At 60.0% G+C, this 57,671-nt stretch carries 54 protein-coding genes and 5 pseudogenes (2 of these 59 cut by a window edge); 31 read left to right on the top strand and 28 right to left on the bottom strand.

The genetic code is table 11. The annotated features are described in order from the left end of the window. The 5 genes in view from RG540_RS28515 to RG540_RS28535 are tightly spaced (at most 43 nt apart) and all read right to left on the bottom strand, a layout consistent with a single transcriptional unit that may run on beyond the window. Positions 1-122 carry the beginning of an SDR family NAD(P)-dependent oxidoreductase gene (locus tag RG540_RS28515; protein WP_041365529.1) on the bottom strand. Its footprint begins 661 nt before the window's first position, so the window shows 122 of its 783 coding nt (coding positions 1-122); it begins with the start codon at positions 120-122; its stop codon lies beyond the left edge, outside the window. A gap of 28 nt (positions 123-150) precedes the next feature. After that, positions 151-1,014 carry an ABC transporter permease gene (locus RG540_RS28520; RefSeq protein ID WP_041365531.1) on the bottom strand — a complete coding sequence of 288 codons (864 nt, stop codon included), beginning with the start codon at positions 1,012-1,014 and terminating at the stop codon, positions 151-153. Positions 1,015-1,024: 10 nt separating this feature from the next. Continuing rightward, on the bottom strand, positions 1,025-1,945 hold the full coding sequence (locus RG540_RS28525) for an ABC transporter permease (protein ID WP_041365533.1): 921 nt from the start codon (positions 1,943-1,945) through the stop codon (positions 1,025-1,027). Positions 1,946-1,963: 18 nt separating this feature from the next. Next, on the bottom strand, positions 1,964-3,457 hold the full coding sequence (locus RG540_RS28530) for an ABC transporter substrate-binding protein (RefSeq protein ID WP_041365535.1): 1,494 nt from the start codon (positions 3,455-3,457) through the stop codon (positions 1,964-1,966). A gap of 43 nt (positions 3,458-3,500) precedes the next feature. Beyond that, entirely contained in the window at positions 3,501-4,436 is a 936-nt protein-coding gene (locus RG540_RS28535; protein ID WP_041366523.1) for a polysaccharide deacetylase family protein, read from the bottom strand. A 111-nt stretch (positions 4,437-4,547) separates the two neighbouring features. On the opposite strand from RG540_RS28535, the gene RG540_RS28540 reads away from it, so the two are divergent. Continuing rightward, entirely contained in the window at positions 4,548-5,306 is a 759-nt protein-coding gene (locus tag RG540_RS28540) for an IclR family transcriptional regulator (protein ID WP_041366524.1), read from the top strand. A gap of 138 nt (positions 5,307-5,444) precedes the next feature. Here the strand turns inward: RG540_RS28540 and RG540_RS33680 are convergent. The 8 genes and pseudogenes from RG540_RS33680 to RG540_RS28575 all read right to left on the bottom strand — a co-directional run. Further along, positions 5,445-5,644 (bottom strand): annotated as a pseudogene (locus RG540_RS33680) (type II 3-dehydroquinate dehydratase); the annotation flags it as partial. A gap of 37 nt (positions 5,645-5,681) precedes the next feature. Continuing rightward, positions 5,682-6,728, bottom strand: a complete 1,047-nt coding sequence (locus RG540_RS28545; RefSeq protein WP_041366526.1) for a Gfo/Idh/MocA family protein — start codon at positions 6,726-6,728, stop codon at positions 5,682-5,684. A 35-nt stretch (positions 6,729-6,763) separates the two neighbouring features. Continuing rightward, positions 6,764-7,591, bottom strand: coding sequence for a shikimate dehydrogenase family protein (locus RG540_RS28550; protein ID WP_041365538.1), 828 nt, complete (start codon positions 7,589-7,591; stop codon positions 6,764-6,766). Positions 7,592-7,762: 171 nt separating this feature from the next. Further along, positions 7,763-8,494: an amino acid ABC transporter ATP-binding protein gene (locus RG540_RS28555; protein ID WP_157884728.1), complete on the bottom strand. Its 732-nt coding sequence runs from the start codon at positions 8,492-8,494 to the stop codon at positions 7,763-7,765. A gap of 94 nt (positions 8,495-8,588) precedes the next feature. Further along, complete coding sequence (locus tag RG540_RS28560) at positions 8,589-9,230, bottom strand: amino acid ABC transporter permease (RefSeq protein WP_041365542.1); 642 nt, start codon at positions 9,228-9,230, stop codon at positions 8,589-8,591. Positions 9,231-9,240: 10 nt separating this feature from the next. Next, positions 9,241-9,909: an amino acid ABC transporter permease gene (locus RG540_RS28565; protein ID WP_041365544.1), complete on the bottom strand. Its 669-nt coding sequence runs from the start codon at positions 9,907-9,909 to the stop codon at positions 9,241-9,243. Between the two features lie 28 nt (positions 9,910-9,937). Continuing rightward, entirely contained in the window at positions 9,938-10,381 is a 444-nt protein-coding gene (locus RG540_RS28570) for a type II 3-dehydroquinate dehydratase (RefSeq protein ID WP_041365546.1), read from the bottom strand. A 121-nt stretch (positions 10,382-10,502) separates the two neighbouring features. Further along, complete coding sequence (locus RG540_RS28575) at positions 10,503-11,333, bottom strand: transporter substrate-binding domain-containing protein (protein WP_041365548.1); 831 nt, start codon at positions 11,331-11,333, stop codon at positions 10,503-10,505. A 223-nt stretch (positions 11,334-11,556) separates the two neighbouring features. Here RG540_RS28575 and RG540_RS28580 point away from each other — a divergent pair, with 223 nt between their 5' ends. The 20 genes and pseudogenes from RG540_RS28580 to RG540_RS28675 all read left to right on the top strand — a co-directional run bounded on the left by RG540_RS28580 (position 11,557) and on the right by RG540_RS28675 (position 35,453). Beyond that, the gene (locus RG540_RS28580) at positions 11,557-13,452 is read left to right on the top strand and encodes a bifunctional sugar phosphate isomerase/epimerase/4-hydroxyphenylpyruvate dioxygenase family protein (RefSeq protein ID WP_041365550.1); all 1,896 of its coding nucleotides are present in this window, start codon (positions 11,557-11,559) and stop codon (positions 13,450-13,452) included. Positions 13,453-13,568: 116 nt separating this feature from the next. Next, positions 13,569-14,237, top strand: a complete 669-nt coding sequence (locus tag RG540_RS28585; RefSeq protein ID WP_041365552.1) for a GntR family transcriptional regulator — start codon at positions 13,569-13,571, stop codon at positions 14,235-14,237. 45 nt (positions 14,238-14,282) lie between these two features. After that, positions 14,283-14,957 carry a GntR family transcriptional regulator gene (locus RG540_RS28590; RefSeq protein WP_041365554.1) on the top strand — a complete coding sequence of 225 codons (675 nt, stop codon included), beginning with the start codon at positions 14,283-14,285 and terminating at the stop codon, positions 14,955-14,957. Positions 14,958-15,277: 320 nt separating this feature from the next. After that, positions 15,278-15,385 (top strand): annotated as a pseudogene (locus RG540_RS33340) (IS6 family transposase); the annotation flags it as partial. 180 nt (positions 15,386-15,565) lie between these two features. After that, a complete protein-coding gene (locus RG540_RS28595) occupies positions 15,566-16,495 on the top strand; it encodes an ArsR/SmtB family transcription factor (RefSeq protein WP_041365556.1) in 930 nt (309 codons plus the stop codon). A gap of 126 nt (positions 16,496-16,621) precedes the next feature. Beyond that, a complete protein-coding gene (gene arfA / locus RG540_RS28600; protein ID WP_041365558.1) occupies positions 16,622-18,133 on the top strand; it encodes an arabinosylfuranosidase ArfA in 1,512 nt (503 codons plus the stop codon). Between the two features lie 9 nt (positions 18,134-18,142). Continuing rightward, on the top strand, positions 18,143-19,213 hold the full coding sequence (locus RG540_RS28605; RefSeq protein WP_041365561.1) for an ABC transporter ATP-binding protein: 1,071 nt from the start codon (positions 18,143-18,145) through the stop codon (positions 19,211-19,213). Positions 19,214-19,283: 70 nt separating this feature from the next. Beyond that, on the top strand, positions 19,284-20,552 hold the full coding sequence (locus RG540_RS28610) for an extracellular solute-binding protein (protein WP_041365563.1): 1,269 nt from the start codon (positions 19,284-19,286) through the stop codon (positions 20,550-20,552). Between the two features lie 133 nt (positions 20,553-20,685). After that, the gene (locus tag RG540_RS28615) at positions 20,686-21,564 is read left to right on the top strand and encodes a carbohydrate ABC transporter permease (protein WP_041365565.1); all 879 of its coding nucleotides are present in this window, start codon (positions 20,686-20,688) and stop codon (positions 21,562-21,564) included. Beyond that, positions 21,564-22,391, top strand: coding sequence for a carbohydrate ABC transporter permease (locus RG540_RS28620; RefSeq protein WP_407668987.1), 828 nt, complete (start codon positions 21,564-21,566; stop codon positions 22,389-22,391). Before RG540_RS28615 ends, RG540_RS28620 begins: the two co-directional genes overlap by 1 nt. Positions 22,392-23,376: 985 nt before the next feature. After that, entirely contained in the window at positions 23,377-24,339 is a 963-nt protein-coding gene (gene pip, locus RG540_RS28630) for a prolyl aminopeptidase (protein WP_041365571.1), read from the top strand. A 4-nt stretch (positions 24,340-24,343) separates the two neighbouring features. Beyond that, positions 24,344-26,146 carry a S9 family peptidase gene (locus RG540_RS28635; protein WP_041365573.1) on the top strand — a complete coding sequence of 601 codons (1,803 nt, stop codon included), beginning with the start codon at positions 24,344-24,346 and terminating at the stop codon, positions 26,144-26,146. A 25-nt stretch (positions 26,147-26,171) separates the two neighbouring features. After that, positions 26,172-27,599, top strand: a complete 1,428-nt coding sequence (locus RG540_RS28640; protein WP_041365575.1) for a M20 family metallopeptidase — start codon at positions 26,172-26,174, stop codon at positions 27,597-27,599. 78 nt (positions 27,600-27,677) lie between these two features. Beyond that, the gene (locus tag RG540_RS28645) at positions 27,678-29,288 is read left to right on the top strand and encodes an ABC transporter substrate-binding protein (RefSeq protein WP_041365577.1); all 1,611 of its coding nucleotides are present in this window, start codon (positions 27,678-27,680) and stop codon (positions 29,286-29,288) included. 13 nt (positions 29,289-29,301) lie between these two features. Beyond that, positions 29,302-30,378 carry an ABC transporter permease gene (locus RG540_RS28650; protein WP_041365579.1) on the top strand — a complete coding sequence of 359 codons (1,077 nt, stop codon included), beginning with the start codon at positions 29,302-29,304 and terminating at the stop codon, positions 30,376-30,378. Between the two features lie 7 nt (positions 30,379-30,385). Continuing rightward, entirely contained in the window at positions 30,386-31,327 is a 942-nt protein-coding gene (gene nikC / locus RG540_RS28655; RefSeq protein ID WP_041365581.1) for a nickel transporter permease, read from the top strand. Further along, complete coding sequence (locus RG540_RS28660) at positions 31,320-32,186, top strand: ABC transporter ATP-binding protein (protein WP_041365583.1); 867 nt, start codon at positions 31,320-31,322, stop codon at positions 32,184-32,186. Before nikC ends, RG540_RS28660 begins: the two co-directional genes overlap by 8 nt. Continuing rightward, on the top strand, positions 32,183-32,968 hold the full coding sequence (locus RG540_RS28665; protein ID WP_041365586.1) for an ABC transporter ATP-binding protein: 786 nt from the start codon (positions 32,183-32,185) through the stop codon (positions 32,966-32,968). The genes RG540_RS28660 and RG540_RS28665 overlap by 4 nt, the downstream gene beginning before the upstream one ends. Beyond that, positions 32,965-34,002: a serine hydrolase domain-containing protein gene (locus RG540_RS28670; RefSeq protein WP_080725115.1), complete on the top strand. Its 1,038-nt coding sequence runs from the start codon at positions 32,965-32,967 to the stop codon at positions 34,000-34,002. Before RG540_RS28665 ends, RG540_RS28670 begins: the two co-directional genes overlap by 4 nt. Positions 34,003-34,094: 92 nt before the next feature. Beyond that, the gene (locus RG540_RS28675; RefSeq protein ID WP_041365588.1) at positions 34,095-35,453 is read left to right on the top strand and encodes an MmgE/PrpD family protein; all 1,359 of its coding nucleotides are present in this window, start codon (positions 34,095-34,097) and stop codon (positions 35,451-35,453) included. Positions 35,454-35,482: 29 nt separating this feature from the next. Here RG540_RS28675 and RG540_RS28680 read toward each other — a convergent pair whose 3' ends face one another. Next, positions 35,483-36,400: a LysR family transcriptional regulator gene (locus RG540_RS28680; RefSeq protein WP_041365589.1), complete on the bottom strand. Its 918-nt coding sequence runs from the start codon at positions 36,398-36,400 to the stop codon at positions 35,483-35,485. A gap of 366 nt (positions 36,401-36,766) precedes the next feature. Next, positions 36,767-36,976 (bottom strand): annotated as a pseudogene (locus RG540_RS33350) (SDR family NAD(P)-dependent oxidoreductase); the annotation flags it as partial. Between the two features lie 27 nt (positions 36,977-37,003). Between RG540_RS33350 and RG540_RS32085 the strand changes: the two are divergent. After that, positions 37,004-37,363, top strand: a pseudogene (locus RG540_RS32085) (winged helix-turn-helix transcriptional regulator); the annotation flags it as partial. Between the two features lie 25 nt (positions 37,364-37,388). On the opposite strand, the gene RG540_RS28690 reads toward RG540_RS32085, so the two are convergent. Beyond that, the gene (locus tag RG540_RS28690) at positions 37,389-38,756 is read right to left on the bottom strand and encodes an enoyl ACP reductase FabMG family protein (RefSeq protein WP_041365593.1); all 1,368 of its coding nucleotides are present in this window, start codon (positions 38,754-38,756) and stop codon (positions 37,389-37,391) included. Positions 38,757-38,987: 231 nt separating this feature from the next. Then, entirely contained in the window at positions 38,988-39,305 is a 318-nt protein-coding gene (locus tag RG540_RS28695; RefSeq protein WP_041365595.1) for a hypothetical protein, read from the bottom strand. A gap of 120 nt (positions 39,306-39,425) precedes the next feature. On the opposite strand from RG540_RS28695, the gene RG540_RS33355 reads away from it, so the two are divergent. Together RG540_RS33355 and RG540_RS28710 are read left to right on the top strand one after the other, a co-directional pair. Continuing rightward, on the top strand, positions 39,426-39,632 hold the full coding sequence (locus RG540_RS33355; protein WP_051909881.1) for a FecR domain-containing protein: 207 nt from the start codon (positions 39,426-39,428) through the stop codon (positions 39,630-39,632). 684 nt (positions 39,633-40,316) lie between these two features. Next, complete coding sequence (locus RG540_RS28710; protein WP_041366532.1) at positions 40,317-40,739, top strand: DUF4168 domain-containing protein; 423 nt, start codon at positions 40,317-40,319, stop codon at positions 40,737-40,739. 418 nt (positions 40,740-41,157) lie between these two features. Here RG540_RS28710 and RG540_RS32650 read toward each other — a convergent pair whose 3' ends face one another. From RG540_RS32650 to RG540_RS28750, 10 genes are all read right to left on the bottom strand, one after another. After that, positions 41,158-41,280 carry an aspartate/glutamate racemase family protein gene (locus RG540_RS32650; RefSeq protein WP_407668942.1) on the bottom strand — a complete coding sequence of 41 codons (123 nt, stop codon included), beginning with the start codon at positions 41,278-41,280 and terminating at the stop codon, positions 41,158-41,160. Between the two features lie 112 nt (positions 41,281-41,392). Beyond that, a complete protein-coding gene (locus RG540_RS28715; RefSeq protein WP_051909882.1) occupies positions 41,393-41,827 on the bottom strand; it encodes a DUF309 domain-containing protein in 435 nt (144 codons plus the stop codon). Positions 41,828-41,942: 115 nt separating this feature from the next. Further along, on the bottom strand, positions 41,943-42,359 hold the full coding sequence (locus tag RG540_RS28720) for a hypothetical protein (protein ID WP_041365601.1): 417 nt from the start codon (positions 42,357-42,359) through the stop codon (positions 41,943-41,945). A gap of 480 nt (positions 42,360-42,839) precedes the next feature. Continuing rightward, on the bottom strand, positions 42,840-43,010 hold the full coding sequence (locus RG540_RS32655; RefSeq protein WP_155414752.1) for a hypothetical protein: 171 nt from the start codon (positions 43,008-43,010) through the stop codon (positions 42,840-42,842). A 419-nt stretch (positions 43,011-43,429) separates the two neighbouring features. Next, a complete protein-coding gene (locus tag RG540_RS28725; protein WP_041365604.1) occupies positions 43,430-44,452 on the bottom strand; it encodes a GlxA family transcriptional regulator in 1,023 nt (340 codons plus the stop codon). A 40-nt stretch (positions 44,453-44,492) separates the two neighbouring features. Continuing rightward, positions 44,493-45,230, bottom strand: coding sequence for an SDR family NAD(P)-dependent oxidoreductase (locus RG540_RS28730; protein WP_041365606.1), 738 nt, complete (start codon positions 45,228-45,230; stop codon positions 44,493-44,495). Then, positions 45,227-45,958, bottom strand: a complete 732-nt coding sequence (locus RG540_RS28735; RefSeq protein ID WP_041365608.1) for an SDR family NAD(P)-dependent oxidoreductase — start codon at positions 45,956-45,958, stop codon at positions 45,227-45,229. Before RG540_RS28735 ends, RG540_RS28730 begins: the two co-directional genes overlap by 4 nt. A 124-nt stretch (positions 45,959-46,082) precedes the next feature. Continuing rightward, entirely contained in the window at positions 46,083-47,069 is a 987-nt protein-coding gene (gene proX, locus RG540_RS28740; protein WP_041365610.1) for a glycine betaine/L-proline ABC transporter substrate-binding protein ProX, read from the bottom strand. A 38-nt stretch (positions 47,070-47,107) separates the two neighbouring features. Further along, positions 47,108-48,046, bottom strand: coding sequence for an ABC transporter permease (locus RG540_RS28745; protein ID WP_041365612.1), 939 nt, complete (start codon positions 48,044-48,046; stop codon positions 47,108-47,110). Then, the gene (locus tag RG540_RS28750; RefSeq protein ID WP_041365614.1) at positions 48,046-49,134 is read right to left on the bottom strand and encodes a quaternary amine ABC transporter ATP-binding protein; all 1,089 of its coding nucleotides are present in this window, start codon (positions 49,132-49,134) and stop codon (positions 48,046-48,048) included. Before RG540_RS28750 ends, RG540_RS28745 begins: the two co-directional genes overlap by 1 nt. Positions 49,135-49,258: 124 nt before the next feature. Between RG540_RS28750 and RG540_RS28755 the strand changes: the two genes are divergently transcribed. The 7 genes and pseudogenes from RG540_RS28755 to RG540_RS32090 form a co-directional block, all read left to right on the top strand. Next, positions 49,259-49,966, top strand: a complete 708-nt coding sequence (locus tag RG540_RS28755; RefSeq protein ID WP_041365616.1) for a GntR family transcriptional regulator — start codon at positions 49,259-49,261, stop codon at positions 49,964-49,966. A gap of 10 nt (positions 49,967-49,976) precedes the next feature. Next, positions 49,977-50,882 (top strand): dihydrodipicolinate synthase family protein, encoded by a 906-nt coding sequence (locus tag RG540_RS28760; protein ID WP_041365618.1) that lies wholly within the window; start codon positions 49,977-49,979, stop codon positions 50,880-50,882. Between the two features lie 2 nt (positions 50,883-50,884). After that, complete coding sequence (locus RG540_RS28765; protein ID WP_041365620.1) at positions 50,885-52,384, top strand: aldehyde dehydrogenase; 1,500 nt, start codon at positions 50,885-50,887, stop codon at positions 52,382-52,384. Continuing rightward, the gene (locus tag RG540_RS28770; RefSeq protein WP_041365623.1) at positions 52,381-53,727 is read left to right on the top strand and encodes an NAD(P)/FAD-dependent oxidoreductase; all 1,347 of its coding nucleotides are present in this window, start codon (positions 52,381-52,383) and stop codon (positions 53,725-53,727) included. The genes RG540_RS28765 and RG540_RS28770 overlap by 4 nt, the downstream gene beginning before the upstream one ends. 100 nt (positions 53,728-53,827) lie before the next feature. Further along, positions 53,828-55,381, top strand: a complete 1,554-nt coding sequence (locus tag RG540_RS28775) for a trimethylamine methyltransferase family protein (protein WP_041365625.1) — start codon at positions 53,828-53,830, stop codon at positions 55,379-55,381. A 54-nt stretch (positions 55,382-55,435) separates the two neighbouring features. Continuing rightward, a complete protein-coding gene (locus RG540_RS28780) occupies positions 55,436-56,545 on the top strand; it encodes a mandelate racemase/muconate lactonizing enzyme family protein (protein WP_041365627.1) in 1,110 nt (369 codons plus the stop codon). 85 nt (positions 56,546-56,630) lie between these two features. Continuing rightward, positions 56,631-57,183 (top strand): annotated as a pseudogene (locus RG540_RS32090) (ATP dependent DNA ligase); the annotation flags it as partial. Between the two features lie 57 nt (positions 57,184-57,240). Here RG540_RS32090 and RG540_RS28790 read toward each other — a convergent pair. Further along, positions 57,241-57,671 carry the final stretch of an alpha/beta fold hydrolase gene (locus RG540_RS28790; RefSeq protein ID WP_041366534.1) on the bottom strand. It continues 457 nt past the right edge of the window, so the window shows 431 of its 888 coding nt (coding positions 458-888); its start codon lies beyond the right edge, outside the window — the gene reads right to left on this strand; it ends in the stop codon at positions 57,241-57,243.

Genomic DNA, 57,671 nt, shown 5'->3' on the forward strand with positions numbered 1-57,671 from the left:
CCATCCATGCGGACATCGCTGAGGCAGAGCTTTGCGCCTTCCCTGGCGAAATAGGCTGCGGTCCAGCGGCCGAAGATGCCGGCGGCGCCGGTGATGACGATGGTCTTGTTTTCGAATTCCATGACTTAAAACCTCAATGCGCCAAAGGGTTCAACGCGAACGGGAACGCGGGTCGAGCTGGTCTCGCAACCAGTCGCCAAGCACGTTGACGGAAAAGACGAGCAGGAAGAGACAGGCGCCCGGAAAGGCGACGATCCACCAGGCCCGCTCGATATATTGACGGCCGACGCTCATGATCGAGCCCCAGCTCGAGGCCGGCGGCTGGATGCCGAGGCCGAGGAAGGAAAGGCCGGCTTCCATCAGGATCATCAGGCCGAACTCGGCGGTGGCGACGATCAGCACCGGTCCTGCGATATTCGGCAGGATGTGGTGGAAGAGAATGCGCGCCGCGCCAGCGCCCGCAAGTTCCGAAGCCTTGATGAAGGGCAAGTTCGCCACCTGCAGCGTCTGGGCATAGGCGACGCGGGTATAACGCGGCCAGCGTGTCAGGCCCAGCACCAGCACCAGCTTCAGGAAGCCGGGGCCGAGCACCGCGACGGTCAGCACCGCCAGCAGGATCGCCGGGATCGACATCATGATGTCGACGAGACGCATGATGAGGATCTCGATCTTGCCACGGAACCAGCCGGCGACCATGCCGAGCGTGACGCCGACCAGCGACGAGACGACCACGGAGAGCACCGCGACCGAGAGCGAGACGCCGGCGCCGTAGAGCGTGCGTGACAGCAGATCGCGGCCGAGATCGTCGGTGCCGAGCCAGTAGGTGATGCCGCGCATCTCGAAACCAGGCGGCTTCAGGCGGCCGAGCAGGTTCTGCCGGTTGGGGTCGGCTGGCGCCACCCAGGGCGCGAAGACCGCCAGTAGCACGATCACCAGAAAGATGACCGACACGACGATGACCGAGATCGGGACCCGGCGAAGGCGTTGGCGGAGGGCGAGGACGGCGGTGCTCAAAGCCTTCTCCTTAGCGGACGAGATGGATGCGCGGATCGACGAGCGCATAGACGAAATCCGCGATTACGCTGGTCAGCACATAAACGAAGGAAATCAAAAGTACGATGACCTGGACGACCAGGAAGTCGCGCGACTGGATGGATTGGATGGCAAGCTGGCCGATGCCCGGCCAGGCGAACACCGTCTCGACGATGACGGCGCCGGCAAGCAGGTTGCCGATCTCGAGCGCGGCGATGGTGATCACCGGGATCGCGGCATTGCGCAGCACATGGCGGAACACCACGGAGCCGAGCGACAGACCGCGGGCACGCCCTGCCCTGACATAATCCTTGCCGAGTTCGTCGATGATCGAGATCCGTGTCATACGGGCGAAGGTCGACATCGAGATCGCCCCGAGAGCGATGGAGGGCATGATCAGCGAGGCGAAATCGCCGGAGCCGGAGGTCGGCAACCAGCGCAGCGTCACGCCGAAGAGGAATATCAGTACGATGCCCGACAGGAAGGTCGGCACGCTCTGACCGGTGACGACGATCGCCGTCAGCAGCCGTTCGATCCAGCCGCCGCGCCGGGTCGCCATGATGATGCCGGCCGGAATGCCCATGCCGATCGCCACCACCAGCGCGCCGGTGGCGAGCATCGCCGTATAGGGCACACGCGAAACGACGATATCGAATGCGGGCACACGCTGGACGACGGAAATGCCGAAGTCAAAATGCGCAAGACCGCCCAGATATTCCAGGTATTGCACCCAGATCGGCCGGTCGAAACCGAGCTGGCTGCGCAGCTGAGCGATCATCTCGGCCGATGCATCCTGCGGCACCAGCAGCAGGGTCGGGTCGCCCGAGAGATGCATGACGACGAAGACGATGGTGAGAACGCCGAAGATCGCAATGATCGCCTGTATCAAACGCTCGACGGCGTATCTCAACATGGTCGTGTTATCCGTCTGTTACTGCTGCCAGCTCATGTCCATGACGAACATGGCTTCGTTGGCGGTCGGCTGCCATTTCAGCTTCTTGGCGGCTCCGTAGAGCGCATAAGCCTGGTAGAGGCCCATGCCCGGAACGTCGTCCTTGAGGACCTGGTAGGCCTGTTCGTAGAGCTTCAGACGCTCCTTCTGATCGAGGATGACGCGTGCCTTATCCACGGCGGCATCGAACTTCTCGTTCGAGTACTTTGCCCAGATGCTGCCGGTGCGGAACAGCGGGAAGATCACGCCGTCGACGTCCTGGCAGGCGCAGGACCAGGCGCCGAAGGCAAGACCGCCGGCATTGGCCGGATCGCCCTGGCGGCGCTTCAGGAAGGTCGCCTGGTCGCTGGACGAGATCTCCACCTTGAGGCCGGCTTCGTTGACCATCTGCTGAATGGCTTCGACGGTGGCGCGGCTATAGGCGGGAGAGGTCAGGAATTCGACGGTCGCGCCCTCCGCGCCGGCGGCCTTCACCAGTTCCTTCGCCTTGTCGAGGTTGTATTCGTAGCCCTTGATCTTGTCGGTGTAACCGAAGACCGGCTCGGCGCCGAGCACTTCCACCGGCTTGCCGTACCCTTCGAGCAGCGCCTCGACGAGCGCCTGACGGTCGATCGCATAGGCGATCGCCTGGCGGACGCGGACGTCCTTGGTAACGCCGCCCTGGGCATTGATGAATAGGTAGCCGATGCGCTCGGTCGGAACCGAGAGGACCTGCGAATTGCTGTCGCTCTTGATGCTTTCAGCCTGATCCGGCGGCACGTCGCGGACGAGGTCGGCCTTGCCAGTCTTAAGGTCGGCGATCCGGGTCGAAACATCCGGAACGGTGCGGAAAACCACCTTCTGGAACGGCGGCTTGGCGCGCCAGTAGCTGCCATAGGCTTCGAGTTCAGTCTGAACGCCCTTCTGCCAGTTGGCCATCTTGTAGGGGCCGGAACCGAGCGGCTTCAAGTTGAATTCCTGGTCACCGACCTTTTCGACATAGGCCTTCGGCACGATCGAGAGCTTGACGAGCTGGGCGAGCAGCGCCGGATAAGGCGACTTGGTGGTCATCTTGACCACGGTCGGGCTTACCGCCTCGGCCTTGGCGATCTGGTCGAACTGCGAGAGCTGCGGGCTCTTCAGCTTCGGGTCGATGATGCGGTTGATCGAGAAGGCGACGTCTTCGGCGGTCAGCTTCGTGCCGTCCTGGAAAGTAACGTCATCGCGGATCTGGAACTCAAGCGTCTTGTCGTCGACATATTTCCACGACTTGGCGATCTGCGGCACGATCTCGCCCTTGACGTCGCGGGTCAGAAGGTTGTCGAAGATATTGCGGTAGATCGAGTAGCTGTCGGTGTTCCACTGCAGATGCGGATCGAGCGTTGCCGCATCGTTCGGCAGGTCGATGGTCAGCGTATCCTTGGATTGTGCAAGCGCGGTCGACGCGGTGAGCGCCAACAGCACGGCGGCGATGGAGGCTATTCTGGCAGACATGTCCCTTACCCTCATTGTTGTTGCTGCTGTATTCAAGAACTGTTTATGCCGCCTTCTCGGCGGTCTTTAGCCCGGCCTCGTCGGCACAGTAGCGCGCCAGTTCCGCATGGGTGCAGAACCAGACGTCGCCCTTCGACTTGGCGTGGCGAATGATCTCCTCCAGAATGAAGATGCGTGAACGGTGCCCGACATGATGCGGATGCATGGTGAGTTGGAACAACCCGCTCTCTTCCCACGCGACTTCGAGTTCGCGAGCAAAGATATCGAGGACCATGGCGGGGCCACCATAAGGTCGCGCGCCGGTCATCCGGTCCATCGCCACATAAGGCGCGTCGTCGCGGATCCACTCGACGGGGATCTCGACCACGCCGGTCGGCTCGCCGTCCTCCAAAAGCTCGTAGGGCTCCTCGTCGGCCATCAGCGAGGAATCGTAGAGCAGGCCCATCTCACGGGCGATCTTCAGCGTATAGGGGCTGAAATCCCAGGACGCGGTGCGCATGCCGACCGGGCGGATGCCGGACAGGCGTTCGAGCGTGTCGGCGGCGCGTAGCGCCAGGTCGCGTTCCGTCACCTGGTCGAGACGGGAATTGAATTCGTGGATCCAGCTATGGATGCCAAGCTCGTGGCCCGACGAAACCACGGTCTTCACTTCGTCCGCATTGATCATCGCCGAGACAGCCGGCATGAAGAAAGAGGCCGGCACCGAGTATTTTTCCAAGAGGCGCAGAATGCGCGGCATGCCGGAGCGTGCACCATACTGGCCCTGACTCATTTTGCCAAAGGATATGCCGCCATTCTTCAGTTCCAACGTCTCGTGGTCGGAATCGAAGGACAATGCCACTGCCATGCGCGCGCCGTTTTTCCATTTCGTCGGTCTCAGGCTACGCCCGGCGCGCACCTTCTGAACCTTTTGCCGCCAGACACTATCTGGCCAGGTCCAAGGTTCGGAGGCATCGTTTTGCTTATTCGCCGCATTCATGAGATCGTTCATCCTTATCAGCGCGACACTCGAAAACGTGAGTGGTTGCTTTCTAGGCAGAATTGTTACGAGCCGATCCGATAACCATCAATGGGGGTTTTGTTCACATATATGAACTCCGAAATCAAAAGCGCCGGCCGGATTCTCGACCTGCTGGAATACATGGCGTCCCGCCGGGAAGCGGTTCCGCTCGCCCAGATCGTGCGGGATCTTTCGTTCCCGAAAAGCAGCGCGCATGGCCTCGTCCAGACACTCGCCGCCCGCGGTCACGTGGTCCAGGACGATGTCGGCCGCTACATGCTGGTCGAAGCGAGCCGGCACGGCTTTCCGTTCCGGCGCCATGAAGAGCCGCTGGTCGTGGTAGCGAAACCATTCATGGAAAAACTGCGCGACGAGTCCGGCGAGACCATCCTGCTCGCCACGATGAACGCCCATTGCGATATCCGCCGTCTGGCAAAATGCGTCAGCCGGCATCGGGTTCGTTATGACGTCAACCTCGACGCGGCGATCGCCGCCTATTGCACCGCGACCGGTCGCGTGCTGCTCGCCTTCACGCCGAAGGAGACGCTGGAGCATTACCTTTCCCGTGTCCAGCTCCTTTCTTATACCCGCTATACGGTGACCGATATCGAGCGCATCCGCGACGTGCTGACCAAGGTTCGGCGGGATGGCTATGCGCTGAATGACCAGGAATTCGTCACCGGCTCGACCGGCATTGCCGCGCCGATCTTTGACGGCACCGGCGCGGTCGCCGCCGCGCTTAATCTCGGCGTTCCGACCGTGCGCTACAATGAGCAACGCGAAGGCTTTCTGCTGATGGTGCGCAGTGCGGCGGACGATATCAGCCGGGCGCTCGGTTATCGCCGCTGACGTTCATTCGCACCGCGGGATGATGGAAAGCGCTGAAATCCTGCATCATTTGGAAAGCTACACTCTTTCGTCCGAGCATTTCGGAACAAACGAAGTCGGCCTTCGAAGTTGCCACTTTATCGGTGACAATACTCGCGCCTCCTCGCGCGTTTGGCGGATCCAGTCGATGATCTCGTATCCGCGATTGCTCTGGTGGAAGAGGATCTCATGTTCGAGTTGGCCGGCAACCCTGCGCAATCTTTTTCCACGTCGGTAAGCGTCTCATGCCCTTAGATATACGGCTGGTGCGTGCCAAGAAGATTGAGGTTCGGTCCGTTAAGAACAAAGATGGCACTCACGCTGCGATCTTTCCGATATCGGGCATTGGAGGTTGGCTCAGCCGAGCATTTCCGAGACGCTGACTGTCCGGTTTTCCCGGCCGGCTTTTGCGATCGCCAGCACGGTCGCAAGCGTCAGCATCCCGTCCCGCGCAGAGATCAGCGGCCGTGCCTTGCCTTCGATGACATCGACGAAATGGTTGAGCTGGTTTTCATAGGCGCGACTGCCGTCGAGGGTCACGTGCTGACGTATCAGCGGGTGCTGCCAGTGCGCGTCTTCCGTCTCATGCCGCCAGATGTCCATGCCTGGTATCGACAGCGCCGCCTTGGTGCCGGCGAGATGGTAGGAATTTTCCGGCTGGTGCGGAAAATAGAGCGCCTGGCCGGCTGCCGTATCCCAGTTGAACGGCGAGACCGCCGTGTCGCTCATCAAGAGCGTGCCGAGCGCGCCGCTGCCGAAACGGACGCTGACGCTCGCTGTATCCTCCACCTCAAACGACCGCACCGCGCTGGAGGTGAAGGCCATGACCTCGTTGATGTCGCCGCAGATGAAGCGAAGGCAATCGATGTCGTGGATAAGGTTGATAAGCAGCGGCCCTCCCCCCGGCTGCCTGCGCCATGCTGCCTCGAAATAGGCACCCGGCTTGTCGGTCATCCACATGGCATTGACGGCGACCAGCCGGCCGAGCGCGCCTTCAGCGACAAGCTGGCGTGCCTTGGCGATATCGGGGCTATGACGCCGCTGATGGCCGACCAGCACCGGAACGCCAGCCTTTTCGACTGCGGCGACGAGATGCATCGCGGCTTCCAGCGTGTCTGCAATCGGCTTTTCGACCAGGCAGGGGATCTTGCGCTCCACGCAGGCAAGCGCCGCCTCGACATGTAGGGCGTTCGGCAGGGCGATGATTGCGCCATCCGGTCTCAGCGTGTCGAGCATATCCCGAAGGTCTGTGAAAAACCGCGCGCCGAATTCATCGGCGACGGCTACCGCCCCTTCGGAAACATCGGCAATGCCGACCAGTTCGGCGCGGGGATTGGCCCTGAGTAGCACGGCATGCTCGCGCCCGATCAGCCCCGCACCAATGAGTACTATTTTCTGGGACACGGAAAACGTTCCTTTGCTTGGGGCCGGCGGCTTGCTCACACTCTGGCAATCGCCCGGAGTTCCTCTGCGGTGGTGGTCGGAAAGCCGAAAAACTCGAGATAGGCGGGGATCTGCTCGAAAAGCATGTCGATGCCCACCTGGAATTCGCAGCCGCGCGCACGGACCGCCGCCAGGAAGGGCGTGATCTCTTGCTTCAGCACCACTTCACCAACGAAGGCCGAAGGCGCGATGCGCGAAACATCGAGCGGCAATGGATCGCTGTCGTTCATCCCAAGTGGCGTGGCGTTGACGACAATGTGGTAACCAGCAGGGTCCACCGAACCTGTTACGACATGCAGGTCCGGGTAATTGAGCCGTAGACGTTCGGCCAGGCCATCCATCATTGGCGCATGGGCATCATAGAGCGAAAGTTCGGCTATGCCCGCCTGGGCAAGTGAGGCCGCAATCGCCGAGCCGACTCCGCCCGCGCCGATCATCATCGCTCGGCTGCCGCGGACTTCTCGACCGCGCCGTAATACTCCACGCACGAAACCCTCACCATCGAACATATCGCCGATCAGCGTACCATCGGCACCGAGGCGTACAGCATTGCAGGCACCAGCCACCCGAGCACTCTTCGAAACCTCACCGAGCAGTCCGACGGTGGTGATCTTGTGCGGCATGGTCACCAGCGCGCCGTGGATGTTGGAGAGCCTGAAGACCAGCTTCAGGAAGGCGGGATAGTCTTCGGCCTTGCACCCCATCGGCACGACGACCGCGTCGATGTCATGCTTTTCGAAATAGGGATTGTAGATCAGCGGCGCCTTGAACGAGTGCGTCGGATAACCGAGATGGGCGATGAGCTTCGTCGTGCCGCTGATCATCGGCGTAGGCCTTCCGGACTTCTCTTTGGACGTCTCTGAAACTGCGGCATGGGGTCCATCCTAGACGGCTTGGGACATCCCGCCGGCCAGCCCGGCGGGATAAATGCTTCATCTGACTATTGTTCGTCGCAACGTGAGGCCGTGCGAGCGCCTGTCGGCGCCTGCGTTCGATCAGTGCCTTCCGAGGATCTCGCCCAGGAATTTTCGCGTGCGTTCATGTTTGGGATCGGAGAAGAACTCGGCCGGTGGTGCTTCCTCGATGATCCCGCCGCTCGCCATGAAGATGACTCGGTCGGCGACCTGGCGGGCAAAACCCATTTCATGGGTAACGCAGATCATCGTCATGCCTTCCCGGGCGAGATCGATCATCGTATCGAGCACTTCCTTGACCATTTCCGGATCGAGCGCCGATGTCGGCTCGTCGAACAGCATGACCTGCGGCCGCATGCAGAGCGCCCGGGCAATCGCCACGCGCTGCTGCTGGCCGCCGGAAAGCTGGGCCGGATATTTCTCCGCCTGTTCGGCGATCTTGACCCGCTCGAGCAGTTGTCGCGCCCGGCCTTCGGCCTCCGCCTTGCCAAGCCCCAGCGCCCGCATCGGCGCCAGCATGCAGTTCTGCAGCACAGTGAGGTGGGGAAAGAGGTTGAATTGCTGGAAAACCATGCCGACTTCGCGGCGCACGGCATCGATGCTTTTCGCCTGGTGGCCGAGCAGGATGCCGCCGACGCGGATCTCGCCCTTCTGATAGGCTTCCAGATGGTTGATGCAGCGGATCAGGGTCGACTTGCCGCTGCCGGACGGGCCGCAGAGAACGATCTTCTCGCCCTTGCGCACCGAGATGTTGATGTCGTTCAGGGCCTGGAACGCCCCATACCATTTCGCGACGCCAGTCATGCTGATCATCGTCTCGGCACTGGCCTTGGTGGTCGAGATGTCGCTCATGAATGAGCCTCCGGATAGGTCGTCGAAAAAAATGAGGGCTTGGGGTTCATGGCTCCTACCTCAGTGACGCCGCAAACTTGCGTTCAAGATGGGCGCCATAGATCGTCAGCGGGCAGCACATGATAAAGTAGAGGATGCCGACGATCCCGAAGACCGTCAGCGGCTGAAAGATCTGGTTGGAGATGATGTTGCCGGCGCGGGTGAGTTCGGTGAACCCGACGATCGAGGCAAGCGACGTGCCCTTAATGAGCTGCACGAGGAAGCCGATCGTGGCGGGCAGCGAGATGCGGAGCGCCTGCGGCAGGATGACGTCCTTCATCCGCGAGACATAACCGAGCGCGAGCGCCTTGGACGCCTCGGTCTGGCCGCGCGGCACGGCTTCGATCGCGCCGCGCCAGATTTCGCCGAGATAGGCGCTCGCATGCAGCGTCAGGCCAACCGAGACCGCCGCCCAGGCATCGACCTTGATGCCGATCAGCGCCAGTCCGTAATAGACGACGAAGAGCTGCATCAGCAGCGGCGTGCCCTGGAAGATGGCGATGTAACCGGAGGTGATCCGCTCGACGAGCGCGACGCCGGACGTGCGCGCCAGCGCGATCGCGAGGCCGGCGATGCAGCCGCAGACGAAGCCGATCACGGACAGGGCAACCGTCCATTTGAGGCCCATGAGGAGGAAGAGGAATTCATCTTGACCCATGATCGTCTCCTCACTTGACCGGATAGGCGAAATAACGAGCCGAGAAGAATGCGAAGAGGCGCATCATCAGCCAGGAGATGACGAGGTAGAAAGCCGTCACGGTGAAATAGACTTCAAAGCTTCGGAAGCTGTCGGATTCGATCCGCTGGGAAACAGATGTCAGTTCATAGGCCGAGATCGCCGATGCGATGCTGGTTGTCAGCGTCAACAGCACGAACTGGCTGGTGAGCGAAGGGAAGATCGCTCGCAGTGCCGGCTTCAGGATGATCAGCCGGAAGACCTGCGCCTTGTGCAGGCCGAGCGCCAGCCCCGCCTCCATCTGGCCCTTGGAGATCGACTGGACACCTCCGCGGATGATCTCTATCGCATAGGCGCCGCCATTGATGCCGAGCGCGATGATAGCCGTCGGCGTCGGGTCGAGCCTCAAACCGGCGAGCGGCAGCGCGAAGTAGATGAAGAAGATCTGCACCAGGAACGGCGTGTTGCGGATGATCTCGACAAAGCCGATTACGAGCCAGCGCACCGCTTTGATCTTCGACGTGCGAAGCACGACGCCGCCGATGCCGATGATCGTGGCGAGCAGCATGCCACAGATTGCCAGCATGAATGTGCCGAGACAGGCGGTCAAAAGGTTCGGCATGCCTTCGATGACCGGTGTGAAATCCAATGTGTAGTTCATGGCTATTCCTACGGCTCTTCCCTGAAGATCAGGATACCTTCGCCATTCCGGCCATAGCTTCGATGGCCAGTTCGTAGCCTTTCGCGCCGAAGCCGATCATGATGGCGGTCGCAACGCGGGAAATCAACGAGTTGTGGTAGATGCTCTCACGGGTATGGACGTTCGAGATGTGAAGCTCGATCTTCGGCCCGTCGAACGTCTTCAGCGCATCGAGAAGCGCGATCGAAGTGAAGGTATAGGCGGCCGGATTGACGATGATGCCGCAGGCCTCTTTTCGCGCTTGATGCACCGACTCGACCAATTCGCCTTCGAAATTCGTCTGGCGGAAATCGACCTTGAAGCCAAGACCCGCCGCGCGCGTCTCGCAGTTTTGGCGGATGTCGGCCAGCGTCGTAGTGCCGTAGATCGAAGGCTCGCGCTCGCCAAGTAGGTTGAGGTTGGGGCCGTTCAGCACAAAGATCGTGTTGTTCATTGCCATGCTCCGAAGTCATCGTCCAGGTGTGCCGGCGCCGCGTGAACCGAACGGCACCGGCGCAGGCATCGTGTTTCCACGATGCCGCGTCGCGGCTGTAAAGAGTGAGATCGCTTCAGGTTCAGTTCGCCGTGAACGGAATGCCTTCGAGGCTTGCCGGGAATTCCGGAACTGGCACCTTCATCCACTTGTCGTAGATCTTCTTCAGCTCGCCATTGGCCTTGATCTTGTCGATGAAGCTGTTCAGAGCGACGTTGATCTCTTTTTCGCCAAGCCGGGTACCGGCGCCGTTATAAAGCTTCTGGAATTCCAGCTTGTTCTCAAATTTACCTGGAATAGCCTTTTCCACGCGGTCCATATAGAAGATGTTACCGCCAAGAGCTTCCGCCTGGCCGGAAACCAGTGCCTGGATGCTCGGCGCGTCCCCGTCGTATCGGCGGATCGTGGCGGATGCCGGCGCGTTCTTGGTGACCTGCGTATCCTGAGCCGCACCCTTGGCAACGGAAATGGTCATATTCGCCATGTCTTCGTTGGTCTTGATCGACTTGTCCTTCGGGCCGATCAGAACGATGGCATTGGCATTATAAGGCTTCGAGAACTGTATGGCCTTTGCGCGATCCGGCAGCATCGCCATGGTCGCGAACAGGACGTCGACGCGGCCGGACGTCAATGCCGGAATGCGGTTGTTGACTTCGAGCGGCACGAATTCGACTTCGACACCAAGTTCCTTGGCAAACAGCGCGCCCATATCGGCGTCAAAACCATCCTGCTTGCCAGCGCTGGTGACGAAACCCCATGGCGGGTTGTCCCCTTGGATACCGACGACCAGCTTGCCCTTTGCCTTGATCTCGGCGGGCGTGATGGCGGCTGCAGGCTGACCCAGCGATACGGCAGCCATAAGGGCCGCAGCTCCCAGCAGGACATGGCGGCGCTTCAACTTCATCTCAAACATGTTGCTCCTCCTCGAGCGGTCAAACGAGACCCGGCCAGCACTCCGTTTGCTGACGACGACAAGAAGCTGCCACGAGAGCATCTTTAAATCAACAGAGTTTTTTGGTAATCTATGATAAAATCAATTTCGGCATGGACATTCAATCATAAAGTATGTCAGCGATAAGCTCCGGCACCCGTGGAAAGCGAGAGTGCGAGGGAGGCATTCGGAGAGGAGGACCGGCATGAAAACGTCGATAGCCACGGTTTCGATCAGCGGGGAACTGCCCGAGAAGCTGGAAGCGATTGCCAAGGCCGGTTTCGATGGGGTGGAGATCTTCGAAAACGATTTCCTCGCCTTCGACGGCAGCCCCGCCGATGTCGGGAAAATGGTGCGCGATCACGGGCTGGAGATCACGCTGTTCCAGCCGTTCCGCGATTTCGAGGGCATGCCGCCCTCGCATCGGAGCCGCACCTTCGATCGTGCAGAACGCAAGTTCGACGTGATGCAGGAACTCGGCACCGACCTCGTCCTTGTGTGCTCGAACGTCTCGCCGGTCTCTCTCGGCGGCATCGACCGGGCGGCGGCGGATTTCCACGAGCTCGGCGAACGGGCCGCCAGGCGTGGGTTGAAAGTGGGCTACGAGGCGCTCGCCTGGGGCCGGCATATCAACGATCATCGCGATGCCTGGGAGATCGTGCGGCGTGCCGACCACCCGAATATCGGGCTGATCCTCGACAGCTTTCACACCCTGTCGCGGAAGATAGACATCAATTCGATCCGCTCGATCCCGAAGGACAAGATCTTCATCGTCCAGCTCGCCGATGCGCCGCTGATCGACATGGACCTGCTCTACTGGTCGCGGCATTTCCGCAACATGCCCGGCGAGGGCGATCTGCCGGTGACGGCTTTTACCACCGCAATCGCCGAAACCGGCTACGACGGTTATTTCTCGCTGGAGATTTTCAACGACCAGTTCCGCGGTGGATCCAGCCGGGCGATTGCCGATGACGGCTACCGCTCGCTCATCTATCTCGGCGACCAGGTGCGGCGCAGCCCCAACGCTTCGGGCCTGACGGTTCTCGACATGCCGGACCGCGCAACGGTCAAGGGCGTCGGTTTCGTGGAATTCTCTTCCGACGAGAAGGACGCGGCCGACCTTGCTGCGATCCTGCGAACGCTCGGTTTCCGCAAGACGGCGAAACACAAGTCGAAGAAGGTCAGCCTTTACAGCCAGGGCGATATCCGTCTCCTCGTCAATACCGACGAGAAGGGGTTTGCCAACGCCTCGTTTGCCGTCCACGGCACCTCCGCCTATGCGATGGCTCTGGTCGTCGACGATGCCGGGCAGGCGTTCGAAAGGGCCGTGGCGCTGGGGGCCGAACCGTTCAGGCAGCAGGTCGCAGCGGGCGAAGTGGAGATACCGGCGATCCGCGGCGTCGGCGGCGGCCTCGTCTACCTGATCGACGACAACAGCAATCTCGGCCGCTTTTCCGAGATCGATTTCCTGCCCGCCAGCGAAGAGGGCGAACCCGAGATGGCGCCGGCGCATCTCGAGCATGTCGACCATATCGCCCAGACGGTCGCCTACGAGGAAATGCTGACCTGGCTGCTCTTCTACACCTCGATCTTCGAGACGCAGAAGACGCCGATGGTCGACATCATCGATCCGGCCGGCGTGGTACGCAGCCAGGTGGTCGAAAACGCCTCCGGCACGCTCCGCATCACCTTGAACGGCGCCGAGAACCGCCGCACGCTGGCGGGTCATTTCATCGCCGAAAAATTCGGATCCGGCGTCCAGCATCTCGCCTTCCACACCGACGACATCTTTGCGACGGCCGCGGCGTTGCGCAAGAACGGGTTCAAGCCGCTTGCCATCTCGCCCAACTATTACGGCGACGTCGAAGCCCGCTTCGGCCTCGATGCGGAGCTTTCGGAGCGGCTGAAGGAAGAGAACATCCTCTACGACCGCGACGAGCACGGCGAATATTTCCAGCTCTACAGCATGACCTATAGCGAGGGTTTCTTCTTCGAGATCGTCGAACGGCGCGGTTATCGTGGCTACGGCGCCCCGAACGCCATCTTCCGGATCGCGGCGCTGAAGAGGGCGCTTCGTCCCGAAGGCATGCCGAGAGTGTGAGCGGTGCCCGGTTATCCTATGAGGAAATTTAGTTTCGGCGAGGATAGAGGCTGGATTGAATATGAATATGATCCCGCATTATATATGAGGATCGAAAGAATATCTGAGATGATTTCATGCTTCCGAATACAATTGTCGAGACAGTCGCCGAAAGCAGCTACCGGCGGATTCGCGCGGACATCATCTTCGGTCGCCTGGCGCCGGGGCAGAAGCTGAAACTGGAAAGTTTAAAAGAGAACTACGAGACCAGTGTCAGCACGCTCCGGGAAATATTGAACCGGCTTTCGTCCGAGGGGCTCGTACTTGCGGAGGGACAGCGCGGCTTCGAAGTGTCGCCTATCTCGGCCATTGATCTTCGGGAAATCGCGGCTCTTCGGCTTCTGCTTGAGACTCATGCGCTCGAACAATCGTTCCAGCAGGGCGATGTGGAATGGGAGGCTCGCCTCGTTTCCGCGCATTACAAGCTCTCCCGCATGGAACGGGTGATGGCGACCGGCGACACAAGCCAGGCGGAAAACTGGAAACGCTATGACTGGGAATTCCATCAGGCGCTCATCTCCGCCTGCGGATCTAAGCTGCTGATGGATACCCATTCGGCGGTGTTCGACAAATACCTGCGCTACCAGATGGTGGCATTGTCCTATCGAGGAGAGATCGCGGCAACAGAGCATCAGAAGCTTCTGGATGCAGCGCTGAGGCGCGACAAGGAAGTGGCAAAGACGGTACTGACCATCCATATCCAAGATGGCGTGGAACATGCGCTCGCCCGCAATTCTCTGTTGTAAGGCGAACCAACGATCAAACACACAACCTGGAACCAGGGGGACACCATGCCGGAACCAGTGAGCCAATCGACGGAAACGATCAGCGACATCGTGTTCCGCCAATTGAAGCAGGACATTATAGCCGGGGCGCTGCCGCCGGGTTCCAAGATCAAGCTGGAGCAGGCCAAGGAGCATTATTCGATCAGTGTTTCATCGCTACGTGAGATCCTGAGCCGGCTTACGACAGAAAACCTGGTGATCGCCGAAGGCCAAAGGGGGTTCGAAGTCAGCCCGGCCTCGCGCCAGGAACTGATGGAGCTCGCCGACCTTCGCATTGTACTGGAAACGCATGCGATGGGTCTGGCGTTCGCATCCGGCGACCTCGAATGGGAGGGCCGGATCGTCGAGGCGTATCACAAGCTCGCGGCGGCGGAGCGTCGTCTTCTGGCCGGCGATGTTTCACGCACGGTCGACTGGGTCCGGTACGACTGGGAATTCCATCACTCTATCGTCTCGGCCTGTAACTCGGCGACGCTGATGGCGAATCTTTCTTCGGTTTTCGACCGCTTCCTGCGCTATCACATGCTCGCGGAAAGCTTCCGGGGAAAGGCTGTCGTCGATGATCACAAGCTGCTGTTCGAACTTGCCCTCGCTAAAGACACCGAAGGTGCAAGGAACATTATCCGCAAACACGTCGAGAGTGGCGTAGAGCACGTTCTGAAAAGCAACAAGATACGATAAGAACTCTGCTCCTCGGCGCCCTCGATACAGGCTGCAGCCGATTTATGTCCGCCTTGAAGGGACACGAACCTACGGCGGCTTCACTTCTGGATTATTCCCTTGAGAACATTCAATTTTAGAAATTCTCCAGAATACCGATTGAATCTCAGGTCAGTCCGCAAAAGGGAGCTGACCGTGTTCATTCCTCAAGGCTCAACCTGTAACGCTGTTGGATGCCAGACTCCCCAAATCTCGGTAGCAACACGGCAAAGATAAAAGTCCGCGATTAAGCGTTTGGAAGAAGACCCATCGGCTCGATACCTATTGGTCACCAGCGCGGCCGCACATGCTCCCGTCATGACCCGATGGCCAACTTATTTCGTGTTCCCCGCCACGACATTCCATCTGCCCTTCATCGCGAACTGCGAGCAGCAGCCTTGGAGTGCTGAGTCTACAGCGCCACCGGAATGCCTCTCGCCACGTGGAAATGGACGGCGTTTGAGAGGGAATTGTCTTCAAGTGCTCGCCATTCCCGCATCCACGCGATAGCCAGCCTTATTGAATAACGGTTTCTTTAAATCGGAAATTCCGATATGGAAGCTGGATCGTAGATTTGGCCGGGATGCAAAATGAGTTCGAATTTTCTCGTCATCGATCCGGAAAAAGATTTGGCTGCAATCAAGGGGGTATCGTCCTTGCCCCGCATCAAGCTTTTGAAAGAATTGTCAAAACGCCCCGGGATCAATGTAAATGAACTGGCGCAAGCGTCGGGTCTGCCGCAATCTTCAGTGTCGGCGCATCTTCAGGTGCTGGAAAAGGCAGGATTGGTGCGAACCGAGACGCAAAAGGCCCGGAAGGGAAACCAAAAAATCTGTTTTGCCGTCTATGATGAGCTTGTTGTCACATTCCACCCGGCTGCCCCTGCCTCATCGTCCGATATGATCGAGGTTTCCATGCCGCTGGGTCTCTACACCAATAATTCCGTGACCGGCCCCTGCGGCATCTGCTCCACCGAGGGTATCATCGGTCTGCTGGATGTGCCCGAAACATTCATGGACCCGGAGCGGATGAAGACAAGCCTGCTCTGGTTCACCAGCGGCTTCGTGGAATATCAGTTTCCGAACAATGCGAAGCTGCGCGGAGACAGCATTGAAGCCATTGAAATTGCTATGGAAGTAAGCTCAGAGGTTCCGGGCACGCTGGCAAACTGGCCCTCGGACATCGTATTGTCCATCAACGGCAAGGAAATCGGCGTGTGGACCTCCCCTGGAGATTATGGGGATCATCGCGGCACCTATACGCCGGGTTGGTGGAAGCTGAAAGGCTCACAATACGGCATGTTGAAAACCTGGTCAGTTGGGCCCGTGGGAACCTTTGTCGATGGAATCAGGATTTCCGATATCAAAGCTCAGGATCTGGATTTGGATGACCACCGGTCTGTCCGTCTGCGGATCGAGGTCAAGGCGGAAGGCCGGCATCCCGGCGGCATCAACATCTTCGGACGCGGCTTTGGCAATTACGGCCACGATATTGTTCTTCGATTAAAAACGAAGAAATAGGGGCGGCCCTCATCTCCTTCTTGTGCATCGCAGCACATCCTCCCCATTGACAAACCAGCCTCATCTGATGAACCTTATCTAAAAGTACGATTTATATCGTCAATATGGATAATCGGAGAAGGCAGCATGAAGGCACGCGTGGCCGTCCATCGGGATTTCAAGATCAGCGACATCGATGAGCGGCTCTATTCCGCCTTTATCGAGCATATGGGCCGCGCGATCTACGGCGGCATCTACGAGCCTGGCCATCCAGAGGCGGATGAGCAGGGTTTCCGCAAGGATGTGCTGAAGTTCGTGCAGGATCTGAAGGTCCCGGCCATCCGTTATCCTGGCGGCAACTTCGTTTCAGCCTATCGTTGGGAAGATGGCATCGGCCCGAGGGATCAGCGCCCCGTTCGCCTCGACCTCGCCTGGCGGTCGAAGGAGACCAACCAGATCGGCGTCAACGAATTCGCCGACTGGGCGTCGATGGCCGGCATCGAGATGATGCTGGCCGTCAATCTCGGCTCCCGTGGGTTGGAAGAGGCCCGCAACTTTCTCGAATATGCCAATTTCCCCTCCGGCACCGCCTGGAGCGATCTTCGCCGCTCGCACGGAAAGAACGATCCTTACGGCGTCAAGATGTGGTGCCTTGGCAATGAAATGGATGGCCCCTGGCAAATCGGCCACAAGGTGGCGACCGAATACGGGCGTCTCGCCAACGAGACCGCCAAGGCCTTCAAAAGTTTCGACAGCAGCATTGAGGCCATCGTCTGCGGCAGTTCCAACGACGGCATGGCGACCTATCCTGAATGGGAGCGCGAAGTGCTGGAGGAGTGCTACGAGAACGTCGATTATATCTCGCTGCACAAATATTTCGGCAACAAGAGCAAGGACACGCTCAATTATTTCGGCAAGGTCGAGGAAACCGGGCGCTACATCCAGACCATCGCCGGCACGATCGACTATGTGAAATCGAAGAAGCGGGCAAAGAACGACGTCCACATCTGCTTCGACGAATGGAATGTCTGGTACCACATCCGCGATGAGGACAGTCATCGCTGGCGGACATGGGACTGGCCGGAAGCCCCCGCGCTACTGGAAGAGACCTATAATTTCGAGGATGCGCTGTTTGTCGCCTGCCTGTTGAACGAATTCATCCGCCGCTCCGACCGCGTCCGCATCGCCTGCATTGCGCAGCTGGTGAATGTGATTGCACCGATCCGCGCCGAGAAAAACGGCCCGGCCTGGCGTCAGACGATCTACCATCCCTATCGTTTTGCGTCGATCTACGGGCGCGGCACGGCTCTTCGCGCCGCAGTCGATGCGCCAACCTATGACTGCCGTGTCGCCGACGATGTTTCCTATCTCGATGTCGCAGCCATCCAGAACCGCGACGAGGGCATGCTGACATTCTTCGTCGTTAACCGCCATCTGACCGAGAGGGCAGAGCTTGAAGTCACCCTGACCGGCTTCACCGATTCCGTCTTGTTCGAGCATCATGCGATGGAGGGATACGGCCTCAACGAGACCAACGGACCTGATAGCCCCGACCACGTCGTGCCAAAACCCAGCTCCGGCGTTGGCGTCGAGGACGGCAAGCTAAAAGGCTCGATTGCACCGCTTTCCTATCATGTCTTCCGCCTCAAGATAAATTGAGGTGACGACATGGGGATCATTTTGACCAATGTCCGGAAGAACTTTGGGGAAGTCGGCGTCATCCACGGCGTGAGCATGGAAATTCCCACTGGAGACTTTGCGGTCTTCGTGGGGCCGTCTGGATGCGGCAAGTCAACGCTTCTGCGCATGATCGCCGGGTTGGAGGACACCACCGGGGGCTCGATTTCCATCGAAGGGCGTGACGTTACCGATGTGGAGCCGGCCAAGCGCGAAGTGGCGATGGTCTTCCAGTCCTATGCGCTCTATCCGCATCTGACCGTCTTCGAGAACATGGGCTTTTCGCTGAGCCTCAAGAAGACCCCGAAGGCTCGCATCAAGGAAATGGTGCACGAGGCGGCCCGCATTCTTCATCTCGAAGAGCATCTGGACAAGCGCCCGTCGGAACTATCCGGCGGCCAGCGCCAGCGTGTCGCCATCGGTCGCGCAATCGTACGCCAGCCCAAGGTGTTCCTGTTCGATGAACCACTGTCGAACCTCGATGCCGAGCTGCGGGTGCAGATGCGGCTGGAGTTGGCCCGGCTGCACAAGCAGATCGGCGCGACGATGATCTATGTCACGCATGACCAGGTGGAAGCGATGACGCTGGCTGACCGGATCTTCGTCCTGAAGGATGGCGTGGTCAAGCAATCCGGCAAGCCGCTGGAGCTTTACGATAATCCCGACAATCAGTTTGTCGGCGGCTTCATCGGCTCGCCCGCGATGAATTTTCTCCCCGGCCGGGTGCTTGGCCGGGAGGGCGAATTATTGCGCATCGGCCTGGACGGTCTCGACAGGGAGTTGCTGGCGAAAGTGACCACGGGGTTAAGCGATGGGACGAGCGTCAGAGTTGGCCTGCGCCCGGAGCATTTGCGTCCCATGGACGGCGGTTTCAACGCAACGGTTGAAATGGCGGAGGATCTCGGCGGCGTTTCCTTTGTCCATGCGCGTCTCGTCGATGGCCGGATGATCGTCATGGAAACACGCGGACGCCGTGAAAGTTTTGACGGCAAGACCCTCCCTCTCGGGGCGAATGCAGACGAGGTTTTCGTTTTCGCGGAGGATGGTAGCCGACTGCATTAATTGAGCATGCACGGAATGGTTCAACCTCCGCCGACGGGAGAAGGTGGCTTGTTTTAGGGAGGAGACTTCAATGCAATTAAGGAAACTATTGGCGGCTGGCGCAATCGCTCTTATGGCGATTCCGGCCATGGCTCAGGAAAATGTAACCTGGTGGGACTTTCTCTCAGGTGGCGATGGGGTGCGCATGAAGGCGCTGATCGCCCGCTTCAATAAGGAACATACCGATATCAAGATCACCAGCACGACGCTGGAATGGGGCATTCCCTTCTACACCAAGGTGCGCACCTCCGTTGCAGTCGGGCAAGGCCCCGATGTCATGACCTATCACCTGTCGCGCCTGCCGCTCGGCCTTGACGAGGGTGTGCTTGATCAACTCACCGACGAGGATATCAAGAACGCAGGCGTCACCAAAGACAGCTTCTTCCCGGCGTCGATCAAGGCAGCAAGCTCCGATGATGGCAAGCTTTATGCGGTACCCCTCGATATCCATTCCCTTGTTCTCTATTACAACAAAACCTTGCTTGCAGGTTCCAAATTCCTGGATGCCGGCGGCAAGCTGACAGGGATCAACAACCTCAAGGATTTTGAAGAAGCTCTTGCCTTTGCCAAGCAGAAGGGTTCCGTATCACCGATTTCCTACGCCACCGGCGATGATGGCGGCGTTTACCGCGTCTTTTACACGCTGCTTCGCCAGCAGGGTGGCGAGCTTATTTCAGGAAAAGAGGTTCTGGCCGGCGACAACCTCCAGAAGGCGGCAAAGTCCATCGAGGTGATGACCAAATGGGCAACCAATGGCTGGCAGCCGGAACAGGCTGCATACGAAGCCTCCGTGGCGCTCTTCACCTCCGGCAAATCGGCCTTCATGCTGAATGGCGTCTGGGAAGTGCCAACCCTGGTTGATCAGGAAAAGAAGGGAACGCTCGGCTTCAAATGGGGTGCGGTGCAGGTGCCGAACCTGATGGGAACCCAGACGACCTGGGCGGACTCCCACGCTTTTGCAATTCCGGCAAAAAACAAGATGTCCCCCGAAAAGCGCAAGGCCGTGATGACCGTGATCGGCTGGATGGAAAAGAATTCGCTGGCCTGGGCGGAAGCCGGGCACATCCCGGCCTATAAGCCAGTGGCGGAAAGCGCAGAGTTCAAAAAGATGGAGCCCAACGCCACCTATTCAGCGCTTGCGAACAGTGCCTCCTACGATCCGCGTTCGCCGATAGCCGGCGTGGCCTCTCCCGCCTATGACGCGGCGCTCAATATAATCTCGCCCGCAATCCATGGATATGCCGAACCAATGGCTGCAGCCGAGCAGGTCAAGCAGGATTTGCAGGACAAGCTACGCTGACGAAATGATCCGTGGCCGCACCAGTGTTTGTTTTAGCCGTATGATCTTATCCGAAAAGCGTGCCAACTTTTCGGGATCATGCTCCAGGCGTGCGGCCACGCTTTAATTCTGAGAGGGAGTGCCTGTCGTGGCCATGCTGACAAACCGGCGCAAGGACGTGGCCGTCGCCGCTTCGCTCGTTGCGCCTTTCGTGTTGATTTTCGCGCTAGTGTTCCTTTATCCGACGATCAAGCTGGTGCAATTGAGTTTCACCGATGGGCCGCTGATCGGCTCTGGCAACTGGATCGGACTCGGCAATTTCAAGCGGCTTTTGTCCGACAGGCTGTTCCTGACATCGCTGAAGAATAACGGCTACTTTGTTTTGTTGACCGTGATCCCGACGACAGCGCTTGCGCTTAGCATTGCGCTGATGGTCACCCGGCTGCGCGGGCCGTTGCAGGCGCTTGCACTGGCGATCTTCTTTCTTCCCTATATCCTGCCAGTCTCCGTCGTCACGCACATATGGACTTGGATGCTGGATTTCCAGTTCGGCATATTGCAACCGGTGCTTACATTTTTCACCGGAAAGCCCGTTGCTGTATTCAAGAATCCCTATTGGGTCATGCCAACCATCGCCGCCGTGACGATCTGGTGGACAAATGGCTTCAATGTCCTGCTGTTCATCGCCGGCCTGCGCAATATTCCGAAGGATTTCTATGAGGCGGCCCAGCTCGATGGCGCCACGCGGTGGCAGCTCTTCGCCAGAGTCACATGGCCGCTTCTATGGCCGGTCACGGCGCTGGTGCTGACACTGCAACTGATCTTGCAGTTGAAGATTTTCGATCAGGTCTATCTGCTCAGCACCGGCGGACCGTTCAATTCATCGTATGTGCTGCTCCTGATGGTCTATCGCGAGGCATTTCAATTGAACCATGGCGGCTATGCTTCGGCAATCGCGCTCGTGCTGTTCGTCATCATCGCAGCACTTTCCGTTTTGCAATTCCAGTTGCTTCGCACACGAGGGCGCCGATGATGCGGGAAAGAAAATTCGAAAACCGGGTTCTGACCATCGGCACGTTTCTGGCGGCGGGGCTGTGGATCTTTCCGCTCTACTGGGCCTTCATCACCTCGATCCGCACCGAGGAGCGGGTGGTTTCCGATGGGGCGGGCATCGTCCCGGACGAATTCAATCTCGGCGCCTATGCCGACATCCTCCGCAATACCAATATTGTGAACTGGTACATCAACTCCATCGGCACCGCCCTCATTATCACCGTCGTGGTGATCATCTCGGGCATGATGTGCGCCTACGCAATTTCGCAGATGCGGTTTCCCGGCAGACGGCTGCTTTACGGCATCGTATTGGCAAGCTTTATGGTCCCCATCCAGGCATTGGTGGTCACCCAGTTCATCCTGATGAACGACATGGGCCTGATAAACACCTGGACCGGCATCATCCTGCCACAGCTCGTCGTTCCGGTGGTGATCATCGTCTACAAGCAGTTCTTCGATGCGGTGCCAAAAGAGATGCGCGAGGCCGTCGTGCTCGACGGCGGCGGTGACTATACGCTGCTGTTCAAGATATATTTACCCCTGAACTGGGGCATCACGACCGCGCTCGCCATCATCACCTTCATCATGGCGTGGAACCAGTTCCTCTGGCCGTTCCTTGCCGTGACGACGGAAGACAAGATGACGATCCCGGTCGGCATTACCCAAGTCAACGATGCGTTCGGCGTATTCTATGCAAGACTGATGTCTGTCGCCCTGCTCGGCGCCATGCCCGTCGCCATCGCCTACCTGATTTTCCAGAAGAAAGTGACCGAGGCCGTCATGATCTCATCCGGTGTGAAAGGATAAAATATCCGACACCTGCGCCCAGCCACGTCCGTTTGCCATCCTTCGACCGCTTGACGGTCACGCCCCACGACCGATTACCAAAATGTCCGTCGACATAGCCGTCCGGTAATTTCGCAAGGGCATCGTCAAACGTCGCTTGGTTTGATGGAGGTGTTTTGCCGTCGGCGATCATGGTGCCAGGCATTCGTCGCAGATCCCGCAGCCATCGTCATCCATGCTCGAGGCCGGACGTAACCTTCGACAGCACGGACATGTCGTTGCATCCGACGCACACGTTTCATCGCGGTCCGGCGGAAGAATTTCAATATAGAATTCCGGCAGCATATCGGCCGCGCTTCGATCCATGGCGATGCTCCAGTTCGGGGTTACACTAGAGATAGTAAGCTTCGAGGGCTGCACAAGCCGGCAGAGATGCCGTCAAGGACTAATCAGGTCGAATGCAGTGCAACAATTGAGCGGTCTTCTTGACGATCTTCCCGACGGCATCGCAGACAAGGAATCCCGGAATGACGGCGCCATCGTTGCAGCGCAGCAGGTGTCTCAGATAAGATGGCTCGCATAAATCCCAGTTGAAGGTGCCGTACCGCGGGAGAGCCCCTCCCCCCGGAGTTCGATTTTATCAAAGCTTGCTACGCCAAGGCGGCGGACCCCGTCACCGACCGCACAAAGGAGAACATTTTCGGTAATCAGCCTAGCACGCATATTGCTCGTATCGGGTAGACCGAAATGGCCGTTAGCGTCGATCGCAATGCATTCCCCTACCCCATCCACCTGAATCCGTATCAGGAACTTCACCGCTTCAAGCCTGGCAAGAACAGGTGAGCTGACAACTTGCCCCTTCGAGCTAAAACCCCAAAACTATTCCGACTTGGAATGAGCTATCTTGTTTTCTCATTAGACAGGAAGGCCTTGATCGCTCCACAATGCACATAGCATTAGCATGCCTATAAAATAGGCAGTCGGTGTTGCGCGTTGGAGTGAGCGAATGCAGCAGCAGGGTCAACGGAGCTTCTATCTCCCGGTGGACGAGGTTCGGAGCCTCTATGTCGAGGAGCATGGCAATCCTGAGGGCATCCCCGTCGTTGTTCTTCACGGCGGGCCAGGTGCTGGCATGTCCCTGAAGCAGCTCGAAACTTTTGACCCCTCTGCGTTCCGGATCGTTATCTTTGACCAGCGCGGCGCCGGCCGGTCGACGCCGCATGCGGATCTCGACCGCAACACGACGACGGCCTTGGTCGCCGACATGGAATTGCTACGAGACCATCTCGGCATAGACAAATGGCTGGTTTCCGGCGGATCATGGGGCAGCTGCCTGGCGCTGGCCTATGGCGAGGCGCATCCGGACCGTTGCCTCGGCTTTCGCCTTCACGGCATTTTCCTTGCCGGCAAGGAGGATATCGACTGGTGGTTCAACGGCGTGCGTGCGATTTTCCCCGATCAGTGGGAGGAATTTGCGGCCTTCATTCCCGAAGCCGAGCGTGGAGATCTGCTGTCGGCCTATTACCGGCGGCTGACTAGCGGCAATGCCCATGAAGAGGTGGCCGCGGCACTCAGCCTGCGCAGCTTTTCCGCCAAGACCCAGACGTTCCTGCCAGACCCTGGCCATGTCGCAGCCCTGATGGAGCCGATGGCCGCGCTCGCCGTTGCCCGGCTGTTTACGCATTACTGCATGCACGGCGCGTTTCTCGCTCCGGGCCAGTTGCTCCGCGATATCGGCCGAATCCGTCACCTGCCCTGCGAGATCGCCCAGGGACGGTATGATACGGTGACCCCGATGGCGTCCGCGTGGCGGCTTTATCGGGCCTGGCCGGAAGCCGGCTTCTCGATTGTCACGGAAGCCAATCATCAATCGACCAAAGGCCCGCTTTTCGAAGAGCTGAAAAATGCCTCCGAGCGGCTGCGCGGCAAGCTTGTCGCGGTCAATGCGCTTGAAAGCCGGAGGGTGTGATCGGGTGACGTCGTCGGCTGAAGCCATCGCTCCGTTCCTGGAGATCCAGTCCGTCAAATCGCCGGCCGTGTCGCCCGACGGCCAGTGGCTTGCCTATCTCTCGAATGCCACCGGCTTCAGCCAGCTGTGGGTCAGGCCATTCGCCGGCGGGCCGGCACGGCAGGTTACCGCCATGCCCGAACCGATCGGCGCATTCGCCTTCAATCCGAAGGGGCCGGGAATCCTCTTCACCATGGATTGCGGCGGTGACGAACGGCATCAGCTCTGGCTTTTGCCGGACATTGAAGCCCAACCCGTCGCGCTGACGCAGGCGCCGGGTGTCGTGCATGTCTGGGGCGCCTGGTCTCCGGACGGTGAGCGGATCGTCTATGCGTCCAACGCTCGTTCCCCTTATGACATGGACATCCACGTCATAAATGTGACGACGCGCGAGGCGTCGACAGTCTTTGTCGGCACCGGCATGCGCGAGGCGCTCGCCTTTTTCCCCGACGGAAACGCTCTGCTGGTGCGGGAATCGCTGCGCTCCGGCAACGATCAGGACATGTATCGGCTGGAGATTGCCAGCGGCGAACTAACGCCGATCATGCCGCATGCCGGGAAAGCCCGTTATCTTGCGGCACGGCTGTTCAAGGACGGCAGCGGCGGCCTGACTGTCTGTGACCAGGGCAACGATTTCATGGCCATTCGCCGGTTTGCTGCCGAAGATGGCAGCGTCGCACACTTGGTCGAGCTCTCCGACCGCGATATCGAAGCCGTGGCCCTGTCGCCCGACCAGCAGCGCATTGCCTACGTCTCCAACGAAGACGGCTGGAGCCGCATAGGCCTGTGCAACCGCGACGGCAGCGATATGCGGTCATTCGAAGGGCAGCCGGTCGGGGTTATCACCTCCGTCGCATTTACGCCGGACGGCCAGTCGCTGGTCTTCCCACTCGAAGGGGCGGCGACACCGCCGGGCATCTGGAGGCTCGATCTGGCCAGCGGGCGTTTCGAGCTGACGGTCGCTTCCGACACATTGGGGCTGGACGTCGGATCCTTCCGGGAGCCGCTGGTCGAACGCTTTGCAAGTTTCGACGGACGGCTGATACCGGCCTTCGTCTACACACCATCCTCGCCGGCGCCTGCCGCCGGTTACCCTGTTCTTTTCATCGTGCATGGCGGGCCGGAAATGCAGTGGAGGCCGGATTTCCGCGCCGACGTCCAGTTTCTCGTTTCGCAGGGTGTCATGGTGGTGGCACCAAACGTACGCGGCAGCACCGGCTATGGCCGTGCCTTCCACGAGCTTGACGACCGGAAAAAGCGCCTGGATTCGGTTGCCGACCTGCGGGCCGTCGGGGTCGCCATCGGGGCTCGAGCGGATGTGGATGACAGCCGTATCGGCGTGTTCGGCCGCTCCTATGGCGGCTTCATGGTCCTGTCGGCGCTGACCGAGGATTCCGATCTCTGGAAACTCGGCGTGGATTTCTACGGTATCGGCAATTTCCTGACGCATCTCCTCGCCACCGGCCCGTGGGGGCGGCAGCAGCGGGTTGCCGAATATGGCGAACCGGCCGTCATGCGCGAGGCCTTGGAAAGATTTTCGCCGATCAACCGGATCGCCCGGATGAAGGCGCCGCTTCTGATCGTTCACGCCAACCGCGACCCCCGCGTGCCGATGGGGCAGAGCGAAGACGTCTATTCGTGCCTAAGCGGTCTCGGCCACGATTGCGAATACCTGCGCATCGACCACGAGGGGCATGGGTTTGCGCGCCGGGAAAACCGCTTGAAGGCGTTTTCCGCCTTCGCCCGGTTCCTTGAAAAACACCTTTGACATCAAGCCGTATGGAGACTTCGAAATGCAGAATAGCGAGCGAATCTGGGATCTAGTGGACGAGCACAGGGCGGAATTCGCAGCCCTGAGCGACCGTGTCTGGGGCATGCCGGAAATCGCCTATACGGAATATGCCTCGGTTGCCGAACACGCCGCCATGCTCCGGGAACAGGGCTTTCGCGTCACCGAAAACGTCGCGGGCATCCCGACTGCGGTGATGGGCGAGGCCGGCGAGGGCGGACCGATCATCGCCATTCTCGGCGAATACGATGCATTGCCGGGCCTGAGCCAGGAGGCCGGCATCGCCGAACCGAAGCCTTTGCCCGGCAACGGCCACGGCCATGGCTGCGGCCATAATCTGCTCGGCTCCGCAGCGATGCTGGCGGCGACGGCGATCAAGGACTGGCTGGCCCAGTCCGGCAAGCCCGGTCGGGTGCGCTATTATGGCTGCCCGGCGGAGGAGGGCGGAGCGGCGAAGTCGTTCATGGCGCGCGAAGGCGCGTTCGACGGCGTCGATGCGGCCATCACCTGGCATCCGAGTGCCTTTACCGAGGTCGCCCGCGCGCTGTCGCTTGCCAATACCCGCATGGATTTCCGCTTCACGGGTCGCGCGTCGCATGCGGCCGCCGCGCCTCATCTGGGCCGATCGGCGCTCGATGCCGTCGAACTGATGAATGTCGGCGTCAATTATCTGCGCGAACACGTGCCGTCCGATAGCCGCATCCACTATGCGATGCTCGATTCCGGCGGCATTGCACCGAATGTCGTGCAGGCGAAGTCGGCCGTTCGCTACGCCATCCGCTCGCGCGACCTCAAGGGCATGCTGGACCTCAACGAGCGCGTCAAGCAGGTGGCCCTCGGCGCCGCGATGATGACCGGCACCACGGTTGACATTTCGATCATGAGCGCCGTCTCCAATCTGCTGCCGAACCGGCCGCTGGAAGAGGCGATGCAGCGCAATATCGAGCATCTCGGCCCGATCCCGTTCGATGCCGAAGACAAGGCCTTCGCGGCAAAGATCCAGGCGACGCTCAGCGACGAGGATATCGACAACGCCTATCGCGCCGTCGGCATTCCGCGCCAGGAAACGCCGATCTGCGACTTCATCGTTCCGCTCGACGTGCGCGGCGAGCCGATGATCGGCTCAACCGACGTCGGCGACGTCAGCTGGGTGATGCCGACCGTGCAGGCGCATGCCGCGACTATCGCCATCGGTACGCCTGGCCATTCCTGGCAGGTGACGGCGCAGGGCAAGACCGCGGCTGCCCATAAAGGCATGACCCATGCCGCGAAAATGATGGCTGGCACCGCCATCGATCTCCTCAGCGACGGCCAATTACTAGCTGCGGCCAAGGCGGACCATCAGGCGCGTTTGGGCAAGACGTCCTACGTTTGCCCGATCCCGCCGGACGTCAACCCGCCGCTGCAGCCGCGTCCGAAGGAGGCCGCCTAACCCTTGAAGACCGGGGGCGGTCCAGCCCCCGGCCCAGATCAGAGCTTGAAAGTCACAAAAATAAAGGGAACGAAAAGCATGATTACCAGAAGCATTTCCAAGATCAGTTATCTTGCTGCCGTCGCGGCCTTGTCAGCCTCGATCAGCCTGCCGGCGCGGGCGGCAACGCCGGACACGGCGCTTGTCATGGCGTGGAATATCGATGCCATCAGCACCTTCGATCCGGCGCAGATCGGCGAAGTCGTGACCAGCGAGCTGATGCAAAACACCTGCGATTCCCTGGTGGATTTCGATCCGAAGGACGAGTCCAAGGCCTTACCGCTTCTCGCGAAAAGCTGGGATGTGTCCGAAGACCGCAAGCAGATCACCTTCCATCTCAATACCGGCCTGAAATTCCCAGGCGGCGCCCCGGCGACAGCGAAGGAATTGGCCTGGTCGATGCAGCGCGTCGTGCTGCTCGGTTACGGCAATGCCGCAACGCTGACCGAATACGGCTTCAGCAAGGACAACGTGAAGGAACGTATCACCGCGACCGACGACAACACGCTCGTGTTGTCGCTGGATAATCCCTATCCGACCAACCTCATCCTGCAGGCCATCGGCGCCAATCGCGTGTCGGCGCTCCTCGACCAGAAGACGCTGATCTCGAAGGAGATCAATGGCGACATGGGCAACAAATACCTCGCCACCAACACGGCCTGCGTCGGTCCCTACAAATTGGTGCAGTGGAACTCCGGCGAGTCCATCGTGCTGCAGGCGAACGAGGACTATTACGGCGCCAAGCCGAAGCTGAAGCGCATCCTGATCCGTCACGTCGCCGAGCCGGGCACGCAGCGCCTGCTGTTGACCCAGGGCGATATCGATATTGCCCGCGACCTGTCGCCCGACGATCTTGCCGATCTCGACGGCAAGCCTGGCTTGAAGGTTGAGCGCGTGCTGAAGCCCCAGCTGTTTTTCTGGACCTTCAACGCCGCCGACCCGATCTTCAAGAACGAAAAAGTGCGTCTGGCGATGCGTTACCTGATCGATTACGACGGTCTTGCCAAGTCGGTCATGACCTATCTCGGCGTGCCGCGGGCAAGCTTTGCCCAGCTCGGCGCCACCGGGGCTCTCGATGCCAAGGAAGGCCAGCCGTTCAAGCTCGATATCGACAAGGCCAAGGCGCTGCTGACCGAGGCCGGGTATCCGGATGGCTTCGAAGCGAACGTGCTGATCGGCACCTTGCCGCATTCGGCACCGATCGCCCAGAGCATCCAACAGAACGCTTCCAAGGTCGGCGTTAAGCTCAACCTCGAGCGGATGGCCAATGCCCAGCTCTTTGCCCGTATCCGTGGCCGCGAGTTCCAGACCGGCATGCTGGCCTGGCAAACCGGCGTTCCGGATGCGCACGGCAATGCCTCGCGTCTGGTCTATAATCCCGACAACCGTCCGGAAGCCAAGCTGACGCAGATCCCGGCCTGGCGCTCCGCCTACCAGAACGAGGACTTCAACAAGCAGGTGAAGGCAGCACTTCTGGAAGGCGATCCGGCCAAGCGCAACGAACTTTACTACGCGCTGCAGAAAGACGTCATGCAACAGGGCCCGATGGCCATCATGTTCCAGATGTACAATACCGTCGGCATGAGCGGTAAGGTCAAGGATTGGACCTGGAACGGCTTCCGCGTCTATTACAACCTCGTCTCCAAATAAGGGACAGGCGTTCATGACGGACCCCACCTTCCCGGTTCCCCGCAGCGATGCGGGGAACGTGGCCAGGCCGAACCCGGCATTCGCCCTGCTGAGCATTCTCGGCACGACGCTATTGCCGGTGTTCGTGACGCTGTTCGGCCTTGCGGCCCTGACATTCTTCATCGGCAGGATGCTGCCGATCGATCCCGTCGCTTCCATCCTCGGCGACAATGCCACGCAGGAAGCCTATGAGAAGATGTCTCGCGCGCTCGGCATGGACAAGCCGCTCTGGTACCAGTTCGGCGTCTACGTGAAGGGTATCCTGTCGCTCGATTTCGGCGACGCGCTGACCACGGGCAAGCCCGTGATGGAAGACATCGCTCGCGTGTTTCCGGCCACCATCGAGCTTGCCACGCTGGCAATCGTCATCGGAACGGGCCTTGGCATTCCCGCCGGCGTGCTGTCAGCCATGTACCGCAATTCCTGGCTCGACAATGCCATCCGCTTCACGGGCCTGATCGGCTATTCGGCTCCGAATTTCTGGCTCGGCCTGATGGGACTGGTGCTGTTCTACGCGACGCTCGGCTGGATCGGCGGGCCGGGGCGTATCGATTTCATCTACGAGTTCGATCTTGAGCCGGTCACCGGTTTCCATCTGATCGACAGCGCACTTGCCGGCAACTGGGAGATATTCGGCAATGTCTTCGGCCATATCATCCTGCCTGCCTCGATCCTCGGTTTCGGTGCACTTGCCTATATCAGCCGCATGACGCGCAGCTTCATGATCGAGCAGCTGGCGCAGGAATATATCGTCACAGCCCGCGTCAAGGGCCTGTCTTGGGCACGCACCGTCTGGGTACATGCGTTCCGCAACGTCGCGGTTCAGGTGCTCACCGTCGTGGCGCTGTCCTATGCCTTCCTGCTGGAGGGGGCCGTGCTGACCGAAACGGTATTCGCCTGGCCTGGCTTCGGCCGCTACCTGACCAATGCGCTCCTCGTCGGCGACATGAATGCCGTCGTCGGTTGCTCGCTTCTGGTCGGCGTCATCTTCGTGACCCTCAACCTCATCTGCGACCTCCTCTATCGCGTCTTCGACCCCAGAACCCGGTGAGGCAGCCATGACAGACAAATCCCTTTCCCCGACCGAGAAGCCCGCTGCTTCCCCCGCCGGCCTCGGTCTCTGGCTGCGGGCGCCGGTTCCGACCTCGCCATTTCATGCCCGCATGCAGCAGCTGTGGCTGCAATGGCGGCGGCTGCGGTCCAACGCGTCGGCGCTGTTCGGCCTTTGCGTCGTCGTCGTCATGCTCCTGGCGGCACTGCTTGCGCCCATTCTAGCGACGCATGACATTTACGATCAGAACCTTGCGGCGCGGCTGCTGGCGCCCTCCTTCCAGCATTGGCTCGGCACCGACGAACTCGGTCGAGACGTCTATAGCCGCCTGCTGTTCGGTGCCCGCATCACTCTCTACATCGCGCTTCTGACGACCGTCATCGTCGCGCCGATCGGGCTCATCGTCGGCACCACGGCAGGTTATCTCGGCGGCTGGGTCGATACAGTGCTGATGCGCGTCGTCGACGTGTTTCTGGCCTTCCCGAACCTCATCCTGGCGCTGGCCTTCGTCGCAGCGCTCGGACCGGGCATCCAGAATGCCATCATCGCCATTTCGCTCGCCTCCTGGCCGCCGATCGCCCGGCTGGCGCGCGCCGAAACGCTGACAATCCGCAAGTCCGATTACATCGCCGCCATGCGGCTCCAGGGGGCTTCCAGTGCGCGGATCATTTTCGGACACATCATGCCCATGTGCATTCCGTCGGTGGTGGTGCGCGTCACGCTCAACATGGCAGCCATCATTCTGACCGCCGCCGGTCTTGGCTTTCTCGGGCTCGGCGCCCAGCCGCCGAGCCCGGAATGGGGCACGATGCTGTCTTCCGGCCGCGAATTCGTGATGACCAGCTGGTGGATCGCCGCCATTCCCGGCACCGCCATCCTTCTGACCAGCCTCGCTTTCAATCTTCTCGGCGACGGCCTGCGCGACATACTGGATCCCCGCCATGGATAAGCCGCTCGTCGACGTCAAGGACTTGAGGATCCGCTTCCACGGCGCGCAACGCAGCCACGATGCCGTGCGCGGCGTCTCGTTCACCATCGGCCGCGAAAAGGTCGGCATTGTCGGCGAATCCGGCTCGGGGAAATCTCTGACCGGTCGGTCGCTCCTGAAGCTGACCCCAAAGGGCGCGGAGATCAGCGCAACGCATATGCGCTTCAAGGATCTCGACCTTCTGTCTGCTAGCGAACGGGAGATGCGCAAGGTCCGCGGCAACCATATTTCGATGATCCTGCAGGATCCGAAATATTCGCTTAACCCGCTGATGCGTATCGGCAACCAGATTGTCGAGGCCTATCGCCTGCATCACAAGGCGCGGCCGGCCGAGGCGAAGGCGAAAGCGCTGGCCATGCTCGAAGCGGTCCAGATCCGCGATCCGGACCGGGTGTTCAAGCTCTTCCCGCACGAAGTGTCGGGCGGCATGGGGCAGCGTATCATGATCGCCATGATGCTGATCCCCGAGCCGGATCTGATCATCGCCGACGAACCGACCTCCGCTCTCGATGTGACGGTACGCCGGCAGGTTCTGACCATTCTCGACGAACTGGTCACCCGCCGCGGCACCGGCCTGATGTTCATCAGCCACGACCTCAATCTGGTTGCCAGCTTCTGCGATCGGGTTCTGGTCATGTATGCCGGCCGGATCATGGAGGATCTGCCGGCGAGCGAACTGCACAATGCCCGGCACCCCTATACGCAGTCCCTGCTCGAAAGCCTGCCGCGGCTCAATGTCGCCGTCGAGAACCTCACGGTACCGGTGCGGGACCCAAGCTGGTTCGACGGCCCCGTCTATCGCAATGGAGCGCTCGCATGAAACCGACGAGACCGCTGATAGAGGCCATTGGTCTTTCGATCAGTTTTGGCCCGAAACATGCCCGCACTCGCGTCGTGGACGACGTATCGTTCCGGATCGACAAGGGTGAGGCCTATGGCCTGATCGGCGAATCCGGTTGCGGCAAGTCGACGATCCTGCGGGCCTTGAGCGGGCTCAACGGCGACTATGACGGTGCCCTGACGCTGACCGACAAGGAACTGCCAAAGACGCGGAGCAAGGATTTCTTCCACCGCGTGCAGATGGTGTTCCAGGACCCCTATGGCAGCCTCCACCCCCGCAAGATCGTCGAAAAGGTTCTGGCCGAACCGCTCGCCATCCACGGCATCGACCGGGCCTCGGAGCGCATCGTCGAAACGCTCGATGCCGTAGGCCTCGGGCCGTCCTTCCGCTATCGTTACCCGCACGAGCTTTCCGGTGGTCAGCGCCAGCGCGTTGCGATCGCCCGGGCGCTGATCACCGAGCCGGAAATCCTGCTGCTCGACGAACCGACCTCGGCGCTCGACGTCTCGGTGCAGGCGGAAATCCTCAACCTCCTGAGACGACTGCGGATCGAGCGTAACCTTACCTACCTCATGGTGTCGCACGACCTCGCCGTCATCGCCCATATCTGCGAGCGCGCCGGCATGATGTACAAGGGCAAGATCATCGAAGAACTGACCTCCCAGCAGATCCGTCAGTCGCAGGCCAGGCAAGACTATACCCGCGAGTTCCTGCAGGCCACGATCGAGGCCGTCGCGAGGCGTGACGAGGCGGTGGCATGACCGCGCTCCAGGCATTTCCCATTGACGGCTCCGGCGATCCCACCGGGGCGTGGGATCACTTCGCCACGCCGCGCGACGCAGGTCTCCGTGCAGCCGCGCTCGAAAAGCTGCGCGCCATCGCAGCGTTGGGGGCCACCGATATGCTGCTGGTCATCCGCCATGGCAAAGTTGCTTTTACCCTCGGCGATCCGACGAAGAAGTTCCTGTGTCATTCGATCCGCAAGAGCTTTCTGGCGGCGTTGATCGGCGCTGAGGTCGAGAACGGCCGGATCGATCTGTCGAGCACCATGGAAAGTCTGGATATCGATGACCGAGAAGGGCTGAGCGAGGTCGAAAGGCAGGCGACCGTCTATGATCTGCTGACGGCGCGCTCGGGCATATACCATCCGGCCGGATATGAGACGCCCTGGATGCGCCGGATCAAGGAGCGACGTCATGCCCACGCGCCGGGCACCTTCTGGTGCTACAACAACTGGGATTTCAACGCGCTCGGAACGATTTTCGAAACGCTGACAGGCGAAAGCGTTCACCAAGGTTTTGCCCGGCAGATTGCCGGTCCCACCGGCATGCAGGACTTTTCGCTGACCGACGAACGATCCGGAGGCCGGCCCGACGGATGGCACGAGAGCTTCGATATCAGCGAGCACCGCGCCTATCCATTCCGCATGTCCAGCCGGGATCTGGCCCGTTTCGGACAGCTTTTCCTGCGCCACGGAGTCTGGAATTCGGCCCAAGTGCTGCCGACCGGCTGGGTGCAGGAATGCGTCATGCCCTATTCGCATGCAGGAACGCATGGCGCCTATGGCTATATGTGGTGGCTCGAACGGGACGGCGTTTTCCTGCCGGGCTTGGTGACGCCAAAGGGAAGCTATGCCGCGATGGGGGCCGGCGGGCATTATTGCCTTATGATGCCCGCCCTCGACATGGTCGTCGTCCATCGCGTCGATACGGAAATAACAGGCCGTCAAGTTAGTGCATTCGGCATGGGCCGGTTGCTGCGCCAATTGCTCGCGGCGGTGGACGAGTCTTCCTGAAACCAAAGCCAAAAATCTCGGCCGGCAACCGTGCCCGTCAGGAGGCGCGAACGTGGCCGCGTGTCTATCCATCAAGAACCAGCGAGTTTCCCATGAGAACCGTTATTGAGACTATCGCAGACTGGTGTGCCGCCCCGCCGGCGATCTCCGGCGACGCGAGCCGGCTTGCGCATCAGGCTATCGCAGACACGATTGCTTGTCTGTATGCCGGTCGTGCCGACAAGAGCACGCTTTCCGTCGCGCTGGCCTTCGGCCGGCGACCGGACGGTGAGGCACCGCTCGTCACCGGCGGACGTCAGTCGGCATCGGTCGCAGCGCTGGTCAACGGCACCGCAGCACATGCCCTCGATTACGACGATAATTTCCGTCCCGGCATGAGCCACGCCTCGGCCGTCATCGTGCCGGCGCTTCTGGCCGTCGCCGATGGGTTGAGCGTCAGCGGGCGCGCGCTGACGGATGCGTATCTCGCTGCTCTCCAGGCACAGGCCTTCGTCGGCAGCGGCGTCGCCGGATCGCATTATACTGCCGGATGGCACGGGACGTCGACGGTCGGCAGTATAGGCACCGCAGCCGGCGTCGCCAAGCTTCTGGGAATGGATGCGGACGGAATTGCCCGGGCGCTGTCGATGGGCGCCAGCATGGCTTCGGGAACGAAGGGGCAGTTCGGCACCCCGGCAAAGCCCTTCCATGCCGGGATGGCGGCCCGCAATGCCGTGGAGGCTGCGATTCTTGCCGCGACGGGGCTCCAGGGACGTCTCGACATTCTCGAGGGCCCGCAAGGCTTCCTGGAAATGTTCGGTGGCGAGGCGCCGAAGGGCTACGATATCGCAGGCATTTCAGGCACGCGCCAGCATACGATCGAGACGGTCGGCGTCATGCCGAAACTGCATCCATGCTGTGGCTCGACGCATCTGATCGTTGATGCGGCCCTCGACCTGATGAAGGACGTGCCGATCGACCCGGATGCGATCGTATCCGCCGAATGCCATGTCGGGATTGCCAACTATCGCAATCTTGCCTATCCGCATCCCCGTGACGAGATGGAAGCCCGCTTCTCCATGCAATATTGCCTGGCCCTGGCATTCCGCCACAAGAGCCTGTCGTTGCTCGACTTCAACCCCGCAAGCGTCGGCGTCGTGACGAAAGACCCGCTCCTTGCGAAGATATCGATGACCCATTACAGCGCTGCGGAAGAAGCAAGTGCGACGAGCTACCTGCCGCACCGCTTGCGGATCACGCTCCGCGATGGCCAGGTGTATGTGGTGGAGCGCAGCTTTGCACGCGGCGGCCTGGCCGAGCCGTTTTCGGAGGATGACCGCAGGACGAAGTTTGCAGACTGCCTGGAAGGTGTTGCAAACCCTATGTCCGTCTATGCCGCTCTCGCTGCCCTGGACGAGCAGCCAGACCTTGCATTTCTGGCCCCCGTTTTCGACGGCGGCGCCAGGAAATGACCGAGACCTAGCCAGGAAGGGTCCGTAGTCTAGCGGTTGGCTTGCAGCGCGACCTCTTCCGCCTGTCTCCAGAACTGACCGGCGCGCTTGCCGCGCAGGCGATAGGAGCGGTAGAGCCTGATTTCGACTTCGATATCGAAGGAGGGATCGGCCGCCCGGACGAGTTGACCGGTCTGCAGTTCCTGAATGGCCAGGCTTTCCGGGATCCACGCCACTCCGTGGCCAGACACGGCCATCGCCTTCAACGCTGCCGACATCGCATTCTCGTAGACCGTATTGAACCGGAGCGCCTTCTTGTCGAAGACGGCATTCGGCAAGGCCTGCGCGAAAAACGAATTGTCCCGGTAGCTGAGGTAGTCGATCAGCCTACCATCGGATTGCACGCCATGCAGCGGATCGCCATTCTCGGCTGGTGCGGACACGGCGATCACCTGCTCGGCTCCAAGCGTCAGATAATCGTGTTCGGAAAGGTCCTGCATCGCCGGAACAGAATCGTGGGCGTAGATCAGCAGGAAGTCGCACTCGTTGCGGAACAGTGTCGCGACATTGTTGGAAAAGGAAGAATAGGCTTCGGTGAAGCGTGTCCGGAACGGTCCTCCCAGCGCCTCGACCTTTTCCATCCAAGCCGGGAAGAATGTCAGCACGAGGGTACTCATCGTGGCAAAGGAGAGGACCTCCTCCGTCGAGCCGTGCGCTTCGATCGTATCTTCGCGCAAGGCGCAGAGCATGTCGACGCTTTTGCGCGCTTTCGGCAAAAAGCTGTAGCCCGCCGGCGTCAGCTTGACCGGATAGGTCGAACGGTCGATCAGCGGGAGCCCCACCCATTGTTCGAGCTGCCGAATACGGCGGCTGAGCGCCGACTGGGTGATGTTTCGGTCATGGGCCGCAAGCGTGAAGTTCATGAAACGCGCCAGGCTGACGAAGTCTTGAAGCCACTTCAGTTCCATCCAGCCTCTCCAGCCATTTGCAGCATCATTAAACGGTCTTGACCGGGAGCAACGAGGCTAAGCTGCAACGTCTTCGCTTTCTCCTTCCGACAATGACGATAACGGGTGCGACCAGTGATGTCGATTCCAGCGCAGTTCTTCGGTCGGGATCTTGGGATGAAGGTCGGAATTGCCCTCGAACTTGAGAAGCCGTGGGACGTCTATCTTGATCCACGATATGCAGGGAATGACATCGGGTCGCTGCTCCTCGGACGGATGGAGCAGGACGGTGATGTCATGTCTGGACTTCGCGGTGCTCGTTCTGGCCATCGTCACAGCCCGTAAATCCGGAATGACGATCGGCCAGAGAGCTCGCGCACGGCGCCGAAGCTCACCAAGGACGGCAAAAGCCCGGCCACCCTGGACTATGATGTCGTGAGCGACCACCTCGGTTTTGGTTTTATCGCGGCCATGCGCGATGACCGTGGCACCCTCGCGTGCAAGCCCGCGGGCCACCCCCTCGCCAACACCTTTGCTACTGCCCGTCACAAACGCGACCTTCCAAGCCCTAAGTCCATACCAAAGTTCTATCTTCATCCGATGGATCGATAGGACGGCAGAACGGTGGTCGAGACAATTACGCACTTAAAGGTGCCCATCGGATATGAAGACAGATCAAGCTGCCTCGGCCCCGAAGGCTCCGTCGCCCATGTCACACGGGTGCTTCGCATGCTCGGGGGACGGTGGAAGCTGCCAATCCTGTTCCGCCTCTTTTCGGAGCCGTCGATGCGGATGTCGCAACTATTGCAAGACATGCCGGGTATCTCGCAGAAAATGCTGACGCAACATCTCAGGGAGTTGGAAACCAACAGCCTAGTCGCACGACAGGGTTTTGGCGAACAGCCGCCACGTGTCGATTACCGGCTGACGGACAGGGGTCGCGGGCTCATGCCGGTCTTGATGTCGGCACGAGAATCCTCGCGGGCGTCGCGGAAAAATTCTGCTAGCGTCAAGCCATTTCGAGCGATGAGGATGCGGTCATCGAAGCGGCGGTTTCCGATTGATCGTGGGAGACATTCAGCCGCCGCGCCACGATATCGTGATTGAGCCACTGGACAGGCCCCGATGGGTTCGAGGATTCGCCAAAAATAAGCTGCCCGGTCGCCTCGACCACGAGGCCGCTCAAATGGTCGCTGATCATTGCCTTGGTGCCACGGTGCATGGCGGTGATTTCATTGGACGTGCCGATAGTTAAATCGGCCTGTGCCTGGCTATTTGCCATCGGCCACGCCGAGAAATCGTAGAACGGGCGCATGACGTCGCTGGCCTGCATGGCGGTGATTTTGCGGAAGACATCATCCATGGTGAAGCCGTCCGCCAGAAGGTGCTGGCATGCCAGCCACTGCTCCTCTGCCCATCGCCCGCCGTTCTCCTTCTTTAACGCAAGCAGCAACGGGATCAGCGGCAGCTCGATCCCGGTGAATACGTCGGAGGAATTCGTGCGGATTTCGGGACAGTTATAGACCGTAGCCTTTACACCCGTGGCCCACGCATCCTCCGCGATACGCTCAAGCCGCATCTTGGCGTAGCCTTGGGTATAGTTCGTGTAGGTCTGCCAGCGATAGCTCCCGTCGATGAGAACTGCCGATCCGTGGTAGCCGTAGGCCGTATACCGGACCTGCCCACCCGATGCCTCAACACGCTCACGGATGGTCGCGCTAAAGTCGATGAGGTGTCGGTAGGTGTTTGCGGAGACGTCATCGAAATTTTGCAGGATGAGCTTGCCCATATCGCTGTCGAGCAGCGCCTGCGACGACATATGACGGCTTCCGCGTCCCTTGTAGATTCGATTGGCGACGACGAGAAATACCTTCGCCTTCGGGATGCCTCCAGCCATCGTGTGGGCAAAGAGTACATTCCTGCCGCTCACAATCATGCCATCGAGGATGGCCATTACCTCGGAAAGAGCTGTTGTGAACCGCTTGGTGGCAATCGCCCGGCATTGCGAAACGTAATCCCCGTCAAGCTTTTCCTGCTGCCAGTTCTCGAGCGTCATCGCAGCAAGCAGGTCGGTCGGCGTCGGACCGCCTTCGGGCGCGTCGAGATCGAAACCCGCCATCAAGGGAATGTTGATGATCTTCCCACCCAGCCGGGACTCGGCCGCTGACAACTCCTCGGCGTTAAGCGGACGCAAAAAGTTGTTCTCGTCGCGCCGTCCAACGGTAATGCCGACGATGTCCATGCCAGCCTTGCGGGCTTCGTCCAGCAAGCCTGTGGCGTATCCGCGTCCGAAAAGCTCACCGAATAGGACGAACACGTCGCCCTTTCGGAAGATGGTATTTTCGGACAGGCGGTTCAATGCGACCGGGTTTTCCATACGTTTGGCTCTTTGGTTTACATGTCGCCGAGCAATGACTCGAACGCCCTTTGATTGTCACAAGACCGCGGCGGCGCGGAAAAAGGAAGTCATTTTGAGTTTCTGTTCATTTCAAAACGTGATGACGACGGGGTTGCTTCGGTCCCTTTGACCCGGGCGGCATGGAGGGTATTTCAACTGCTCGGCCAGGATTTGATTTGCGACGACGCTTAGACTTGTGCAAATCGGCGCTCAATCAATCAGATTGTTCGCACAGCCTCCACCGAACATGTCCGCACGCATCCACAGGCCGTGCTGGTTGCGGTCCACCCCGGCACCGTCCGCACGAAGCTGGTTGATGGTAACGTTTGTCCTGCTGCACGGAGCAGCCTCTTTTTTTGCAGCGGTGTAATCACAGCCGTTGTACCACCGGCTTTTCGCGCCTTGCTGATCGACGATGCCGGTACAGAACTCAGCGGGATTGCGCTTCCATGTGCTGGCCAGATTGCATCCGGCGCGATCAAGGTCGGGTCGTCGCCGACGCTCGTCCCGATGCTGCGGCGGCCCCATTGAGCTTCCGTCCGTTGCAAGCAAGGCGAGCAAGCGATTTATGACTATGCGAGAAAGGAGACGGTTGTCTCGCCGGCCGATGGTCTCGTAGCGCTCGCCTGGAGGCGCGGCCAGATCGCCGTGGACAATGCGCCGCTTTCCTACGTCATCGAGGAGATGAGCCGGCATTTTTACGGCCGCATCGTCGTTGCGAGTTCGGCGCTGGCCGACCGCCGCGTCAGCGGCACGACCAAGGTTGCGAACACCGATGACGCGCTTGCCTTCGTGACAAAGGCCCTCGGCGTGAAAGTGACCCGCCTCGGGCCCTTGATCGTCATTCGCCAATAGACGACATAAGAGGAGGTCGTCGCGCCGAGCTTCATCGTGGCCGAACTTTGACAGTTCGGAACTTGAAGAAGGTGCCAGACTTAGGCTCTTGAATGGTATCGAACCGGTGGCCACTACATTCGAGACGCCAACGCCCTGAAAATATAGGGCAATGTCGGAGACGGATATTCAAGCAGCTCGGGCGAGCCGTTCCCCCTAACCGATCCTGAAGATCGACCAGCCGATAATCATCGTCTTGGTCTGGCGTGCGGCATCTACGAACAGGCGGCTGCAACACACATCGCACATGCTTCCATTTAGTACCGCTCTCGTAGGTTCGCGATTGCCCCCGAGCTCCGCCGCGATGAGCACTCCCTCTGAATAAAGCATTCCATCGGATATCTCGCCGCTGGGGATGGCGGACGCGATATAAATCTCATCGATATTGAGGAGGGACCGCTCGCCTGGCATGCCGTTTCCGCACCTCATCGAGAACCTCGGATCTTCACATCTCCGGTCGAGTTAGACGCTACCCGCCGAAAATCTGGCGCTATAAAGTCGCCACCCAATCGCCAGCAGATCGCCTCGCTATTGCCGCCTAGATAACTTCTGAGAGCCACATTGTCGCCGGATATTTTCCCAACCCTAATCAACGGCTGGGCCAACATGCTGTCATTCACGCTGCACCATCAAAAAGGAATGAAAATGATCACTCGTTATATCGCTCCTGCATCGCTGACCACTGCCCTCTTGAGCTTGATGTTTCTCAGCAATCCTGCGTCCGCGCAGCAGGCAACTCCAGAGAAGCAGCCGATTCAAGGGCAAGCAGATAGCAATGGTGCGGCTGGCGCCGTCAGCGATCAGAAAATTGAGGCCTTTGCAGTCGCATATCTCCAGGTGGACAAGGTCAGGCAGGAATATTCGGCCAAGATCGGAGCCACGCCGGACGCAGCCGCGAAGCAACAGCTGCAGGCCGAGGCCGGCAAACAGATGGTTCAGGCGGTCGAGGCCTCTCCGGGCATGTCGGTCGAGGAGTACAACGTGATTCTAACAGCCGCGCAGAAGGATCCGGCACTTGTTCAGAAAGTTCAGGAAAAGCTTCAGAAAGCCATACCTGCACAGCAGTAAGCTGCAAGTTTCACCATGATCACCGAACAAATTGGTCTTCATCCAACCGCCTCTGAGCGTTGCAATCTTGGGGCGGCATTTGATCAAAAATCCTTGCCCGAACAAAGCGACGTTCAGCATGGCAAATGAACCCGACTGCTTCAATCATGGCCCAGCCAGACGGAAGTTGACGTCCCAGGCAAATCAAGGAGAGACGAAAGCATACGATGCGCCTATCTCACCGGGTATCACCCATCCGAACGCAGCCGGCCTTTGCTATGCGGGCTGCCCAGTTTTTCAGGCGCAACCCATTGAGCCTCATGAGCCTTCGGCATCATGATGATCGTATATACCCGAACCCCCTTCGAACGTGACGGGGTTCATCGAACAGAGCGAATGGGTGACCGCGGCCACCCTCTATACGAGGGGTGGCCGCTTTCTATTCGCCGCTGACATGCGCTATTACGCCATCGACCACCGGAATGCCGTGCACGCGCTGCAGGTCGAGCGCAAATTCCGCCATGCCGGCACATCCGAGCGAAACACCCTCAGCAGAGGCCACTGGAGGTAAATCCGTCTCGCACCGTGTAAATAAGCATGCCGCAGTGACGCCACCTGCATCAACAAAAACAAATACTTATGTTGCTCGATCGGCACTGTGCCCCTACGCCGCTTTACAGTTCATGGCCTGCAAGTTCGCGTCCAAGGATGAAACTAAAGACCGGTTCAGGCTGCCCTTCGTCCGCTCGCTGCAAAATCGGCGGAGCGACTGCGATTGCCTCTGCATAGCCAGCAAGCGCTTGTGACCGCAGGCCGAGTGCCTGTTCAAAGGCATCGTCCGGCCGATGTATCAGTTCTCGGAACAACGCCGCCGCGCGTCCGGCGTGTCGCTTGGCTGCGACGCGCTTACCTTCCCTGATTTTTACACCGGCGGCGCACAGCAAGATCAGGCCTTTGAGGAGGGCGCGGATATCGCTGCCCTTGTCCGCAACCTGCCAAAGCCCTTCCCAAGCCTCATGAGCCTCCCAATAGTAGCCGTGGTTGAACAGGTCTTCACCCCATGAGAATTCCTCAGATTCAACTGTGGCGACAAGATGCACAGGCTGCATCTGATAACTATGTCCCGCTGGATCGCGAACAGGATGCGGCTGTCGGCCCGGCAAGTAGGCGTAGGCCGGAAACACTCTGTGGGGAACCAACCGTGGACGGGTCATGGTTTTGCCGCTAAACAGATCTGAGGTGGGCCACCACCCCTCCGGTGATCAGCGGCGAAATCCTTGCGGTCAACTTCCGAGGGACGACCACCTGGGCCACTAATCGGCCGCTGGTGTCCAGGACCGCACCCTCGCCCTGCTCGATGGCATCAATCAAGGTTGAAAGATTCTGCCCCATGGCAGCGATATCGTCGGCAGCTTCGGCACATTGCGCCGGATCGACATGCCCATGATCCATGGCAACGACGAGGCAGATCAGCAATGCAGCGTCTTTGGCTGATACCGGGCGGTCCGGCAGTGACAGAGTAGTCTCTCCGGCTGCCCCGGCCGGATCCAAAGCGAAAAGAATCTCCGCGCTCAACAAGAAGTCGCTATGCTGAAGATCCATTTCATCTGCAATCAAACCGCAGAATTGCCCGAACTTCATGATTGACCTCCCTACATAATGTCGTGAACTCTCACGAAGGAGAGACCCACCCCTTGTAGATAGCGTCATCGTCAGGAAACACCAGTTATGTCCGCCGTCGATGTAGGCGGTGCGCCGATGGCCGAGGTAGGCGGCCGGCGCCGCTCGCGGTTATCTCTTTGTTTCCGTCGGACATCCGATACCTTCCGCAATAGAATTAACGGAGCAGTGATGCGCAATGTCAGGGGAGGCAGCCGGCTGCGCCAGCTTATTGATTTCGGAAAGCGAATATTTACGCCCCTTGTCAGCAGGTCACCCTGGATGCCGGCTGCCGCAAATCTGCACCAGATCAGAAAGGATGGTTCTGAGCTCCGGCCACGGCGCTTCCTCCAGGCCCGAGCCGGGGTCCTCTGTCTCCAGCACACAGTGCAGCTTCGCAGCGATGCCGGCGATGGATCGAGATGAGGTGCTCCACAGCTCCTTTGCCAAGGCGCCCTCGACCTATGCAATTTCCGTCTCCGCCTTCTTGGCGCTGGAGTAACCGATCCGGGCGTCACCCGTGTTCCAGTTGGCACGGCGTGCCGCCAGCTCCGCTCGGGCCGCTCGTCGTGTCTCCGCCTGATCGGGGTTCGGGAGAAGGCGATCGATCTCTTCCGTGGTGTAGGCCCACATGTGTCAATTTTTATATGAGTTTGATCCGGATTTCCATTTCGCCGTGATCCGCTCCAGCTGATTACAAGTTGTTTGCGGACAATTCTCTATACCGAGTCTGGTGGGCTAACACGAAACGAAAAAGCGGATCAAATCCTGCTGAAACTCAACACCAGACCCTCGATGAAAGCGGCGCGGTTGAGCAGTTTCCGGACGAGGGTCCGATCAACAGATCCTGCCGCTGCGGCCTTGGAAGCAGGTGTCCGAGCCTTAGCGCCTGGACCGCGCCTTGCCACGTCAGGTGCGGTACGGCTCCGTCATAGGTCAGTTGCGGTGAAAATCCGTTGCCGGAAGCGTCGTTTTTCATGTCTCTCGGCATGCCATTCGTCTCGATATCCCTATGCGTCCGATGCCGAACCTGCGTGAGCAGACGCACCAGACTATCCTGCGCGTCCGGAAGCTCCGGCACACGAAGCCCGGAGGCTCGATGGTGTCTGCCCGAAGACCTGCTTGAACGCCTTCGTGAAATGCGAGGCGCTGACAAAGCCGACGTCGAATGCAACATCGATGGTGGCCCGATTGGTGTTTTGCAGCAGTTCCTTCGCACGCTCCAGCCGGATCATTCGATAGGCGGCCCCCGGCGAAGAACCCGCCTTCTCCTCGAACAGCCGTTCCAATTGTCTCCGGGAAAGGCCCACCGATTTGGCGAGGCCGGAGAGCGACAGATCGCCCTCGAGATTCTGCTCCATCGTGATCAGCACGGAAGTGATCCTCGGATCATCGGCTTCTATTCCGATTGGGCGCCTTGCCTGGCAATCCTTGGCCGACCTTGCTCTATCGATCTGCAAGATCTCCAGTGCGTTTCTGGCGGCGTCGCGTCCGATGTGGCGCTCAACCAAAACATTCGCGAGATCGGCGGCACTGCTCCCCCCGGCACAGGATCCACGGCGGCCATCAAGATGGAAAAGTCGGTCCGACCGCGCGTTGAGCTCGGGAAACCTCTCACGAAAAGCCTGATAGTGAAGCCAGCTTACGCAAACCTCGTGCCCTCTCATCAATCCTGCCTCCGCCAGGATGAAAGAGCCGGTGCAAACGCCGATCAGCGGCACGCGATGCGAAGCAGCCTGCTTCAGGAAAGCGATCGTATCCTGATCGACCGGTTGAGAGACGGATAAAAGACCGCCGACGACGACAATGTAGTCGAACAAGGTCGGGTCCACGAAATCCGATGTCGGTGCCACCTGAATGCCGCAGCTTGACGGGATCAGATGCCGGGTACTTCCCAGGACCTGCCAGTCAGCAAGCACTCGACCCGATCGGTCCTTCTGGTCGCTGGCGAGCCGCAACGTGTCGATGAACATGGCGAATGCCGAAAGTGTAAAGGATCTGGCAAGGACGAACCCGACCTTGAGGCGCTTGGTATCCTCTTTGTGTTCCGCCTTTTTAAAGTGTTCCTGCCGCATGAATCATCCTTCTCGCCTGTCATTGGCGCGCTGCTTGATGTCACTGGGGCAGGCTTAGCTTGGCCATGCGGCCACCGTCTATCGTCCACACCTGCCCTGTGACGAAAGAGGATTCAGACGATGCCAGCCATGCAACCAGGCTTGCGACCTCTTCCGGCTTGCCAGTGCGGCCGACGGGATGAATCTTGCGTATGTTTCGCCGGAAGGCAGCCGGGTCCGGCATGCTTCCAATGAAGTCTTGATTCAGATCGGTGTCGATCCAGCCCGGAGCAACTGCGTTGCATCGAACTCCTTCGGCGCTGTGATCGACTGCCACTGCCCGTGTCAGTCCGTGAACCGCGGCTTTGGAGGCACAATATGCCGCATGTTTAGGGTTGGAGCCCAATCCTTCGATCGAGCCGATATTGACGATCGTGCCGCCACACACACGCAGATGCGGCAGCGCCGCCTTTATCATGACGAAGGGGGCGGTTATGTTCACCGCCATCGTCTTCTGCCAGTCGTCAAGACTCATCTCTTCGACCAGCGCCTCCTGCATGATGCCTGCATTGTTGATAAGTACGTCGAGCCGGCCCGCTCGTTCATGGACTTCCTCGACCGTGCCGCTTGCACTCGCGGGGATGGTGAAGTCGGCAGCGATGCCTTCGAACTCATGATCCTCGCCGCGCTGCGCCGTAAAGACGCGCGCCCCTTCGTCCCGCAGGCGACGTGCTATCGCAAGACCAATGCCGCTGCGTCCACCCGTGACGAGCGCGACCTTTCCATCAAATCTTTTCATCCGACCGGCTTTCCACCGTTGACCTCGACGAGAGAGCCGCACATGTAGCGCGCGGCGTCCGAGGCCAGAAATACAACAACATCGGCTATGTCTTCCGGTTCGGCGATGCGCCCGAGCGGCACGGTCTTGCCAAGCTCGGCGACGGCGGTGTCCGGATCAAAACCGCGCTTGATGAAACCGGTGCGGAGCATCGGCGTGTTTACCTCGTTGGGGCAGACTGCGTTGACGCGAATGTTCTGGTGCGCATGATCCATGCCCATGCACTGCGTCAGGGAAGCAATCGCGGCCTTCGTCATGCAATAAACGGCATGGTTGGGACCGGCCCGCACACCCCAGCAAGAGGACACATTGACGATCGCGCCACCGCCCTGCTTCTCCATGATCGGAATGGCAGCACGGCACAGGCGAAAGGGCGCCCGGACATTGACGCCGAGCGAAAGGTTCCAATCTGCGTCTGACGTGTTGACGACGTTCCCGCGGGTGATCACCCCGGCATTGTTAACGAGTATGTCGAGGCTACCAAGCGCCTGCGCCGCGGCCGCCGGTAGGCCGTCGGCATAGGCATCGTCGAGAAGATCCCCAGGAAATCCGGCTTCCGCCTCGATTGCGGACACGTCCCGGTCCGCAACCGCGACCCTTGCACCGGCCGAGCGGAGCAGCCTGACGATGGCAGCCCCTATCCCTCCGGCTGCGCCCGTAACAAGCGCTGTCTTTCCGTTAAAGCTCATGACTTTCCCAACCACGTGTTTTCATCAAAGGTAAAGCCGGCGTCTGTCACATCGATAAGAAGCGTGTTTACCGAATGTTGCAGACGAAAAGAGTGGGCGCTTGTGAAAGCGCCCGTCTTCAACTTTACTTGGCGGCGTCGCGGGCGGACTTCAGCCAGCTGTCGTAGGTCGCCTGGTTCGCCTTGATCCAGTTGGCGACATGGCGGTCAATATCGGCAGATGTCTTTTGGCCGTCCGTAATCAGCTTATTTTCGGCCGAGATGTCGTTGATATCGAGCTTCGCGACTTCGAAAAGTTTCTTGGCTGCCGGATTTTTGACAAGGAAGTCGTTGCGCGCCACCACGCCGATGTTATCGACGGCAAAGCCGAGGTTCTTTCCATTGAATTCAGTATTCAGCTTCGCGCCGTCAGGAAGCGAGGTGTAGGGAACGCTCAGCCATTCCACATCCTTGCCGGGAACGAGAACGCCGGACACCCAGTACGGTGTCCACGTGTAGTAGAGCACGGGCTTGCCGGTCTTGAAGCGGGCGATCGTGTCGGCCATCATCGCCTGGTAGGAGCCCTGGTTATGGGTCACCGTATCGCGGAGCTTGTATTCGTCGAGCTCATGCTCAATGACGCGCTCGCAGCCCCATCCCGGGATACAGCCCGCCAAATCCGCCTTGCCGTCTCCATCGGAATCGAACTTCTTTGCAATGACCGGGTCCTTGAGCTGGCTCAGGTCATGGACGCCGGAGTCGTATGTCGCCTTGTCGATCAAGTAGCCCTGGAGCGCGCCCGCAATATAATTACCGACCCGGCTCATCACCTTTGTACCGCCGGCTTCGTCGAAGAAGCCCTTGTGCAGTGTCTCCCAACTGACTGCTGTGAAATCAGCATCGCCAGCGCCGATCGCGACGTGGATAGTCTGATATTCCGCCTCGTTCGGCTGCGCAATCGTGTAGCCAAGGTCCTCGAGCGCGCGGAATAGGATCCGATGCTGGAAAAATTCCTCGATTTGGGTGGGCAGCATCGGGCGCACGGTGACGCCCTTACCCGGCTTGTCATTGGCGAGCACCGGCTGAGCCATTAGCGCCAGCGAGAATGCTCCTACAGTCAACAGTCGTTTCATTGTCTTACTCCCAGTTGTTGTTAGTTCCCGAGAACGACCTATTTTTTGCGGTCGATCAGTTGCACGACGAGGCCGATCGGGCCGGTCCGCCACCAATTTCTGTGTCCCTTTTCGCGACCTGAGCGGCCGAGGCCCTGTGTGATGCGATCCAGTACGATGGCCAGCATCACGATCCCAAGGCCGCCGACGATCGCCTTGCCGGCATCGAGCCGACCCATGGCGCGCAGGACTTCGTTGCCCAGGCCACGAACCGAGATCATCGAGGCGATGACCACCATTGACAGGGACAGCATGATGGTCTGGTTGAGGCCGGCAAAAATGGTCGGCGTCGCCATGGGCAACTCAACCTTGAACATGATCTGCGCCGGCGTTGCGCCGAAGGCCCGTGCCGCTTCCACCACGCTTTGATTGACCGAGCGGATGCCAAGCGACGTCAGACGGATCAGAGGCGCGAGCGAGAAGATGATCGTAACCAGCACGCCAGCGACATTGCCGATTCCGATCAGCATCACGACCGGCACGAGATAAACGAAGGCTGGGATGGTCTGCATCGTATCGAGAACGGGCCGAAGCAGGGCTTCGAAGCGATCGCTCTTGCCGGCCAGGATGCCGAGCGGCAGCCCGATTGCGACGGCAAGCACGACGGCGGCGACCACAATGGCGAGGGTCGTCATCGCCAGCGGCCATGCCTCCGGGGACAAAAGCCCGAGAACGGTCAGCGCGACGGCCACATAGACCGCCGTCCGGCGTCCCGCCGCCTGCCAAGCGATCAGGACAATGACGAACAGCATGATCAGCGGCGGTACTGCGTGAAACGTGCGCTCGATGCCTTGGATCAGCCCGTCGAAGAAGAATTTGAACGGCTGGATCGCCTCTCGATGGTCGATCGCCCATTGCTTGATGCCATCGGAACGGCCGGCAATGTTCAGGTCGATGCTTTCGAACGGATTGAGCCAGTTGGAGCTTTCGTCGGCCATCAGTGGCTCCTCCGCTGTACAGAACCGATCTCCTGGCGCCCCTGGATGCCTCTCAGCAGGCCATCCTTGGTCACCACGCCGACGATGGCGTCGTCCGCCTTGACCAGAGTGGGATGGCTGGTGCCGATGGAGAGGTCGACCAGCGTGTTGAGCTTGTCGTCGGGATGGGCGACCGGCCAGGCGGCTGTCTCCTGGCCGGGATTGAGCTGGCGATATTGCTCGAAGGGCTGCATGACCTTGGCGGCCGTGACGAGATCGAGCTTGGAAATGCCGCCGACGAAATCCGCCACGTAATCGTCCGCCGGCTGGGTGACGATTTCTTCCGGCGTGCCGACCTGAACGAGCACGCCATCGCGCATGATCGCGATGCGGTCACCGATGCGAATCGCCTCGTCGAGATCGTGGGTGATGAAGACCGTCGTCTTGTGCAGTTCGGCCGAGAGCTGCATGAATTGGCCCTGCAACTGCCGACGGATCAGTGGATCAAGGGCGGAAAACGGCTCGTCCATCAGAAGGATCGACGGATTGGCGGCAATTGCGCGGGCCAGACCGACGCGCTGCTGCATGCCGCCGGACAGTTCGTCGGGGTATTTCAGGTCCCAGCCCGTCAGCTCGACAGTTTCGATCGCCTGGCGGGCGACCTCACGCCGCTTCTCTTCCGGTACGCCACGGACTTCAAGAGCGAAGGCCACGTTGTCGCGCACGTTTCTGTGCGGCATCAGCGCCATGTTCTGGAACACCATGCCGATCTTTTCGGCGCGCAACTGTCTGAGTTCCTTCGGCCCCATCGCATTGACGTTCCGGCCCTCTATATAGACCGCGCCGTCCGTGGGCTCGATTAGCCGATTGATATGGCGGATGAGCGTGGATTTCCCAGAGCCGCTCAGCCCCATGATACAGAAGATCTCCCCGCGCCCGACGCTGAAACTGGCGTCGCGCACGCCGACGACACAGTCGAGCTTATCGCGGATGTCGGTTTTCGACAGCTGGCCCGACTTGATGGATTGGATTGCCTGCTTGGCCCGTCCGCCAAAGACTTTCCAGATGCCCTCACATCTGATCACTGCTTCCTGAGGCTGCTTATTCATTCACCCCGTTCCCATTTGTTGTTTTTAGTCTTACAACATAAATATTGTCAGTAGACAACATGTATTATGCTAGGCTACAGAGAACACAGATAGGGCGCAGGGCAAACCTGTGTGAGGAAACCCAATGATCCGCGAACCCAAGCGCAACAAACTGAATTGCCTTGAAGACCTGCGCCGCCGAATCCTGACCGAGGCGCTTGAGCCCGGCAGCTATCTTGATGAGACCGAAATTTCGGAGGCTTACGGCATATCGCGCCCGCCGTTGCGCGAACTTCTGCGTCAGCTGGCCGGTGAAGGCTATGTGATCCTTCACGAAAACCGCGGCGCGCAGGTTGCACCGATGACGCACAAGACGCTGCGCAACTTCTTCATCGCCGCGCCGATGATCTACGCGGCCATTGGCCGATTGGCGGCTCAGAATGCGACTACAGCGCAGATCATGCGCCTCAAGGACACGCAGCTGATGTTCCGCGCAGCGATCCGCGATGGGAATACCGAGCAGCGGACCCTGACGAACGAGCGCTTTCACTCGATCATGGGCGAGATGGCCGACAACGAGTTTCTGATGCCGAGCCTGAGGCGCCTGCTGATCGATCATGCGCGCATCGGCATGATTTTCTACAACACGCGCCGGCCGGAACTGGCCGATCAGCGCGCAGTCGCGGTCGAGCAGCACGATCAATTCATTAGGCTGATCGAGGAGCACGACGCAGATGGCTGCGCCGACCTCGCCATAGCGCATTGGGAGCTTTCGCGCGCCCAGATCGAAAGTTTCGTCGCGCCAGCATCCTTCTTCGTCCCGCTGGGGCGAGTACCTGACAGTATGCCATGAGGAGCATTTCATGAAATTCGAGGGGATCTACACGCCGGTCATTACCCCGCATCGCGGCGACGGTTCGATCGATCGCGATGCCTTTGCCAAGATGATCGAATACCTGGTTGCGTCAGGCGTCCACGGCATCATCAATGGCGGTTCGACCGGCGAGTACTACGCCCAGTCGATGGATGAGCGGATCGAGTTGGCGACACTTGCCAAGGAAATCATCGGCGACCGCGTCGCGCTGATCATCGGCACCGGAGCCATCAGGCTTCAGGATTCGATCCAGGTGGCGGAGACGGCGGCAAAAATCGGCGCCTCTGCAATCCTCGTCGGATCCCCTCCCTATGCCGTGCCGACCGAGCGGGAAAATGCCCTGAACGCGCTGGCGATCGACCGTGCTGCCGATCTCCCGATCATGCTCTACAACTACCCCGGCCGCATGGGCATTAACATGGGCGAGGAATTCCTCGACCGCGTCGGCCGCAGCCGCAACTTCCGCGCCATCAAGGAAAGCTCCGGCGATATCAACCGGGTGCATCTGCTGGCCCGTGATTACCCGCATATCCAGATGTCCTGCGGCATGGACGACCAAGCGCTGGAATTCTTTGTCTGGGGCGCGCGCAGCTGGGTCTGCGGTGGATCGAACTTCCTGCCGACAGAACATATCGCGCTTTATCGGGCCTGCGCCATAGAGGGCAATTTTGACAAGGGGCGCCGGATCATGTCGGCGATGATGCCGCTGATGCGGGTGCTCGAGCAGGGCGGCAAATTCATTCAGTGCATCAAGTATGGATGCGAGATGGGCGGTCTCTATGCCGGCCCTCCCCGGCCGCCGCTCAAGGGATTGAACAAGGGCGACATGCGCCAGCTTGAACAGGTGGTGCGGGTCTTGAAGCGCACGATTGCACAGATTGAAGCGGAGGCATAACGATGGGCGAGCTACTGACACACGACGAATACAAGGCGATCGCCGCTGGACTGGAATTTCCCACCCAGGCCTTTATTGATGGCAGCTTCCGGCCGGCACTCTCGGGCAAGACTTTCGAGACAGTCAACCCGGCCACCGGCAAGATCCTGGCCAATGTCGTCTCATGCAGTGCCCAGGATGTGGATTTCGCGGTCGAGAAGGCGCGAGACGCCTTCGAGGACGGCCGCTGGTCGCGACTTCATCCGACGGCCCGCAAGGAAATCCTCATCCGGCTGGCCAAACTTCTGAAGCACAACGCTCGCGAGCTTGCCGTTCTCGAAAGCCTCGATAGCGGCAAGACCATCTATGACTGCGAAAATGTCGATGTCCCGGAAACTATTCATTGCCTTACCTGGCATGCCGAGCTGATCGACAAGATCTACGACCAGGTCTCGCCAGCCTCGGACAATCACATCGCCATGATCGTCCGCGAGCCCGTGGGCGTCGTCGGCCTGGTGCTGCCCTGGAATTTCCCTCTGCTGATGCTGGCCTGGAAAATCGGCCCGGCTTTGGCGGCCGGCAACTCCGTGATCGTCAAGCCCGCCAAGGAAACGACTCTGACGGCGCTTCGCGTGGCAGAGCTTGCGATGGAGGCTGGCATTCCGGCCGGCGTCTTCAATGTGCTTCCCGGCAGCGGCGCAGAAGTTGGCGAACCCCTCGGCCGGCATATGGACGTGGATATGGTGTCGTTTACCGGCTCCACCGAAACTGGCCGACGCTTCCCACGCTACTCAGCCGAATCCAATCTTAAGGAAGTGACCCTGGAGATGGGGGGCAAGAACCCCGCCGTCGTCCTAGACGATGCGGAGAACCTCGATCGCGTCGCCGCGCATGTCGTCAACGGCGCTTTCTGGAACATGGGAGAAAACTGCTCGGCCTCGTCGAGGCTCATCGTTCAGCGCGGCGTCAAGGACGAGTTGTTGAAGCGAATGATCGCCCATGCGCGCGAATGGCCGATGGGCGATCCGCTGAACCCCGAAAACCGGGTCGGCGCCCTCGTTTCGAAAGCCCATTTCGACAAGGTCTGCTCCTATTTCGAAAAGGGCCAGAACGTGCTCCTGGGCGGCAGGGCGAAAGACGGCTTCGTCGAGCCGACCATCATCGATGTTGCGGATCGCCAAGCGAAGATCGTTCGCGAAGAGGTGTTCGGCCCGGTCCTGTCCGTTCTGACCGTCGAGAGCTTCGACGAAGCGATCGCACTGGCCAATGACACGGAATACGGGCTCGCCGCCTCGATCTATACCGCGAACACGAAGCGCGCGATCCGCGGCGCCCGTGCCATCCGTGCAGGCACCGTCACCGTCAATTCCTTCGGCGAAGGCGATATCACGACGCCGTTCGGCGGCTTCAAGTCCTCGGGCTTCGGCGGCCGCGACAACGGCATTCACGCCCATGACCAGTACACGCGGATCAAGACGATCTGGCTCGACCTCACCGACGATGCGGACGAGGCCGTCGCTTGAAAACCTACCAGGCTGAACGGCTGCCGGTACATCGGGGACCGGCAGCCTGGAACGCCATCCTCCCCGCCCAGCCGGCCTCGTCTCCGCTCGACAGCGTTATCCGCGTCGATGTCGCCATTGTCGGCGGCGGCTTTGCCGGCCTCTCGGCTGCCAGACGCTTGAAACAGAATGCGCCGGATCTCCGCATTGCGATGCTGGAGGCCGGTGCCATGGCCGAAGGCGCGTCGGGCCGCAATTCCGGCTTCATGATCGACCTGCCGCACGACCTGCAATCCGACGATTACGCTGGCAAGGGCGTCTCGGCCGACCGGCACATGATCGGCTTGAACCGCGCCGCCATCGCTTTCGCGCGCGAGGCAGTGGAAGACTATCGCATTGATCCCGCCTTCTTCGATCCTGCGGGAAAGATCAATGGCGCCGCCGGCCGGAGCGGCCACAGCCTGAACGTCAGCTATTCCGACCATCTCGACCGCCTCGGCGAGGCGAATGAAATGCTCGACGCACAGGCCATGCATGAGGTGACCGGCAGCCGCCATTACACGTCGGGCCTGTTCACGCCGGGCACCGTCATGCTGCAGCCCGCGGGATATGTCCGCTCGCTCGCCGCCGGTCTGCGGCAGGACAGCGTGCAGATTTTCGAGGGCACACCGGTGGAGAAGATCGTCCGCGCCGGCGCGGGTTGGGATCTGGTCTCGCGGAAGGGACGCGTCAGCGCCGGCAAGGTCATTCTCGCCAACAACGGCCATCTCGAAAGCTTCGGCTTCGCCCGCAAGCGGCTGATGCATGTGTTTCTCTACGCCTCAATGACGGTCGAGCTGGACAAGGACACCCTCGCCAAGCTGGGTGGCCAGCCGCGCTGGGGCATCACACCTTCCGACCCGATGGGCACGACGATGCGCCGCATCGACACCGCGCAAGGGGGAAACCGCATTATCACCCGCACCTGCGCCAGCTATCTGCCCGAGATGGTGCCGTCGGAAGCCTTGGTCGAGCGCGCCGCACGGGTTCACCGCGAGAAATTCGCGGACCGTTTTCCTGACATTCCCGACGTGCCGATGCAATATAGCTGGGCGGGGCATCTGTGCCTGAGCTGGAACGGCGTTGCCGTGATGCGCGAACTGGAGCCGAACCTGTTTTCAGCCTGCTGCGACAACGGTCTGGGCACCGTGCGCAGCACCCTGACCGGCATCGGGGCCGCGGATTTGCTGCTGAGAAAGCAGACTGAAATTTCAGCCCATTTTCTTGCCGAGGAAGAGCCGACCAAGCTCATGCCGTCGCCCTTCGCCGAGATCGGCGCGAACCTGTACTTCCGCTGGAAAGAATGGCGCGCCCGCGCGGAATAGATCGATTGCCCGGTCGTTTTTCGGCACCGGCAGTTCGGAAACATGACTGTGGGAATGGACCGGCGGCATCAGAATTGCCGACGCAGATGGAGGGAATTCAATGATCGAAGCAGCAGTTCGACACACCCGTTCCGGAGGACGAGATGCGCGGCGCACGAAGCGAACGGCACCCGACTTCGGCATGCTGCCGTCGCTCCACCGCAACCTACCCGTGACCGAGCTGATGGACGAGGAACATGTCGCCCGCATCGACGATGCCTCGATGTCTATTCTCGAAGAGGTCGGTGTCGTTTTCCGCGATCCGATCGCACTTGAGGAGTGGAAACAGGCCGGCGCCGATGTTCGCGGCGAGCGGGTTCATCTCGATCGCGCCCTGGTGCGCCAGCTGATCTCGACCATTCCGTCCAGTTGGACCTACCGCGCCCGCAACCCGGAGCGCAGCCTGCCCTTCGGCGGCAAGCATTCGATCTTCGTGCCGATGACCGGTGCGCCCTTCATTCGCGACCTGGAAGATGTGAGACGCTGGCCGACGATCGCCGACCTCAACATGTTCCACAAGCTGTCGCATATGTCGCCAGCGCTGCATTCGACGGCCCACCACATCGTCGAGCCGATGGATATGGTGGTCAGCCACCGCCATCTGGCGATCACCTATTCGTCGATGAAATACAGCGACAAGACCTTCATGGGCATGACGACCTCGGGCAAGAATGCCGAGGATGTGCTCGACATGTGCGAGATCCTGTTCGGCCGTGAGACGATGGAGGAAACGCCCGTCGTCACCGGAAACTGCAACGGCAATTCGCCGCTCGTCTGGGACGAGACCATGCTGTCGGCGATGCGGGCCTTCTGCCGCCGCAACCAGCCGGTCTTGTGCTCGCCCTTCCTGCTCGGCGGCGCCAACACGCCGGCCTCCGTGGCGCCAGCTGTGGCCCAACTCAACGCCGAGGCCCTGTCAGCACTCGCCTATACCCAGATTGTGCGCAAGGGTTGCCCGGCAATCTACGGCCACTATCTCTCGACCGTCTCGATGAAGTCGGGCGCCCCGATGGCCGGCACGCCGGAAATCAGCCTGATGAACTACATGATCGGCCAGATGGCGCGCTTCTACGGGGTTCCGTGGAGAACATCGAACCTTCTTGGCGGCGCCAAGACCTTCGATGCCCAGGCCGGCTATGAAAGTGCCATGACGATGAATGCCGTGCTCCACGCCGGCGCCAACTACATCTGGCACTCCGCCGGCTGGAATGAGGCCGGCATGCATTGCTCGGTCGCAAAATTCGTCGTCGATGCCGAGATGTGCGCCATGGGCTACCGCATGGCTGAAGGCGTGCGCTGGGACGATTTCGACGAGGCGCTCAGCGCCGTCCGCGATGTCGGCCCCGGCGGCCATTATCTCGGGCACCCCCATACCCATGCCAATTTCCAGCGCGCCTTCTTTATGCCCAAGCTGTTCAACAACGATTCCATCGAGCAATGGCAGGTCGATGGCTCCGTAGAGATCACCGGCCGGGCACTCCAGTATGCGAAACGCCTGCTGGACGATTACGAGGAGCCGAAACTCGACGAAGGCGTAGACGAGGCGCTGCGCGACTATATGGAGCGACGCAAAAGAGAAATCCCGGCCGTCGACGCGCTCAATACAGAGCACTAACCCCGTTCCCGGCTTGGCCGTTGCTCCGACAACGGCCGTTTTTTGGAGATGCCCGTGAAGATTTCAGAAATCCATATTTATTCGCATGTCATGCCGGTCAAGAACGGACCGTACAAGATCGCCAGCAGCATCGTGCACGCGCTGGAATCGACCCTGGTCAAGATCGTTGCGGACAACGGCCTGTTCGGCTGGGGCGAAACCTGCCCGGTCGGCCCGACCTACCAGCCGACCCACCCGAAAGGCGCCCGCGCTGCGCTCGAGGAAATGGCCCAGGGACTGATCGGCGCCGACCCGCTGCTGCCCGTGGTTCTTCGCCGCAAGATGGACAGCCTGCTGAACGGCCATTCCTATGCGAAGGCCGCCATCGACATCGCGGCTTACGACCTCATGGGCAAGCATTTCAACATGCGCGTTGCCGATCTGCTCGGCGGCGCGGTCACCGATCGCGTGCCGTCCTATTATGCCTCCGGCATCGGCGAACCCGACGAAATCGCCGAGGTGGCGGCGGAAAAGGCTGCCGAGGGATATCCGCGCCTCCAAATCAAGATCGGCGGCGGCCGACCTGTCGAGGTCGATATCGCCGTGGTCCGCAAGGTCTGGGAGCGGGTCGGCAACCGCATGCGCCTCGCCGTCGACGGTAATCGGTCGCTGACGACACGCGACACGCTCAGGCTGAGCCGCGAATGCCTCGATATTCCCTTCATCCTCGAACAACCCTGCAATACCATTGAGGAGATCAAATCCATTCGCGGTCAGTTGCACCATGGCGTGTATCTGGATGAAAACGGTGTCGACCTGACGACGGTGTTACGTGCCATTGGCGACGGTGTCTGCGACGGCTTTGGCATGAAGGTCACCCGCATCGGCGGCCTCCATGCCATGGCTACCTTCCGCGACATCTGCGAAGCTCGCTCGATGCCGCATACCTGCGACGATGCGTGGGGTGGCGACATTATCGCGGCCGCCTGCACCCATATAGGTGCAACAGTTCGGCCTCAGCTATGCGAAGGCGTTTGGATCGCGCAACCTTATATCGAAAGCCACTTCGATCCAGAATACGGCGTCGTCGTGGAAGGGGGCCACATCAAGCTTCCTACTGGGCCGGGTCTAGGCGTTCTACCAAACGAAATCCTCTTCGGCGCGCCTTTAGCGTCCTACTCGTGAGTACGGGATTATGATTATGACGGCTACACATGATGAGGCTTCCACATGACGAGATTTGAACTGGGAACCATCCCTCCAATCATGGCCGGTGTCGTCCTCACGAACCGAGACCTGGGCCAAGTCCAAATGCCGGGCTGGCCATGAGGTCGTGATCGGCGCCTATGCGACGGCAAGTTCCGCTCGCTGCTGGTCGGCGTCAACCGTGGTGATCACTTCGTCTATGTCGGCCGGGTCGGGACCGGTTATGGCGCAAAGGTCGTCGATACGATTTTGGCGAAGTTTCGCGAACTCGCGACGACCAAATCACCGTTCACAGGGATCGGCGCGGCGAAGAAGGGGCCGATATCGTCTGACTGAAGCCGGAGCTTGTGGCCGAGATCCAGTTCGCCGGCTGGACGGCCGATGGCCTTGTCCGCCTGGCAGCATTCAAAGGCCTGCGCGAGGACAAACCCGCTCAAGAGGTCGTCGCTGAGAAGCCTGCCTCCCTTGTTGAAGCTGACGTGCCCGATCCAGAGATCAAAGCGAAACCGCCGACGGCGAGGACACCTTTCCGCAAGGGCGGAAAAGCAAATGTGATGGGCGTGTTGATTTCCAATCCTGAGAAACCGCTATGGCCGGACGCGAACGACAGCCACCCCGAAGTGCCGACGTACGTGTTCATCAATCTGAGCTTTCGACCAGTTCGGCCGTGCTTTTCAGAGAACTGATTTCTTTGGGAGCGCGTTCCGATCTCTCATGTCCGCTGGCACGGTCTTGGCTTCATGGGCGACAACGGTCTGCAAGAACCGCTCGAGCAGCGAGTTAAAGCTTTCCGGATTTTCCCAGAAAGGCGCGTGACCAACACCCTCCATCACATGAGCTTTGCCCTCGAAAAGCAACTGGATGTTCAGGCCCGACAGATAACTGAGTTTGACAAAAGGATCCCGTGAGCCGTTCACCAAGGCAATGGGTATGTCCGCCTGTTCGACCGTGCGGCGCTGATCGATCCCCTGCCCCCTCAGCATTGTGCGCGAGAAAATGGCCCGCAACCTTCCGTCAGAGCGCGCGATCGCGTCCTGAAAAGATGAATTGGTCGTGCCTCCGAAGCAGAGAGACTGAAACCGCTCCACGTCGCGGGACGTAAAAC

Source organism: Neorhizobium galegae bv. orientalis str. HAMBI 540 (genome assembly GCF_000731315.1).
Classification (GTDB): Bacteria; Pseudomonadota; Alphaproteobacteria; order Rhizobiales; family Rhizobiaceae; genus Neorhizobium; species Neorhizobium galegae.

Excerpts from the sequence above, each read along its gene's own strand:
- RG540_RS28525 (WP_041365533.1), bottom strand. The coding sequence starts at position 1,945 with ATGTTGAGATACGCCGTCGAGCGTTTGATACAGGCGATCATTGCGATC.
- RG540_RS28530 (WP_041365535.1), bottom strand. The coding sequence starts at position 3,457 with ATGTCTGCCAGAATAGCCTCCATCGCCGCCGTGCTGTTGGCGCTCACC.
- RG540_RS28535 (WP_041366523.1), bottom strand. The coding sequence starts at position 4,436 with ATGAATGCGGCGAATAAGCAAAACGATGCCTCCGAACCTTGGACCTGG.
- RG540_RS28540 (WP_041366524.1), top strand. The coding sequence starts at position 4,548 with ATGAACTCCGAAATCAAAAGCGCCGGCCGGATTCTCGACCTGCTGGAA.
- RG540_RS28550 (WP_041365538.1), bottom strand. The coding sequence starts at position 7,591 with ATGATCAGCGGCACGACGAAGCTCATCGCCCATCTCGGTTATCCGACG.
- RG540_RS28555 (WP_157884728.1), bottom strand. The coding sequence starts at position 8,494 with ATGATCAGCATGACTGGCGTCGCGAAATGGTATGGGGCGTTCCAGGCC.
- RG540_RS28560 (WP_041365542.1), bottom strand. The coding sequence starts at position 9,230 with ATGGGTCAAGATGAATTCCTCTTCCTCCTCATGGGCCTCAAATGGACG.
- RG540_RS28565 (WP_041365544.1), bottom strand. The coding sequence starts at position 9,909 with ATGAACTACACATTGGATTTCACACCGGTCATCGAAGGCATGCCGAAC.
- RG540_RS28570 (WP_041365546.1), bottom strand. The coding sequence starts at position 10,381 with ATGAACAACACGATCTTTGTGCTGAACGGCCCCAACCTCAACCTACTT.
- RG540_RS28575 (WP_041365548.1), bottom strand. The coding sequence starts at position 11,333 with ATGTTTGAGATGAAGTTGAAGCGCCGCCATGTCCTGCTGGGAGCTGCG.
- RG540_RS28580 (WP_041365550.1), top strand. The coding sequence starts at position 11,557 with ATGAAAACGTCGATAGCCACGGTTTCGATCAGCGGGGAACTGCCCGAG.
- RG540_RS28585 (WP_041365552.1), top strand. The coding sequence starts at position 13,569 with ATGCTTCCGAATACAATTGTCGAGACAGTCGCCGAAAGCAGCTACCGG.
- RG540_RS28590 (WP_041365554.1), top strand. The coding sequence starts at position 14,283 with ATGCCGGAACCAGTGAGCCAATCGACGGAAACGATCAGCGACATCGTG.
- RG540_RS28595 (WP_041365556.1), top strand. The coding sequence starts at position 15,566 with ATGAGTTCGAATTTTCTCGTCATCGATCCGGAAAAAGATTTGGCTGCA.
- arfA (WP_041365558.1), top strand. The coding sequence starts at position 16,622 with ATGAAGGCACGCGTGGCCGTCCATCGGGATTTCAAGATCAGCGACATC.
- RG540_RS28605 (WP_041365561.1), top strand. The coding sequence starts at position 18,143 with ATGGGGATCATTTTGACCAATGTCCGGAAGAACTTTGGGGAAGTCGGC.
- RG540_RS28610 (WP_041365563.1), top strand. The coding sequence starts at position 19,284 with ATGCAATTAAGGAAACTATTGGCGGCTGGCGCAATCGCTCTTATGGCG.
- RG540_RS28615 (WP_041365565.1), top strand. The coding sequence starts at position 20,686 with ATGCTGACAAACCGGCGCAAGGACGTGGCCGTCGCCGCTTCGCTCGTT.
- RG540_RS28620 (WP_407668987.1), top strand. The coding sequence starts at position 21,564 with ATGCGGGAAAGAAAATTCGAAAACCGGGTTCTGACCATCGGCACGTTT.
- pip (WP_041365571.1), top strand. The coding sequence starts at position 23,377 with ATGCAGCAGCAGGGTCAACGGAGCTTCTATCTCCCGGTGGACGAGGTT.
- RG540_RS28640 (WP_041365575.1), top strand. The coding sequence starts at position 26,172 with ATGCAGAATAGCGAGCGAATCTGGGATCTAGTGGACGAGCACAGGGCG.
- RG540_RS28645 (WP_041365577.1), top strand. The coding sequence starts at position 27,678 with ATGATTACCAGAAGCATTTCCAAGATCAGTTATCTTGCTGCCGTCGCG.
- RG540_RS28650 (WP_041365579.1), top strand. The coding sequence starts at position 29,302 with ATGACGGACCCCACCTTCCCGGTTCCCCGCAGCGATGCGGGGAACGTG.
- nikC (WP_041365581.1), top strand. The coding sequence starts at position 30,386 with ATGACAGACAAATCCCTTTCCCCGACCGAGAAGCCCGCTGCTTCCCCC.
- RG540_RS28660 (WP_041365583.1), top strand. The coding sequence starts at position 31,320 with ATGGATAAGCCGCTCGTCGACGTCAAGGACTTGAGGATCCGCTTCCAC.
- RG540_RS28665 (WP_041365586.1), top strand. The coding sequence starts at position 32,183 with ATGAAACCGACGAGACCGCTGATAGAGGCCATTGGTCTTTCGATCAGT.
- RG540_RS28670 (WP_080725115.1), top strand. The coding sequence starts at position 32,965 with ATGACCGCGCTCCAGGCATTTCCCATTGACGGCTCCGGCGATCCCACC.
- RG540_RS28675 (WP_041365588.1), top strand. The coding sequence starts at position 34,095 with ATGAGAACCGTTATTGAGACTATCGCAGACTGGTGTGCCGCCCCGCCG.
- RG540_RS28680 (WP_041365589.1), bottom strand. The coding sequence starts at position 36,400 with ATGGAACTGAAGTGGCTTCAAGACTTCGTCAGCCTGGCGCGTTTCATG.
- RG540_RS28690 (WP_041365593.1), bottom strand. The coding sequence starts at position 38,756 with ATGGAAAACCCGGTCGCATTGAACCGCCTGTCCGAAAATACCATCTTC.
- RG540_RS28695 (WP_041365595.1), bottom strand. The coding sequence starts at position 39,305 with ATGGGGCCGCCGCAGCATCGGGACGAGCGTCGGCGACGACCCGACCTT.
- RG540_RS28710 (WP_041366532.1), top strand. The coding sequence starts at position 40,317 with ATGATCACTCGTTATATCGCTCCTGCATCGCTGACCACTGCCCTCTTG.
- RG540_RS28715 (WP_051909882.1), bottom strand. The coding sequence starts at position 41,827 with ATGCAGCCTGTGCATCTTGTCGCCACAGTTGAATCTGAGGAATTCTCA.
- RG540_RS28720 (WP_041365601.1), bottom strand. The coding sequence starts at position 42,359 with ATGAAGTTCGGGCAATTCTGCGGTTTGATTGCAGATGAAATGGATCTT.
- RG540_RS32655 (WP_155414752.1), bottom strand. The coding sequence starts at position 43,010 with ATGTGGGCCTACACCACGGAAGAGATCGATCGCCTTCTCCCGAACCCC.
- RG540_RS28725 (WP_041365604.1), bottom strand. The coding sequence starts at position 44,452 with ATGCGGCAGGAACACTTTAAAAAGGCGGAACACAAAGAGGATACCAAG.
- RG540_RS28730 (WP_041365606.1), bottom strand. The coding sequence starts at position 45,230 with ATGAAAAGATTTGATGGAAAGGTCGCGCTCGTCACGGGTGGACGCAGC.
- RG540_RS28735 (WP_041365608.1), bottom strand. The coding sequence starts at position 45,958 with ATGAGCTTTAACGGAAAGACAGCGCTTGTTACGGGCGCAGCCGGAGGG.
- proX (WP_041365610.1), bottom strand. The coding sequence starts at position 47,069 with ATGAAACGACTGTTGACTGTAGGAGCATTCTCGCTGGCGCTAATGGCT.
- RG540_RS28745 (WP_041365612.1), bottom strand. The coding sequence starts at position 48,046 with ATGGCCGACGAAAGCTCCAACTGGCTCAATCCGTTCGAAAGCATCGAC.
- RG540_RS28750 (WP_041365614.1), bottom strand. The coding sequence starts at position 49,134 with ATGAATAAGCAGCCTCAGGAAGCAGTGATCAGATGTGAGGGCATCTGG.
- RG540_RS28755 (WP_041365616.1), top strand. The coding sequence starts at position 49,259 with ATGATCCGCGAACCCAAGCGCAACAAACTGAATTGCCTTGAAGACCTG.
- RG540_RS28760 (WP_041365618.1), top strand. The coding sequence starts at position 49,977 with ATGAAATTCGAGGGGATCTACACGCCGGTCATTACCCCGCATCGCGGC.
- RG540_RS28765 (WP_041365620.1), top strand. The coding sequence starts at position 50,885 with ATGGGCGAGCTACTGACACACGACGAATACAAGGCGATCGCCGCTGGA.
- RG540_RS28775 (WP_041365625.1), top strand. The coding sequence starts at position 53,828 with ATGATCGAAGCAGCAGTTCGACACACCCGTTCCGGAGGACGAGATGCG.